The sequence below is a fragment of the Clostridium sp. UBA2485 genome (assembly GCF_002341865.1).
In the GTDB taxonomy this organism is placed as follows: Bacteria; Bacillota; Clostridia; order Clostridiales; family Clostridiaceae; genus Clostridium_J.
On record NZ_DDOV01000020.1, the window covers coordinates 1 to 57,671 of the forward strand.

The 57,671-nt window shown below is 28.3% G+C and carries 51 protein-coding genes, 1 tRNA gene, 1 other RNA gene and 1 pseudogene; 51 read left to right on the forward strand and 3 right to left on the reverse strand.

From position 1 onward, the window contains the following. Positions 1 to 318: 318 nt before the first annotated feature. The 10 genes and pseudogenes from B3603_RS02570 to B3603_RS02615 form a co-directional block, all read left to right on the forward strand. A pseudogene (locus tag B3603_RS02570) lies at positions 319 to 858 on the forward strand (IS607 family transposase); the annotation flags it as partial. Further along, entirely contained in the window at positions 836 to 1,933 is a 1,098-nt protein-coding gene (locus B3603_RS02575) for an RNA-guided endonuclease InsQ/TnpB family protein (RefSeq protein ID WP_291560340.1), read from the forward strand. The pseudogene B3603_RS02570 and the gene B3603_RS02575, both read left to right, overlap by 23 nt. 235 nt (positions 1,934 to 2,168) lie before the next feature. Next, entirely contained in the window at positions 2,169 to 3,197 is a 1,029-nt protein-coding gene (selD, locus tag B3603_RS02580) for a selenide, water dikinase SelD (protein ID WP_291560342.1), read from the forward strand. A 26-nt stretch (positions 3,198 to 3,223) separates the two neighbouring features. Beyond that, entirely contained in the window at positions 3,224 to 4,612 is a 1,389-nt protein-coding gene (gene selA / locus B3603_RS02585) for an L-seryl-tRNA(Sec) selenium transferase (protein WP_291560345.1), read from the forward strand. A gap of 137 nt (positions 4,613 to 4,749) precedes the next feature. Then, complete coding sequence (selB, locus tag B3603_RS02590; RefSeq protein WP_291560348.1) at positions 4,750 to 6,657, forward strand: selenocysteine-specific translation elongation factor; 1,908 nt, start codon at positions 4,750 to 4,752, stop codon at positions 6,655 to 6,657. Positions 6,658 to 6,779: 122 nt separating this feature from the next. Then, a tRNA-Sec gene (locus tag B3603_RS02595) sits at positions 6,780 to 6,876 on the forward strand. A gap of 145 nt (positions 6,877 to 7,021) precedes the next feature. Further along, entirely contained in the window at positions 7,022 to 7,381 is a 360-nt protein-coding gene (locus B3603_RS02600) for a VOC family protein (protein ID WP_291560350.1), read from the forward strand. A 424-nt stretch (positions 7,382 to 7,805) separates the two neighbouring features. After that, positions 7,806 to 8,348, forward strand: a complete 543-nt coding sequence (locus tag B3603_RS02605) for a GNAT family N-acetyltransferase (protein WP_291560352.1) — start codon at positions 7,806 to 7,808, stop codon at positions 8,346 to 8,348. Positions 8,349 to 9,167: 819 nt separating this feature from the next. Further along, the gene (locus tag B3603_RS02610) at positions 9,168 to 9,632 is read left to right on the forward strand and encodes a DUF4829 domain-containing protein (RefSeq protein WP_291560354.1); all 465 of its coding nucleotides are present in this window, start codon (positions 9,168 to 9,170) and stop codon (positions 9,630 to 9,632) included. Positions 9,633 to 9,917: 285 nt separating this feature from the next. Continuing rightward, positions 9,918 to 10,235 (forward strand): SH3 domain-containing protein, encoded by a 318-nt coding sequence (locus B3603_RS02615; RefSeq protein ID WP_291560357.1) that lies wholly within the window; start codon positions 9,918 to 9,920, stop codon positions 10,233 to 10,235. Positions 10,236 to 10,484: 249 nt separating this feature from the next. On the opposite strand, the gene B3603_RS02620 is transcribed toward B3603_RS02615, so the two are convergent. After that, entirely contained in the window at positions 10,485 to 10,703 is a 219-nt protein-coding gene (locus B3603_RS02620) for a hypothetical protein (RefSeq protein ID WP_291560359.1), read from the reverse strand. Positions 10,704 to 10,947: 244 nt separating this feature from the next. Here B3603_RS02620 and B3603_RS02625 point away from each other — a divergent pair, with 244 nt between their 5' ends. The 5 genes from B3603_RS02625 to holA all read left to right on the forward strand — a co-directional run bounded on the left by B3603_RS02625 (position 10,948) and on the right by holA (position 17,314). After that, positions 10,948 to 11,148 (forward strand): hypothetical protein, encoded by a 201-nt coding sequence (locus B3603_RS02625; protein WP_039632079.1) that lies wholly within the window; start codon positions 10,948 to 10,950, stop codon positions 11,146 to 11,148. A 323-nt stretch (positions 11,149 to 11,471) separates the two neighbouring features. After that, complete coding sequence (locus B3603_RS02630; RefSeq protein WP_291560363.1) at positions 11,472 to 11,744, forward strand: phage holin family protein; 273 nt, start codon at positions 11,472 to 11,474, stop codon at positions 11,742 to 11,744. A 297-nt stretch (positions 11,745 to 12,041) separates the two neighbouring features. After that, positions 12,042 to 14,078 (forward strand): methyl-accepting chemotaxis protein, encoded by a 2,037-nt coding sequence (locus tag B3603_RS02635; protein WP_291560364.1) that lies wholly within the window; start codon positions 12,042 to 12,044, stop codon positions 14,076 to 14,078. A gap of 310 nt (positions 14,079 to 14,388) precedes the next feature. Then, positions 14,389 to 16,116: a ComEC/Rec2 family competence protein gene (locus B3603_RS02640; RefSeq protein WP_291560366.1), complete on the forward strand. Its 1,728-nt coding sequence runs from the start codon at positions 14,389 to 14,391 to the stop codon at positions 16,114 to 16,116. A 169-nt stretch (positions 16,117 to 16,285) separates the two neighbouring features. Beyond that, positions 16,286 to 17,314 (forward strand): DNA polymerase III subunit delta, encoded by a 1,029-nt coding sequence (gene holA, locus B3603_RS02645; RefSeq protein WP_291560368.1) that lies wholly within the window; start codon positions 16,286 to 16,288, stop codon positions 17,312 to 17,314. Positions 17,315 to 17,688: 374 nt separating this feature from the next. On the opposite strand, the gene rpsT is transcribed toward holA, so the two are convergent. Then, the gene (gene rpsT / locus B3603_RS02650) at positions 17,689 to 17,955 is read right to left on the reverse strand and encodes a 30S ribosomal protein S20 (protein WP_291560370.1); all 267 of its coding nucleotides are present in this window, start codon (positions 17,953 to 17,955) and stop codon (positions 17,689 to 17,691) included. Positions 17,956 to 18,322: 367 nt separating this feature from the next. Between rpsT and gpr the strand changes: the two genes are divergently transcribed. The 26 genes from gpr (at position 18,323) to ppdK (ending at position 46,179) form a co-directional block, all read left to right on the forward strand. Next, positions 18,323 to 19,297, forward strand: coding sequence for a GPR endopeptidase (gpr, locus tag B3603_RS02655; RefSeq protein ID WP_291560372.1), 975 nt, complete (start codon positions 18,323 to 18,325; stop codon positions 19,295 to 19,297). Positions 19,298 to 19,564: 267 nt separating this feature from the next. Then, positions 19,565 to 20,653: a stage II sporulation protein P gene (locus B3603_RS02660; protein WP_291560374.1), complete on the forward strand. Its 1,089-nt coding sequence runs from the start codon at positions 19,565 to 19,567 to the stop codon at positions 20,651 to 20,653. Positions 20,654 to 21,037: 384 nt separating this feature from the next. Then, positions 21,038 to 21,304 carry a hypothetical protein gene (locus B3603_RS02665; protein ID WP_291560376.1) on the forward strand — a complete coding sequence of 89 codons (267 nt, stop codon included), beginning with the start codon at positions 21,038 to 21,040 and terminating at the stop codon, positions 21,302 to 21,304. Positions 21,305 to 21,808: 504 nt separating this feature from the next. After that, the gene (gene lepA / locus B3603_RS02670) at positions 21,809 to 23,617 is read left to right on the forward strand and encodes a translation elongation factor 4 (protein ID WP_291560379.1); all 1,809 of its coding nucleotides are present in this window, start codon (positions 21,809 to 21,811) and stop codon (positions 23,615 to 23,617) included. 20 nt (positions 23,618 to 23,637) lie between these two features. Further along, complete coding sequence (gene hemW, locus B3603_RS02675; protein ID WP_396152327.1) at positions 23,638 to 24,771, forward strand: radical SAM family heme chaperone HemW; 1,134 nt, start codon at positions 23,638 to 23,640, stop codon at positions 24,769 to 24,771. A gap of 90 nt (positions 24,772 to 24,861) precedes the next feature. Beyond that, complete coding sequence (gene hrcA, locus B3603_RS02680) at positions 24,862 to 25,902, forward strand: heat-inducible transcriptional repressor HrcA (protein WP_291560382.1); 1,041 nt, start codon at positions 24,862 to 24,864, stop codon at positions 25,900 to 25,902. Positions 25,903 to 25,943: 41 nt separating this feature from the next. Beyond that, positions 25,944 to 26,546 (forward strand): nucleotide exchange factor GrpE, encoded by a 603-nt coding sequence (gene grpE, locus B3603_RS02685; RefSeq protein ID WP_291560384.1) that lies wholly within the window; start codon positions 25,944 to 25,946, stop codon positions 26,544 to 26,546. 19 nt (positions 26,547 to 26,565) lie between these two features. Continuing rightward, entirely contained in the window at positions 26,566 to 28,413 is a 1,848-nt protein-coding gene (dnaK, locus tag B3603_RS02690) for a molecular chaperone DnaK (RefSeq protein ID WP_291560385.1), read from the forward strand. A gap of 381 nt (positions 28,414 to 28,794) precedes the next feature. Then, positions 28,795 to 29,928, forward strand: coding sequence for a molecular chaperone DnaJ (gene dnaJ / locus B3603_RS02695; protein ID WP_291560386.1), 1,134 nt, complete (start codon positions 28,795 to 28,797; stop codon positions 29,926 to 29,928). Positions 29,929 to 30,248: 320 nt separating this feature from the next. Beyond that, complete coding sequence (gene prmA, locus B3603_RS02700; protein WP_291560387.1) at positions 30,249 to 31,184, forward strand: 50S ribosomal protein L11 methyltransferase; 936 nt, start codon at positions 30,249 to 30,251, stop codon at positions 31,182 to 31,184. A gap of 20 nt (positions 31,185 to 31,204) precedes the next feature. Further along, the gene (locus tag B3603_RS02705; RefSeq protein WP_291560390.1) at positions 31,205 to 31,954 is read left to right on the forward strand and encodes a 16S rRNA (uracil(1498)-N(3))-methyltransferase; all 750 of its coding nucleotides are present in this window, start codon (positions 31,205 to 31,207) and stop codon (positions 31,952 to 31,954) included. Next, positions 31,954 to 33,252: a tRNA (N(6)-L-threonylcarbamoyladenosine(37)-C(2))-methylthiotransferase MtaB gene (gene mtaB / locus B3603_RS02710; protein WP_291560392.1), complete on the forward strand. Its 1,299-nt coding sequence runs from the start codon at positions 31,954 to 31,956 to the stop codon at positions 33,250 to 33,252. The genes B3603_RS02705 and mtaB overlap by 1 nt, the downstream gene beginning before the upstream one ends. Before the next feature lie 170 nt (positions 33,253 to 33,422). After that, positions 33,423 to 33,767, forward strand: coding sequence for a histidine triad nucleotide-binding protein (locus tag B3603_RS02715; RefSeq protein WP_291560394.1), 345 nt, complete (start codon positions 33,423 to 33,425; stop codon positions 33,765 to 33,767). Positions 33,768 to 33,895: 128 nt separating this feature from the next. Next, positions 33,896 to 34,072, forward strand: a complete 177-nt coding sequence (rpsU, locus tag B3603_RS02720) for a 30S ribosomal protein S21 (RefSeq protein ID WP_003357777.1) — start codon at positions 33,896 to 33,898, stop codon at positions 34,070 to 34,072. A 25-nt stretch (positions 34,073 to 34,097) separates the two neighbouring features. Continuing rightward, entirely contained in the window at positions 34,098 to 34,544 is a 447-nt protein-coding gene (locus tag B3603_RS02725) for a GatB/YqeY domain-containing protein (RefSeq protein ID WP_291560470.1), read from the forward strand. Between the two features lie 238 nt (positions 34,545 to 34,782). Beyond that, positions 34,783 to 35,067: a sporulation protein YqfC gene (gene yqfC / locus B3603_RS02730; protein WP_291560472.1), complete on the forward strand. Its 285-nt coding sequence runs from the start codon at positions 34,783 to 34,785 to the stop codon at positions 35,065 to 35,067. Continuing rightward, positions 35,060 to 36,205 (forward strand): sporulation protein YqfD, encoded by a 1,146-nt coding sequence (yqfD, locus tag B3603_RS02735; RefSeq protein WP_291560474.1) that lies wholly within the window; start codon positions 35,060 to 35,062, stop codon positions 36,203 to 36,205. The genes yqfC and yqfD overlap by 8 nt, the downstream gene beginning before the upstream one ends. A gap of 36 nt (positions 36,206 to 36,241) precedes the next feature. Further along, positions 36,242 to 38,353: an HD family phosphohydrolase gene (locus B3603_RS02740; protein ID WP_291560476.1), complete on the forward strand. Its 2,112-nt coding sequence runs from the start codon at positions 36,242 to 36,244 to the stop codon at positions 38,351 to 38,353. Between the two features lie 3 nt (positions 38,354 to 38,356). Beyond that, positions 38,357 to 38,863, forward strand: coding sequence for an rRNA maturation RNase YbeY (gene ybeY / locus B3603_RS02745; RefSeq protein WP_291560478.1), 507 nt, complete (start codon positions 38,357 to 38,359; stop codon positions 38,861 to 38,863). 181 nt (positions 38,864 to 39,044) lie between these two features. Further along, positions 39,045 to 39,743, forward strand: a complete 699-nt coding sequence (locus tag B3603_RS02750; protein ID WP_291560481.1) for a diacylglycerol kinase — start codon at positions 39,045 to 39,047, stop codon at positions 39,741 to 39,743. Between the two features lie 93 nt (positions 39,744 to 39,836). Continuing rightward, the gene (locus tag B3603_RS02755) at positions 39,837 to 40,235 is read left to right on the forward strand and encodes a cytidine deaminase (protein WP_039632124.1); all 399 of its coding nucleotides are present in this window, start codon (positions 39,837 to 39,839) and stop codon (positions 40,233 to 40,235) included. A gap of 11 nt (positions 40,236 to 40,246) precedes the next feature. Continuing rightward, positions 40,247 to 41,131: a GTPase Era gene (gene era, locus B3603_RS02760; RefSeq protein ID WP_291560484.1), complete on the forward strand. Its 885-nt coding sequence runs from the start codon at positions 40,247 to 40,249 to the stop codon at positions 41,129 to 41,131. A gap of 17 nt (positions 41,132 to 41,148) precedes the next feature. Beyond that, the gene (gene recO, locus B3603_RS02765) at positions 41,149 to 41,907 is read left to right on the forward strand and encodes a DNA repair protein RecO (protein ID WP_291560486.1); all 759 of its coding nucleotides are present in this window, start codon (positions 41,149 to 41,151) and stop codon (positions 41,905 to 41,907) included. 21 nt (positions 41,908 to 41,928) lie between these two features. Beyond that, positions 41,929 to 42,480, forward strand: a complete 552-nt coding sequence (locus tag B3603_RS02770) for a DUF4342 domain-containing protein (protein WP_291560488.1) — start codon at positions 41,929 to 41,931, stop codon at positions 42,478 to 42,480. Between the two features lie 350 nt (positions 42,481 to 42,830). After that, positions 42,831 to 43,463 carry a helix-turn-helix transcriptional regulator gene (locus B3603_RS02775; protein WP_291560604.1) on the forward strand — a complete coding sequence of 211 codons (633 nt, stop codon included), beginning with the start codon at positions 42,831 to 42,833 and terminating at the stop codon, positions 43,461 to 43,463. A gap of 79 nt (positions 43,464 to 43,542) precedes the next feature. Beyond that, positions 43,543 to 46,179 carry a pyruvate, phosphate dikinase gene (gene ppdK, locus B3603_RS02780; protein ID WP_291560490.1) on the forward strand — a complete coding sequence of 879 codons (2,637 nt, stop codon included), beginning with the start codon at positions 43,543 to 43,545 and terminating at the stop codon, positions 46,177 to 46,179. A 366-nt stretch (positions 46,180 to 46,545) separates the two neighbouring features. On the opposite strand, the gene B3603_RS02785 is transcribed toward ppdK, so the two are convergent. Beyond that, on the reverse strand, positions 46,546 to 47,616 hold the full coding sequence (locus B3603_RS02785; RefSeq protein WP_291560492.1) for a CotS family spore coat protein: 1,071 nt from the start codon (positions 47,614 to 47,616) through the stop codon (positions 46,546 to 46,548). Between the two features lie 598 nt (positions 47,617 to 48,214). Between B3603_RS02785 and B3603_RS02790 the strand changes: the two genes are divergently transcribed. The 10 genes from B3603_RS02790 (at position 48,215) to B3603_RS02835 (ending at position 57,336) form a co-directional block, all read left to right on the forward strand. After that, the gene (locus tag B3603_RS02790) at positions 48,215 to 49,246 is read left to right on the forward strand and encodes a deoxyguanosinetriphosphate triphosphohydrolase (RefSeq protein ID WP_291560494.1); all 1,032 of its coding nucleotides are present in this window, start codon (positions 48,215 to 48,217) and stop codon (positions 49,244 to 49,246) included. A gap of 188 nt (positions 49,247 to 49,434) precedes the next feature. Next, the gene (gene dnaG / locus B3603_RS02795; protein ID WP_291560495.1) at positions 49,435 to 51,195 is read left to right on the forward strand and encodes a DNA primase; all 1,761 of its coding nucleotides are present in this window, start codon (positions 49,435 to 49,437) and stop codon (positions 51,193 to 51,195) included. Between the two features lie 4 nt (positions 51,196 to 51,199). Further along, positions 51,200 to 52,273 (forward strand): RNA polymerase sigma factor RpoD, encoded by a 1,074-nt coding sequence (gene rpoD, locus B3603_RS02800; protein ID WP_414632362.1) that lies wholly within the window; start codon positions 51,200 to 51,202, stop codon positions 52,271 to 52,273. Positions 52,274 to 52,383: 110 nt separating this feature from the next. After that, positions 52,384 to 53,271 (forward strand): PH domain-containing protein, encoded by an 888-nt coding sequence (locus tag B3603_RS02805; RefSeq protein WP_291560498.1) that lies wholly within the window; start codon positions 52,384 to 52,386, stop codon positions 53,269 to 53,271. A gap of 12 nt (positions 53,272 to 53,283) precedes the next feature. Then, the gene (locus B3603_RS02810; RefSeq protein WP_291560500.1) at positions 53,284 to 53,973 is read left to right on the forward strand and encodes a tRNA (adenine(22)-N(1))-methyltransferase; all 690 of its coding nucleotides are present in this window, start codon (positions 53,284 to 53,286) and stop codon (positions 53,971 to 53,973) included. Further along, complete coding sequence (locus tag B3603_RS02815) at positions 53,964 to 54,779, forward strand: Nif3-like dinuclear metal center hexameric protein (protein ID WP_291560502.1); 816 nt, start codon at positions 53,964 to 53,966, stop codon at positions 54,777 to 54,779. The genes B3603_RS02810 and B3603_RS02815 overlap by 10 nt, the downstream gene beginning before the upstream one ends. Positions 54,780 to 54,840: 61 nt before the next feature. After that, an RNA gene (gene rnpB / locus B3603_RS02820) (RNase P RNA component class A) lies at positions 54,841 to 55,182 on the forward strand. 264 nt (positions 55,183 to 55,446) lie between these two features. Next, entirely contained in the window at positions 55,447 to 55,977 is a 531-nt protein-coding gene (locus B3603_RS02825) for an SH3 domain-containing protein (protein ID WP_291560607.1), read from the forward strand. 215 nt (positions 55,978 to 56,192) lie between these two features. Further along, the gene (locus B3603_RS02830; RefSeq protein WP_291560505.1) at positions 56,193 to 56,696 is read left to right on the forward strand and encodes a MepB family protein; all 504 of its coding nucleotides are present in this window, start codon (positions 56,193 to 56,195) and stop codon (positions 56,694 to 56,696) included. A 202-nt stretch (positions 56,697 to 56,898) separates the two neighbouring features. After that, positions 56,899 to 57,336 (forward strand): hypothetical protein, encoded by a 438-nt coding sequence (locus tag B3603_RS02835; protein WP_291560507.1) that lies wholly within the window; start codon positions 56,899 to 56,901, stop codon positions 57,334 to 57,336. The last annotated feature ends 335 nt before the right edge of the window (positions 57,337 to 57,671 follow it).

Here is a 57,671-nt window from a genome sequence, read left to right on the forward strand (position 1 = left end):
GGTGGAGCACTCGGCTGTTAACCGATAGGTTGGAGGTTCGAATCCTCTTCACGGAGCCAATTATATTTATAATAGTAAATTAAGATTAAAAGGATAAATGTTATCTAAACATTTATCCTTTATTTTTTTGTTCAAAAACATAATTAATATGAATTCTTGTTAGATATGAGAATATTTAAAATATTTCGTGTATTAAAAAGGATTAGAAGTAACTTCTATAGAATAATAATGTAAGAGAAGCATTTATAATATGATTCAAACTAAATTAGGGGGGAGAGTAACAGTAGCAAAAAGGTTATAAAAGTTTAAGGTGAATTCAAGCCACATCATGTTTCACCAAGTGGATATAGATACTATTCACAAGAGCAACTTAATCATTTTTTAGGGATCAAAGGCATTGAAACTAAAACTAAAAAAGTAATTGGATATTGTAGAGTTAACTCCCACAAACAAAATGATGATTTAGCAAGACAAATAGAAAATGTTAAAACATATATGATTGCTAAAGGTTATCAATTCGAAATTATACAAGACATAGGAAGTGGGATAAACTACAATAAAAAAGGATTAAATCAACTAATAGATATGATAACTAATTCAGAAGTTGAAAAAATAGTAATTCTATATAAAGATAGATTGTTAAGATTTGGTTTTGAAATTATAGAAAATCTGTGTAACAAGTATGGGACTACTATTGAAATAATAGATAATACTGAAAAGGCAGAAGAACAGGAATTAGTTGAGGATTTAATTCAAATTGTTACAGTTTTTAGTTGCAGATTACAAGGTAAAAGAGCCAATAAAGCTAAGAAAATGATTAAGGAGTTGCTTAAAGGTGATACTGGGAAAGAAAGTTAGGCTATATCCAATTTTAGAGCAAGAACAAAAGCTATGGCAATCAGTAGGTACTTCAAGATTTATTTATAATTGGACACTTGCAAGACAAGAAGAAAATTATAAGCATGGTGGTAAGTTTATATCTGACAATGAGTTGAGAAAAGAAATAACAATACTTAAACAAGATGATTTAAACTGGCTAAATGAAGTATCAAATAATGTGGCTAAACAAGCTGTTAAAGATGGTTGTGAAGCCTACAAGAAGTTCTTTAAAGGTCTATCAGATAGACCAAGATTTAAAAGTAGAAGAAAAGCAAAACCATCATTTTACAATGATACTTCAAAACTTAAAGTTAAGGAAAGTTCAGTATTAATTGAAAAAATAGGTTGGATGGATATAAAGAAAAATTCAATACCTATGAATTGTAAATACACTAATCCAAGAATAAGTTTTGATGGAAAGTACTGGTTTATATCAGTCGGTTTAGAAAAGGAAAATCCAACGGTAGAGTTAACTAAAGAGAGCATAGGTATTGATGTTGGAATAAAAGATTTAGCTATATGCTCAAATGGGATGACTTTTAAAAACATTAACAAAACAAAAGCAGTTAAAAAGTTAAAAAAGACTTTGAAAAGAAAACAAAGACAGTGTTCGAATAAGTATGAAAAAAATAAAAAAGGAAAGGAATACGCCAAAACCAAGAACATTGCAAAACTTGAAAAGCAAGTAAGATTACTTCATAGGAGATTAGCCAATATAAGAGTTAATCACCTGCACCAAGCTACTAACAAGATAGTGAAAACCAAGCCATCAAAGGTAGTTATGGAAACACTTAATATTAAAGGTATGATGAAGAATAAACATTTATCAAAAGCTATTACAGAGCAATGCTTATATGAATTTAAAAGACAAATGAGATATAAATGTGAATTTAATGGCATTGAATTTATTGAGGCTGACAAATGGTATCCATCATCAAAGACTTGTAGTGGGTGTGGAAATATAAAAGCTAAACTTTCATTATCAGAAAGAAGTTATATCTGTGAGAATTGTGGCTGTATTATAGATAGAGATTATAATGCAAGTATCAAGTGATTCTTAGACTCAGGTGGAGTTTGCTTATAAGGAATACATCTNNATAAATCTTAGTAGATATTCAGCATAATTACCTAAACAATTATGCCTGAGGTGTACCATGCGTTGTATGGGAAGTTAAGCCCCTGGACTATTATATCAAACCAAAGTAGTCTTTAACAAAATGGGATAGGTTGAATGGGGAATTAAACAAGCTTTATAGAGTTTTATAAGGTTTTGGCAACGGTGATATTATATGGACGTTAAACTTACACAATACGCAAAAACCTCAGGATGAGCAGCTAAAATAGGGCCGGAGACCCTTTCGAAAATATTAAATAAATTACCTAAGATGAAAGATGATAATTTAATCGTAGGTATAGAAACTAGCGACGATGCGGCAGTTTATAAATTAAGTGATGATATAGCAACTATACAAACCTTAGACTTTTTTACACCAGTTGTAGATGATCCTTATACCTTTGGGCAAATTGCTGCATCTAATTCATTAAGCGATGTTTATGCAATGGGAGGAAAGCCTATAGTGGCATTAAACATAGTTTGTTTCCCTAACTGTCTTCCTATTGAAGTTTTAGGGGAAATATTAAAAGGTGGAGCAGATAAGGTTATAGAGGCCGGAGCCGTAGTGATAGGAGGTCATACTGTTTCTGATGATGAACCTAAGTATGGACTTTCAGTAATGGGAATAGTACATCCAGATAAGGTTCTTAAAAATTATGGATCTAAGGAAGGTGAGGTATTAATACTAACTAAGCCTTTAGGAACAGGAATATTAACTACTGCAATAAAAGCAGATATGGCTTCAAAGGAAGCTTATAATGAAGGTGTTAATGTTATGAGTACCTTAAATAGATATGCAGGTGAAATCATAACAGAGCATTATGTTAGTGCTTGCACAGATGTAACTGGATTTAGCATAATGGGACATGGTTATGAAATGGCAAGTGCATCTAATGTGACTTTTAGATTATATAAAGATAAATTACCTATAATTGAAGGTATTAAAGAATATGCAATGATGGGATTAGTTCCAGCAGGTAGCTATAATAATAAAAATTATTTAGATGGTAAATATGAATTGAAAAATGTTGAATTATGGATGGAAGATCTATTATTTGACCCACAGACTTCAGGGGGACTATTAATTTCTACTACTAAAGAAGAAAGTATAAGAATTATGGAGAAATTAGACAAGTTGGAACTAAAATCTGCCATAATAGGAGAAGTAATTAGTCTACAGGAGAAGCATATTATTGTAGAATAAATTTGTTATGGTATAGGAGAAATAATATGGATAAAGAGTTATTGAGGCAATTGCCTAAAATAGACGAACTTTTAAAAGAAGATTTAGTATTAAAAGAACTGAATGTTACAGGAAGAACAATTGTTGTTGATTCTCTTAGAGAATCAATAGATTTATATAGAAGATATGTATTAGAAGAGAAAATTCATAGTTTTGAAAGAGAAGAGATTTTAAATTATGCTTTTAAACTGTTAAATGACAAGAAAAAGCCTAATTTAAAAAAAGTTATAAATGCTACAGGTACAGTTATACATACTAATTTAGGCCGTTCACTTTTAAGTGATGGTGCAATAAAAAATGCTATCGAGGTAGCAGGTAGTTACAATAATTTAGAGTATGACATAAATAGTGGAAAAAGAGGTTCAAGATATAGTCATATAGAAGAACTTATAACTAAAATTACAGGGGCAGAAGCTGCTATGATGGTAAACAATAATGCTGCAGCAATAATGCTTGTTTTGGATACATTATGTAAAGATAAAGAAGCTATAGTATCAAGAGGACAACTTGTAGAAATAGGAGGCTCTTTTAGAGTGCCGGAGGTTATGAAATTTAGTGGAGCTAAACTTGTAGAAGTGGGTACTACAAATAGAACCCATTTATATGACTATGAAGATAATATAAATGAAAATACAGGATTATTGTTAAAAGTCCATACTTCTAATTTTAAAATTTATGGATTTACAGAGGAAGTTGACCTTGAAAGCTTAGTAAAGTTAGGCAATGATATGAATATTCCAGTAGTGGAAGATATAGGAAGTGGAGTTTTAATAGATTTTTCTAAATATGGATTTACTCATGAACCTACAGTACAAGAAAGTATAAAAAAAGGTGTAGATATAATAACTTTTAGTGGAGACAAGATGTTAGGTGGTCCTCAAGCTGGAATTATAGTAGGAAAGAAAAAATATGTGAATCTTATGAAAAAAAATCAATTAACCCGTGCATTAAGAATTGATAAAATGACCTTAGCGGCATTAGAAGGTACTCTTAAGTACTACTTAGATGAAAAATCAGCTATAGAAAATATTCCAAGTCTAAATATGATTTTGGCTTCAAAAGAAGATATGAAGAAAAAGGCTATAAAACTTAAGAAAAAGCTTTCTAGTAATACTGAGGATTTTGATTTTACTGTAACTTTAGATGCTTCTATGGTAGGTGGAGGTTCTATGCCTACAGAAAAGATAGAAACTTATGTTATAAGGGTTAAAAGCAAAGTCTTTTCAGCTAATGAGATGGAACAAAAACTTAGATATAATGAAACACCAATAATAACAAGAATATTCAATGATGAACTTATTTTGGATGTAAGAACTATATTTGAAAAAGATTTTGATATAATTATAAAAGCATTTTTAAATATGGGTTTTAAATAAGAAAATATCTTTAAAGAATTAGGCTTAAATTTTTATCAAGCTATGCATTGTAAACTGTATATTAATTGAGTTTTGCATTAACTTTTTAGATAATACATATGTATATGAAATTATCTAATTGAAAGGATGAATGTTTTATGAAGCATATTATTATAGGCACAGCTGGTCATATTGATCATGGTAAAACTACCTTAATTAAAGCTTTAACAGGAAGAGAAACAGATACTCTAAAAGAAGAAAAAGATAGAGGAATTTCAATAAATTTAGGGTTTACATATTTTGATTTACCTTCAGGAAAAAGAGCTGGAATAATTGATGTGCCTGGTCATGAAAAGTTTGTAAAAAACATGCTAGCAGGTATAAGTAGTATAGATGTAGTTTTACTAGTTATTGCTGCTGATGAAGGGATAATGCCTCAAACTAGAGAACATTTTGAAATACTTCAATTATTAAATGTAAAAAGAGGAATAATAGTACTTACTAAAGCAGATCTAGTAGACGAAGAATGGATTGATATGATTAAGTTAGACATCAAAGAGGAGTTTAGTGGAACTTTTCTTGAAGATGCTCCAATACATGCAGTATCTTCAAAAACTAAGATGGGTTTTGAGGAACTTATAAAAGATATAGAAATTATGACAGATGAGGTGGAGGCTAAAGATACAGAAGGACACTTTAGGTTACCGATAGATAGAGCCTTTACTATTAAAGGATTTGGAACTGTTGTTACTGGTACTATAATTAGTGGTAGAGTAAATGTAGGAGATACAATAGAAGTATACCCATCAAAAATAACTACTAAAGTTAGAGGTATTAAAATTCATGGTGAAAACTGTGAGTTTGGAGAAGCAGGCCAAAGATGTGCCCTTAACTTAGCTAATATCAAATTAAATGAAGTTCAAAGAGGAGATGTAATTGCAAGAGAAAATATAATGGAGCCTTCTAATACCATAGATTGTAATCTTTATTATTTAAAAAGTACTGATAGAACTTTAGTAAATAGACAAAGGGTACGATTATATCACGGTACTGAAGAAGTATTATGTAGGGTTGTAATATTAGATAAAGAAGAAATTGAACCAGGTGAAAATGCTTATGTACAGCTAAGATTGGAAAAACCTATAACAGCACAACGAAATGATAGATATGTTATAAGAAATTATTCTCCTATGTATACTATTGCAGGTGGTAGCATTATTGAGCCAGTAGCTAAAAAAGCTAAGAGATTTGATAAAAAATATCTTGAGCAATTAAAACTGAAGGAAAGTGGGAGAACAGAAAGCATATTAGAAAATGCTGTCTATAATTTAAGTGAGCAGTATCCTGATATGATAGCTATTATTAAAGGTTTAGGTAAAAATTTAGAAAATATAGATGAAAAACTAGAAGCTCTTATAAAAGAAGGATTAGTAATAAAATTAATTTCTTCAGAAAGTAATATATATATTCATAAAGAGTTCTTAAAAGACAAAATAATTGAATTTGAAAGGTTATTGATAGAATATCATAAGGAAAATCCATTAAAATTTGGAATGTCTAAAGAAGAGATAAAAAATAAGATATTTGGAAAATCATTAAAACAAAAGAACTACGATGAAATATTACAACTTTTAGAAGAAAGAAAAATAATAAAAGTAAGTTCAAAGTTTATTTCCTTATATGATTTTCATATTAAGTATAATAAAGAACATGAGAGAATGAGAAAACATATTATTTCAGAATATGAAAAGTATAAATATAATTGTCCTAAATATAATGATTTAGCTAATGAAGAAAAAGATAAAAGTGCTTTTAAAATGGTATATGAATCATTATTAGATCAAGAGATTTTAGTAAAGCTTAATGAAGAATGTATATTGACAAAGGATAATTATGAGAAGGCTAAGATTATGATTAAGGAATATATAGAAAAGAATGGATCAATAAATGCTTCCACTTCAAGAGAACTTTTAGAAACAAACAGAAAATATGCTGTAGCTATACTTGAGCATTTAGATAGTATAAAGTTTACAAAACGAGTAGAGAACGATAGGTTACTATATTAATTTTAAATATAGTCTATTTAAAATTATAATAGAAAATACTATATTAAAATCAGAAAATTGTTGAAATGTGAAAATATATGTGTTACAATTTCATATGTGTCCAAATTTAAAAGATAATACAAGGGAGTAGATAGGTGCTGGTGTGCCTGCCGGTCTTCAAAACCGTGTTGCCGTGCTAAGACCACGACGGGTGGGTTCGATTCCCACATATTCCCGCCAGTTGATAATACTAGCCTTGCGAGATTTTAGATAAAAATCTTGCAAGGCTTTTTTATTTTACTTTTAAAATATAACTAATATGACATACTGATGTCTTATAACAAGCTATATAATAATCTATATATGTTATAAGAGAGGTGCTAAAATGAACTTTGAAATAAAATTAAATTCTCTATATATTTGTGTTAAAAACATGGAAAGAGCTATTAATTTTTATGAAAAATTCTTTGAAAAGCAAGTAGATATAAAAGATGAAGTCTTTAGCATTTTTGACATAAAAGGATTTAGGTTTTGCTTATTTAATAATAGAAAAGTAAGTGAAAAAGTTACTTGGGGAGATAATTGTTTACCAAGCTTTGAGGTGAATAATATAAATAAATTAACTGAAAAATTATTAGAGCTTAATGCTGAAATAAATTTTCCTTTGACTAAAATCAATAATAACTGGGTTTTAGAATTTAAAGATAGTGAGGGAAATGAGATTGAGGTCTATTGTAAAGTTTAAGGACCAAATAAAGAGCAAATAGTTTTTGTTTTGCAGTACACATTAGGTGTTTTAAACTATGGAGAAAGAATAAGCTTACTCTATGGGGTGACTTGTTTTATAAAAGGAAAAATTAAATAGCCGTAGAATAAATAAAATAAAGATTNNGTTTAACCTTAACATAGGACGTATTTAGATTATTTTCTAAGACCTTTATTCTTTCCAATTGCTTCTCGTTTAACCTTAACATAGGACGTATTTAGATCACATAATGGCGCTAATATAAATGTCAATATTAAAATCGTAATTTTTTGATCATTTAAGAATGTAGTTTTTTATTAATCCTTTTCTTTAAAAGTTGAAGTCATGGAAGTTAAGTATTACGCAACAAAAAATTTATATTGATTTATATTATATTGATTTATATATAGGAGGTAAAATTAATATGGTTCTTACGGGTAACAAAATTTTTATTCGCTTTTTTGAAGAGGCAGATGCAGAATCTTTACTGGATTTGCATTTAAGAAATGGTGAGTTATTTCAGAAATATTCGCCGACTTTTGACGATGACTTTTACACACTTGATGCAAAACGTAAATATATTAGCAATTCTATAAAGCAAAGAGAAGAAGATAAAGCATATTCTTTTGGTATATACTTAAAAGATAACGGGAAATTGATTGGTAATGTATCCTTGTATCATATATTTCGAGGCTCACTTCAGAGATGTTTAATTGGTTATTCATTGGACAAACAGTATAATGGTAGAGGATATACCACGAAAGCAGTCTCTTTAGCAGTAGAATTTGCGTTTAATGAATTAAAACTACATCGTGTTGATGCAGGTGTAATGTTAAGCAATATAGGTTCAATGCGAGTATTAGAAAAGGCAGGTTTTCATAGAGAAGGTATAGAACAAAAGGGTGTAAAGATTAATGGCCAATGGGAAGACCATCAGATGTTTGCTATAATATCAAATAATAACTAAGCTCTATAGCGATAAGGTGAAAAAGGCATATGGTACATTTCTTATTATTCTTATAATGGATAAAAAATCAATAAGAAAAAGAAAGAGAGAAAAAGTAGAATATAAGATATAGAAATAATAAGCTACAGCTTAGAAGGATTAAAAAAGGTAATATAGTATATATTATCGGTAGCAATAATTTTAATAGAACAATAATTGTCTGAAGGCTTTGAAGACATTTTATTAGTCCTACGCTAAAGGATTAATTATAGGATTAATAATAAGGCTAATTAAAACCTAAGATTAATTCCTATGTTATTTTCTTTGTGATCTAATTATTTCTATACAATTTTTTAAAGTTATTTCAATTTGTTTCTTTTCTAATAGTATCGAAAAGGGAACTTTTAAATCAGATTAAAACATAATTCATTTAAATATATATGAATTAGTATTAAAATTATAGAAGATGGATATAATTTAGCAAATGAAATAATACTGATTGGATAGAAAAAATAAAAATAGTGTATCATTTTTATATTATTAAATTAGATAGTTTGAAGCAATAAATTGTCAATCAGTTTAATATACAATTAACGGATGAAGGCGTTAACTACAGAGGGATTACAAATGTGGTTACAGCTATTAAACAAAGAGTGAATTTTAGAAAAGCATCTAGATAACTAGGTGCTTTTTTATTTAGATTATTTTGAATTAAATATAAGCTAAAAAGATATTTAAATATATTGTATAATATAGAATAGGGAAAATTTGTATAATAAAAAGTGAATTCAAATTTTAAAATCTCAAATATGTGATTTTATTTGATAAATTAGAGGGGATATGAATAAGAATAAAAATGTAGTTTTAATTATTTTAATTACAATTATTTTTTCAGTTACCGCATGTTCTAAACAAAATACATCACAAATAGAAAATCCACAAAGTGTAGTAGAGAACTATTTCACTTCTATGAATGAAAAAAATGTTGATGAACATTTGAAAACTTTATCAGAAGATGAAAAGAAAAATCAAGGTAAAATTAATTTTGATAAGATTGAGTATATCAATATTATAAGTATTGATGAAGAAATGGATACTAAATTTAAAGAAGGCTATTTGAAAAACGGACAAGGAGAAGGAAAAGGAATTTCTAAAGAAAATTTAAAGGTTTATAAGGTAAAATATGATGTAAAGTATAAAGAAGGCACAATTACAGCACGAGATAGTGGAACATATGAGGAGTGGTATTGGATTATTAGAGAAAACAGTAATTCACCATGGGTGATTGATGATGCTGGAGTTTAATACATGTTTTACTACAATAAGCATGATAAAATAAAATTTTCAATAATTGCTAGGATTTAAGTGAATTTAAAGATTTAAAACCATGCAAAAATATGAGCAATAATAGCTATGAATCAGAATTATAAATAGATTTTGTAAATTTATGTGGATTTACATTACAAAATTTCATAATTAATATATAAATGGAGAAATTTAACATAATATAGCGAATGTATATTATTAAAGAAATAATCTATTGTATGGAGGGGCTTATATGAAAAAAGAATTTTACTAAGTACTATTGGGTTGGTAACTATACTTAACGTAAGTTCAGCTTTACCAGTAAAAGCTGATACTTTAGAAAATAATAATATGCCTAAAGATATCAATTTAAATATGGTAGTAATAAAAAGATATGATGGTATGATAAATGGAACAGGAGTAAGGCTTAGAACAGCTCCAGGTACTTCATCTAGAGTGATAACAACTCATAAGAACAGGCAAAGAGTAACTATTTTAGAATTTGGAAAGAAAAAAATTAATGGACATAAATGGGATAGAATAAGAACTGAAAGTGGTCAAGAAGGATATGTAGCTGATACATATGTATTAGGAATAGCTTAGATTAAAGTAAGTCTGATTTTATAAAAGAAAGAGTTAAGTAATTTTTTTCTGATTACTTAGCTTTTTTTTATTTTTTAAAATTGATGACAGATTGACGGCAGAAATTTTACAGTACTATGCCTTAAATTCGGCTACTTATTTTAGAATCAATTTTATAATTTTTTTATAAAATCTGATTAATTATAATAGGAAAGACATCATATACTTTAGATGCCTTTTCCTAGAGTAGTTAGTTGTTACAACCAGGAGCTACCCAGCCATCCCATCAACCACAATTGCTACAATATGATATAGTGTGCAATCACCAGTTTTTACAGTATGGATACGTGGATTGAAACAATCACATGTTGGCTTAGCATTAGCTATGATAGTAAGCCCTATAGTAAAAAATAAAGTTAAAGTTAGTAATGAAATAGATAGCCTTTTTAAAAATTTTTTCATAAATATATCTTCTTTTTCTTTATACACTATATCATACGAGATTAAAAATAAATTAATAGTTAATATTGGCTCTTTTTTTATGCATAGAATTACTATGAATTAACTAACGAATTTATTCCTTTAGCTAGTTCATTAGTTTGAAATTTACAATAACATTGAATGTATTTTTATAGTGGAACTTAAATGATAATTTCATCATATAATATAAGTGTAATTCAATTTAAATATATAAAATTTCTAAAATATGTAAAAATAGGGGGATGAAAAAATTATGGAATTGAGTTTAAGTATTCTTTTTTTAGATGGAACGAGTATATGGCTAAATAATACAACCATTACAAATTATAATGACATGTATACGTGGTTAACAACTGGTACTACTGATAATTTTGTTTGTGAAAGATCAAATGGAACACAAATTATACTCTATAAAAATGCAATAAAATATGTTGATGTATTTAGCGTTGCTTAATTTGAAGAAGTAAATTGAATTAAATATATAATATTAAAATTCCATTATTTCAAGCCACACACTTAAACTAGTGTGTGGTCTTTAATTATTATTAAATTTTTTATCATAAAATAAAGCTATTGTTAGATAGTAGGAATAATAAGTACTGTAGACATATTTAAAAAATTAAATAAAACTTTATAAAATATCTCTATTCATAAAATTTCAGCATATAATTTATTAAGTTATAAATTAAAATGATATTCTAATTTATAGTATAAAGTGATTAATATAAATTTTATATTATTTTTAAATTTATATATTGATTATGAATGGAGGTAATTATGGATATAATGAGCTTTATTACAGAGAAAGCACTTATATTAATACCAGTACTTTATATAATAGGAATGATGCTTAAAAATACCTCTAAAATTCAAGATTGGAGCATTCCTTGGATACTTTTAATCGTAGGTATAGGAAGTTCTATAGGTCTTTTAGGATTTAACATGGAAGCAATTATACAAGGAGTTTTAGTTACAGGTACTACAGTGTATACAAACCAATTATTTAAGCAAAGCACTATAAAAAAGAAAGAACAAGATGATAAAAGCTAAAGGTAATGTATTTATACATTACCTTTTTTATATATAAAATTTATTAAAATGATTATAAATATAGTTAACAATGCAAATGTAACATTTTGGGAAAAATTTTTAAAATATATAAATAAAATAAATTAATTTTAATCTTAATTAGAAAAAAATAGCTTTAATATTATTTTAATATATATCTTCTTAAAAACTTTCTATAAAGCTGCAAAGGTTAACAAAAAGGTATAAAGTATAACAGTTTATAGACGAACATAATTTATATCGGTAGTTTGCTATTTAAAGCTATGGGAGGATATATTAATGAAGAAAAAAATAAAAATTAAACTAAAGTTTAAGAGTATAGCTACAAAACTTGCTTTTTATTTTGGAATACTAATTTTTTTAGTTAGTGGTGTATTAGGAACACAATCAGTAAGATTGTCGGAAGAATCCGCACTTAATATTCTAAACTTAACTTTACCAGAAGTTGCAACAAATGCTTCTAATTCTATAGATAACTATATAAAAGGAACTATAGGCTCATTAGAATCAATATCAATTTGGGAAGAGTTAACAGATCCGAATATAACTATAGAAGAAAACCTTAGTTATATTAAATCGGAGGAAGAAAGAACAGGTCATCTTAGAATGGGAATTATTGAGCCTAATGGAAAGGCTCACTATACTGATGGAGCTAGCGAAGATGTTTCAGATCGCGAGTATTTCAAAAAATCTTTATCAGGGGGGATTGCAGTAAGTGAACCTTTTGAAGATAAAATAAGTGGAGAAACAGTAATAGTTTACTCAGTACCTATTAAAGACAATAATGGGCGTGTTAAAGGAATTTTATCTGCAACAAGAGATTTAAAGAAAATTAATGAGATGATATCTAAAGTCACTTTTGGTGAAACAGGAAAATCTTTCATGCTTGATAAAAGTGGAACAATTACTGCACATTATAATCCGGAAGTAGTAAAAAGAAGAGATAATTTAATAGAGATGTCAAAAGAGAACGAAGAGCTAAAAGGAATGGCTGAAATTTGTAAGAAAATGATTAGTGGACAAAAAAATGCTGAATCATGTACTAATGGCGGAAAAGAACAGTATATAGCTTATGCTCCTATCACAACTACAGGTTGGTCAGTAGGTATATTTATTGATGCGGAGGAAGTATTAGCAGGTACATATAAAGCTGAAAACATGATAGCAATAATTTCGATAGTAGCAGTACTAATAAGTTTAATGTTTGTACTATTATTAACAAAATCAATTAAAAAGTCTGTATCTACTACTGTAAGCCATCTAGAAGTATTAGCATCAGGAGATTTTACAGAAGAAGTATCAAAAAAATTGTTAAATAGTGGTGATGAATTCACTAATATAGGAAAAGCTATTGAGAGAATGCAAGTATCTATGAGTGAGGCTATAAGTACTGTACAAAATAATGCTTATACAATTGATGAAAATGCAGAAAGTTTATCAAGTCTATCAACAGAGATGTCCAGTTCTATTGATAATGTAGCAATTTCAGTACAAGATGTAGCTAAAGGTATGGAAACTCAATCAGGAGATTTAGTATATATAGTTTCAATATTAAATGATTTTAATATTCAACTTGATAATGTATTAGAATCTGTAAAGGTTATTGAAAATGGAACTTCAGAAATTCACATAAAAGCTAATGATAGTAATAAAGATATGAGTAGTGTTATAAATTCAGTAGATACTGTAACAGATTCATTTAGCGAATTAGTAGAAAAAATACAAAATGTAGAAGGAAATATAAATAAAATAAACGAAATAACTACCTTAATAAAGGGAATATCAGATCAAACAAACTTATTAGCACTTAATGCAGCCATAGAAGCGGCTAGAGCAGGAGAAGCAGGTAGAGGCTTCTCAGTAGTAGCAGACGAAATAAGAAAACTAGCGGAGCAAAGCAAACACTCAACAGAAAATATAGTTAAGCTAATAAGTACTATATCTCAAGATACAGAAAAAATGGTTGAAACCACTGATATGGTAAATAATCAATTATTGACTCAAAAAAGTAGCATAACAACAGCAATAGAATCCTTTGGAGAAATAACAAAGGCTGTAAATGATATAAATCCTAAAATTGAGGAAGCAACTAAGATAGCAACTGATATAAATAATAGGAAAAATGACATAATAGAGAAGGTAGAAGCAACTTCATCAGTAGCGGAAGAAGTATCAGCTTCATCTGAGGAAATTGCCGCAACTTCAGAAGAGGTAAGTGCATCTACTCAAGAAGTATCAGCTTTAGCTCAGGAACTTTCTAATATGACCAATAGTATGAAAAAATTAGTAGAATTATTTAAAGTTAAAAATTTCTAAATATATTAAGGAATACTAATATAATTTATTAGTATTCCTTTTAATTTTAATATGAATATTAAAATATAAAACTTTTTTCAAATGGTTCAATTTATAATTACGAACATTTAAAAAAATAATTAGTTAATATGTAAATCTATTTTGCATAATATTACGTTTTTAAAACTCTTTATAACTTGCATAATATTAAATATCAGTGACTTTTTAAGTAGTTATTTAATTATGAAATATTCATTATGAACTGAAAAGTGTATAAGCTATTATATATTGGTCAAAGCTTGAAATAAATAATTTATCGAAGAGGGAGATTATGGATAGACCATTAGTTTATTATAGCGTTGCTTTATTTTTAGGTGCTTTCATATGTTATTTATTATTAAATTCAATATATTTATCTTTTATATTAATTGGATTATTTTTAATAATCATCTATAAAACTGTAAATAGAAGATATTTTATTTTAATATGCAGTTTCTTAATAACTGGTATAGTTAGTTATTTTATATATTTTAATTTTACTTTAGGACAGAATGAAACTTTAAGAGTTACTGTAGTAAACAATTATGAAACTATAGCTAGCATACATAATAGAAAAATATTTGTAAAAGGGAATTTAAAAGGTGTTAATAAGGGAGATATATTAGTATGTAAGGGAACTTATATGAAAAAGCCTATATATGATAAAGGTATAATAGGAACTTATAGTGTTCAATCTTTTAAAATTAAGAAAGATATTATATCTAAAATAGAGGAATATAAAAGGAGAATATTTAAAAAACTGTTGATTTATCAAGGAGAAGAGAATTCTTCTTTAATAATGGCACTTTGTTTAGGAGATAAGGATTATCTTTCTTATAGTAAAAAAAATAATATGAGTATATTAGGTATATCTCATATTATTAGCGTTTCTGGATTTCATATTGCAGCTATATATGGAGTACTTCAGAAAATTTTTGGTTATAAAATAGCACTTATAATAACTTTTATTTATGTAATAATAACGGGGATGAATGCTTCAACAGTAAGAGCTTTTATCATGATTTCTATTTTGGTAATGTCTAGAATAATAAAAAGAAACTATGATACTTTATCTAGTATATCTTTTGCAGCAATAATACTTCTATTAATAAAGCCATATTATATTTTAGATATGGGATTTATGTTGTCTTTTCTATCAGTGATAGGAATAACAACCACCTATGGACACATAAGAGATAAACTAAAAATTTTACCAAATGTTATCAAAGATTCGATATCTATGACCTTGTCAGCACTTGTATTTACGTTACCTTATTTAGCTTTAAATACGAATACTATAGGTTTTAACGGTATTATTAGTAACTTAATATTAATACCTTTCTATAGTATACTTATTATATTAGGAAATATATCTTTATTGCTATTAAACGTTAAATTTGTATTTAAATTGATTAATTATGTATTAACGTCATTATTATTTATAATAAATACAGCTGAGGGAGTTTTTGTAAAGAACATGTTAGATGTTGCAAAAATTACTTATATACAAGCTCTAGTTGTAATTACACTATATTATTCCTATATATTATATAAGAAAGGATATAAAAACTCATTATACGTTCCTATAATATTCTTCTTAATAACTCTTGTTAGTAATTATTCTTTTTATCCTGAAATTAGTTATATAAAAGAAAAAAATCACAATATAATAAATGTTAAATATAAAAATAAAAGTGTTTTACTTAGCAATAAAATAGTGAAGTTATCAAAAATTAAATCGTCCATTAGTGTAGATGATATATATGATGAAATTAATAATGAAACTATTATTAATTTAAAAAATGATTATAAAATAATTGCAACTCCTAATAGAGGAGATTTAGATTTGATAATTTACTCTAAAAACAATAAAATATTATTTACAACTAATAAAAACAAACAAAATCAAGGCAGTTATGGTAAAATAAAGTTTATTGAAGAGGATGAATATGGTTTTAATGGTGTGGTATATAAAAGGTATAAGATTATCAAAGATAACATATTTGAATACCATTATTAGAAACTTATACAGTTAATAATTTACTATAAATAGTTTAAGTATCTTTTAAAAATTAGTTAGTATATTAGCTTATTTTATGTCATACTAACCTTATAAATTTTACTGATAATGACAATTGATTGTAATCTTAAAATTGTATAAGTTATTGTTAAAAAGGAGAGAGTAAACTTTGCTTAGTTTAGTAGAATTTGAAGAAAAGATTAAAAAAGGTAAAATTGACAACTGCTATATTTTTTGTGGAAGTGATGAAAATTTAATAAAGACATCTATAAACACTATAGTATCTAAAAGTATAGATGAAAATTTTAGAGATTTAAATTTTATGAGATTAGATGGGCAAAAAGTAGATAATGATACTATAATTAATTGTTGTGAAACTATGCCTTTTATGAGTGAAAAGAAAGTTATAGAAATTTATAGATCTATATTTTTAGAGGACAGTTATAAAAACTCATCTGATGGGAAAAAAGTAGATTTTAATAATTTATCAAAATACCTAGAAAACCTTCCTAATTATTCAACTTTAATCATGTATTATGTCTTTGAAAGTGATAGAGAAAAGGTAAGTAATAAAGTTAAAAAGTTAGAAAAAAAGGCTACAGTAGTAAAAATTGATAAATTAAAAGGGGATAATTTATACTATAAAATTAAAACTATTTTTGAAGATAGGGGCAAGAAGATAGATAGATCTGAATTAAGTTTTTTTTGTAGTCTTGTGGAAAATAATATGAATATAATAACCAATGAAGTAGAAAAATTATGTTGTTATACTGAAGATAGAAAAATAACTAAAGAGGACATATTAGCTTTAATGCCACCTAAAAATGAAAATGATATCTTTAATCTTGTAGATTGTTTATCTCAAAAAAATATTAAAAAGTCTATGGATATAGTCAATGAATTAATATATAAAGGGGAAAAAATTCCTGTTATTTTACATATGATACAAAGACAGTTTAAATTACTGTTAGCATTAAGATTAGGCAGTGATAGTGGTATAAAAGTAGATGAACTTTCAAAACAACATAGATTACATCCCTACATTGCAGAAAAAATGGTTAAACAAAGTAAAAAGTTTTCTGTGCAGGCCTTAAAAAGAAATTTGAAACTTTGTGTTGAAACAGAAAAGTTAATTAAGAGTTCAACTAGTGATAATAAAATACATTTAGAACTTTTTATGTTAAATTCAATGATATAGAATATGTATTATAGGGTTTCTTAATTAAAATATAATTTATACGTGATTTTAATTTCCATAACAAAAATTCTTATTTATGAATTAAAAATTAAGAATGAAAGATACGAATTATAGTTAAAACTCCGGCATAAAAGTCTTCGGAGTTTTTTAGAAGAAACTTTATTTTAGAGATTTACTAAGTGTGAATTTCATCCCCAATTCTTTATTCTTAATTATTAATACTAATTTTTAAGAGGTTAAGTTATTTTTATAGAAAATTTATTTTCCAGAATATATTTTAAGTTTTTGCATTGTATCCATATAATAATACATTATAAATGAATACCTGTAATTTTATTAAAATAAAAAACCGTGATTTTATCACGGTTTATTTATTAAGCTGATAAGCTAGTTAACTTTGTAGCTAGTCTAGATTTCTTTCTAGCTGCTTTATTTTTATGTATTATTCCTTTTGAAGCAGCCATATCTAAAGCTTTAACAACTACGTTGTAGTTAGCCTTAGCTTCTTCTACATTTTTGTTAGCAACTGCAACTTCAAACTTCTTTATTTTAGTTTTAAGTGCAGATTTTATCATTGTATTTTTAAGAGTTTTAGTTTTTGTAACTTTAATTCTTTTTTGTGCTGACTTAATGTTTGCCATGTGTGTTTCACCCCCTTGTATTTTTATCACGTCTCAGCAGCTTTGGGGAAGTCTGCGTATGAGTCCTATATTTAACAAATGCTATTATATCATTATTTCAAAATCACTTCAAGTAGAATTTATCTTTTAAGAATAAAATCTAATAACTCTAATAATTTTTGTAATAACTTCCCTTTATGTATTATAACAGTAATGGGAGTAAAAATACATAGTTAGTTAAAATTTTTCCAAAAGAATAGTAAAAATTTATTTGGAAAAAATATATTTTAGAAACAAACTAGTTTTTTTCTAAAGCACTTTATTGTTTTAATATTTAGATTAAAAGTTATCTTTGATTTTTAATTAAAAGTAAAAAAGGAGAGAGATTATGAATAACATAAGAACGGATTTAGCATTAGAGGCTAGAGAATATTATAAGGAAAAGAATAAAAGCGATATAGATGGAGTAGAAGTAATTGATTATATTGATAAACAGGTAATGGTTTCTCATGTAAAAGTATTAACTGATGAAGGTGAGAGAATAATAGGTAAGCCTAAAGGAAATTATATCACTTTAGAGTTTGCAGATTTTGTCCATTATGATGGTGAGGCAAAAGATGATGTAAGTAAAACATTAGCAAAAGAATTAAGCAAAATAATTAAATTGGATGAGAGTATGACTGCACTAGTAGTAGGACTTGGTAATTGGAATATTACTCCCGATGCACTAGGACCTAAAGTTGTATCTAAGCTTATGGTAACAAGACATTTAAAAGAGTATGTACCTAACAGTATCGATGAAGGTGTTAGACCAGTCTGTGCAGTTGCTCCAGGAGTACTAGGTATTACTGGTATAGAAACAAGTGAGATTGTAAGAGGCATAGTGGATAAGATCAAACCTAATATAGTCATATGTATTGATGCATTAGCCTCTAGAAAAACTCAAAGAGTAAATAGAACTATTCAAATTGGTGATACAGGAATATCACCAGGTGCTGGAATAGGGAATAAAAGAATGGAATTAAGCGAAAGTACACTGGGTGTACCAGTTATTGCTATAGGAGTACCTACAGTTGTAGATGCAGCTACACTGGCAAATGATACTATAGATTTAGTTATAGATGATTTAACAGATGAAGCAGCTTCTGGTGGAGAATTCTATAAGCTTTTACAGTCTTTAGATAGAAATGAAAAACAAAATTTAATAAGAGAAACTTTAGGAGTAAAAATGGCAACATTAGTAGTTACGCCTAAGGATATAGACATGATAATTGATTCTGTATCTAAAATAATTGCTAATGGGATAAACATAGCACTTCAGCCAGCATTAACCTTAGATGATATTAATAAATACTTGAATTAGTTATAAATAATAAAATCCCCTCATATATATCAAATATATTTATTAATAAATAATGTGATTTAAACAATTGATTATTGAAAGAGGACAATTAAAATAATTTCTAAAACCTAATAAAGATTTTTAAATATTTTTTAATTAAGTACATATTTTTTTATTTAAGATTTAGTTGATTTAATAATTATTTTTATAAATGAAAATATTTATAATTGTCCATTATCAATTTTCAATTGTTATAAATCTTATTCTTAGGTATACAGGAGGGGTAAAATGAATTACAAAAGGCAAAGTTATGGTAGATATAATAATAAGTATAAAATAAATAATAATAAGTATAAAATAAATAATAAAAATAATTCCCTAACTAAATATTCAAAGATTGGAATAACATTTTTAATTATAATATTATTGGTGATTTTATTTGAAAAGAATTTTTTAATACACAATTATAATCATCAAAGTAGTTTTAGGACTAGCCTTTATTTTAAGGTAATAAATAGTAGTATATCCTCCTTTGGTGCTTCTTCAAACAATTTAGTAAGGGAAGAGGACAAGGGTATATCTGCTTTTAATATTCTACAAATAATTAAAGATGAATTTGGTTTTTTAAATAAAAATAAGAATAAAAATTTCAGCGAGAATACAGTAGATGAGAGCAAGGATGCTTTCATTGAAGATTTTAATATAGATTCTTTTAACTTAAAGGAAAATGATATCAATAAAAAAGATATCAAAAATGTTAGTGAAGAAGATAAAATGAAAAATGCCAATAAGAGGATATTGATTTATCATACTCATACTTGCGAAGCTTATTCACCAGGAGAAGCTTCTAAGAAAGACCCTAGTAACAACATAGTAGCAGTAGGAGATGCATTGACAGCGGAATTAGAAAAACGTGGGTTTGCAGTTATACATGACAAGACTTTTCATGATACTGTTTATGATGATTCATATTATAAATCTCGTGAAACTTTAAAAAGATATTTAAATCAATATAAAGATTTCGATTTAATTATAGACATGCATAGGGATTCTGGGCCTAGAAAAGAGTCTGTCACCGGAAATGTAAATGGGGAACCAGTAGCAAAAATAATGTTTGTACCTGCTACTGCTAATCCTAGATATAAAAATCAATTAGTAAAAATGAATAGCATAGTTAACATTGCAAGCAAGTCATTTCCAGACTTATTAAGAGGAAGACCTATATTTGATACTTATACTACAGGAATAACTTATTATAGTCAGGATTTAAGTGACAATGCGGTTTTAATTGAGGTAGGTGCTAGTACAAACACATTAAGTGAAGCAAAAACTAGCATGAAATATTTGGGACAGGTTATTGGAGAAGCTTTAAAATAATCGTAATCATATTTAAAAATACCTAATAGTTTCTAGATTATATTCTTAGTTATACTTTATCACTATAATCCATAGATAATACACTATCTTTGGATTTTCTTTTTGTTTAAGGCATATTCAAAAAATAAACAAGTCAGTATGCTAGACTATTTTGTGCCATACTGCGTCAGCAGAACCCATTGATAGCTCTACTATCAAATGAACCTGCTTCCTTGTCTGACGCAAAATAGTCGTCACATCTTTGACTTGTTATTTATTTTCATATGCCTAAAATAATTTCAAATAAAATATACGCATAATCTTTAATTAATTATTTTTTAGATGTCTTATTTGTATAAAAAAAGTAAAAAAAGTACATCCTTATGACATGGGGAGGTGCTTTTTATGGATAAAAAATATAGAAAGATAGTATGCTTAGCTATAGCAATTTTAATATTAGGAGTTTTAGCTGTTAATATAAATTCATCAAATATTGTTAAAGAAAAAAGTTCTTTTAAAGTTTATGTAAAAGATAATCCGCCCAAAATAGTTTTAGATTTAGGGAAAAAACATATAGTATTAAATACTGAGATATTCTATAATTTTAAAAACGGAGCAGAGCTTATTATAAGCAATACTGTTGAAAAAATAATATCTTTGTCTAGATCATAGAGGTTTTAGAATAATAACGTAATCAAGTAGAAACAAAGGGTTTTTATTGACAAAGTTCCTAAATTATATGATATAATTTAATCTGACTAATTATGTACAAAGACATAAAATATATAATTAAATTAAGGTGTTTGAAGTAAAATAAATAGTTAAAGATGAAAGGTTTATTTTGTGTCAGATATGTTGGCAGGTTATGCTTATAATGGTGCTGGCAGCGATTATGTGGACGAAATATGACATAAGATAAATATAGATTGATTAGTTATTTATTTGTTGATACCTAAGGTACAATTTGAAGTTTTGATTAAATAACTATGAATGTATTTTACTTAAAGGTAATGACAAATTGTAAAGAACTAAAAATCTTTTATAGTAGAAAGTGGATCTACGATTATTTACATTAGTCTTATTGTGGTAATTGTATTCATGTTATAAAAAAAGTTAATCAAAACTTATTAAATATAACTTTAATATAGCCATTATCGTAAACGGGGGTAAAAATTAATGCAAAGTAATAGACAAAAAAATATAAGAAACTTTTCTATAGTTGCACATATAGATCACGGTAAATCTACCTTAGCAGATAGACTTTTAGAGAAAACTGGTACTTTAACAGAGAGAGAAATGGAATCGCAAATACTAGACAATATGGAACTTGAAAAAGAAAGAGGAATTACGATTAAAGCTCAAGCTGCAAGACTTGTATATAAAAGAGAAGTAGATGGACAAGAGTACATATTAAATCTAATTGATACTCCGGGGCATGTAGACTTTAATTATGAAGTTTCCAGAAGTTTAGCTGCCTGTGAGGGAGCAGTGTTAGTAGTAGATGCTACCCAAGGTATTCAAGCTCAAACATTGGCAAACTGTTATTTAGCATTAGATCATAATCTTGAAATTGCACCAGTAATAAATAAGATTGATCTTCCAAGTGCAAGACCAGATGAAATTAAACAAGAAATAGAGGATGTAATAGGAATAGAAGCTCATGATGCACCGCTTATTTCTGCTAAGACAGGACTTAATATAGAAGATGTTTTAGAGACAGTAGTAAAAAAGGTACCAGCGCCAAATGGAGACGAGGAAGCTCCATTAAAAGCCTTAATATTTGATTCATATTATGATAGTTATAAAGGCGTTGTTACATATATAAGAGTTATGGATGGTATTGTTAAACCAGGAACGAAAATAAAACTTATGAATACTAATAAAGTTTATGATGTTACTGAAGTTGGTGTGTTTACACCGGCACCAATGCCGATTACAGAACTAAGAGCAGGTGAAGTTGGATATTTAAGTGCTTCAATAAAAAATGTTGGAGATGCTAGAGCAGGAGATACAATTACAGAAGCTAATAGACCTGCAGAAGAAGCACTTGAAGGTTATAGACCTGCAATACCAATGGTTTTTAGTGGAATTTATCCTGTAGATGGATCAAAATATGAAGCTTTAAAAGAAGCGCTAGAAAAATTGCAGCTAAATGATGCTGCATTATCATTTGAACCAGAGACTTCTATAGCACTGGGATTTGGATTTAGATGTGGTTTCTTAGGGCTTCTACATATGGAGATTATTCAAGAGCGAATAGAGAGAGAATTTAACTTAGATATTATAACTACAGCACCTTCTGTTATTTATAAAGTAGTAAAAACTGATGGAACTCTTATAGAAATAACAAATCCAACTAATCTTCCAGAACCATCAGAAATAAGTTATATGGAAGAGCCTATGGTTAAAACTTCTATAATTGCACCCTCAGATTATGTTGGAGCAATAATGGAACTCTGCCAAGATAAGAGAGGTATATTCATTGATATGCAATATATTGAAGAAACAAGGGTAGTTATAAATTATGATATGCCTTTAAATGAGATAGTTTATGATTTCTTTGATGCATTAAAATCTAGGACTAGAGGATATGCTTCTTTTGACTATGAATTAAAAGGATATAAGGAAACTAAACTTGTTAAGTTAGATATAATGTTAAATGGAGATGTGGTAGACGCCTTATCAATGATAGTACCACAGGAAAGAGCTTATTATAGAGGAAGAGCTATGGCTGAAAAGCTTAAAGAGATTATTCCTAGACAATTATTTGAAATTCCTATACAGGCTACTGTAGGTTCAAAAATCATAGCAAGGGAAACTGTAAAAGCTATGAGAAAAGATGTACTTGCAAAATGCTATGGTGGAGACATTTCAAGAAAGAAAAAACTTTTAGAAAAACAAAAGCAAGGAAAGAAAAGAATGAGACAAATTGGTAGCGTAGAAGTACCACAAGAAGCATTTATGGCCGTGTTAAAAATAGATTAATAAAAAGTGAGGATCAGATTATGAATAAGGTAGCATTATATATTCATATTCCATTTTGTAAAAACAAATGTTTTTATTGTGACTTTGCTTCTTTTAGTGGCAATGAAGGATATATGCTTGATTATGCTAAAGCCTTATCTAAAGAAATTGACAACATAAGCAGTGACAATATTATAAAAACAATATTTATAGGTGGGGGAACTCCCACCTATTTATCTTTAGAAGGCTTTAAGATACTAAAAGAAAGTATAGATAAACTAAATATTCATAAGGATGTAGAATTTACTGTAGAAGGAAATCCAGGAACTTTTACAAAAGAAAAACTAGAGTTTTTAAAAACCATGGGGGTTAATAGATTAAGTATAGGACTTCAAGCTTGGCAGAATAATTTATTAAAAACTTTAGGAAGAATTCATACTGTAGAAGAATTTAAAGAAAGTTATTTAATGGCAAGACAATTAGGTTTTGATAATATTAATATAGATTTAATGTTTGGACTTCCAAATCAAAATCTTAAAATGTGGGAGGAAACTCTTGAAGAAGTAGCATCATTAGATCCAGATCACTTATCTTGCTATAGTTTAATTATTGAAGAAGGAACTCCATTTTTTAATCTTTATAAAAATAAAAAATTAAATTTACCTAATGAAGATATTGAACGGCAAATGTACTCTACTACTTTAAAAACTTTGAGGAAATATGGTTATAACCAATATGAAATTTCTAATTTTTCTAAGGAAAATAAAGAATGTAAACATAATTTAGTATATTGGAATTTAAATCCTTATATTGGTTGTGGTGTTGCTGCTCATTCTTACATAGATAATGTAAGATATTCAAATACTGAAAATATAAAAGATTATATAGAGAGAATGAATAAATATAATAGCTCACTAGTATATAAAAATGAAAATACATTAGAAGAAAATATAGAAGAATTCATGTTTTTGGGTCTTAGAAAAATTTGTGGGATTAAGAAAGAAGAGTTTAAGAAAAGATTTTCACAAAACATACATAGTATTTATGGAGAAGTTATTAACAAGTATAAATCTTTAAATATGTTATGCGAAACTGAGGAAAGAATATTTTTAAATGAAAGGGGAATAGAGGTATCTAATATAATTATGTCTGAATTTTTACTAGAAAAATCATAAAGGGTATTGACAATTAAAAATTTAAATGATATTTTAAAAATGTAGTGATTAGCACTCAATAATAGAGAGTGCTAATAAAGAGGTGATAACATGAAGATTGATGATAGAAAAATTTATATACTTCAGGCTATTATCAATGACTACATTATCTATGGAGAGCCTGTAGGATCAAGAACTATTGCTAAAAAGTATGATTTAGGAATTAGTTCAGCTACTATAAGAAATGAAATGGCAGATTTAGAGGAAATGGGATATTTAGAACAATTACATACCTCTTCAGGGAGAAAACCTTCAGATAAGGGGTATAGGCTGTATGTAGATAGACTTATGAAATTATCCTCTTTAACTCAAGAAGAAGAAAGTGCCATAAAAAATTATTTAGTAGATTTAGCTTTTAGTGAAATTGACAAAATTGTAAAAGGTGCAACTCAAATTCTTTCAGAACTTACAAATTTAACATCTATTGTGAAGGCACCATCGGTTAAAAAAAGTTTTGTTAAATATATACAGTTAATTAGCCTAGATAAGAATAGTATTTTATCTACAATTATCACGGATAGTGGTTTGATAAAGCATAATGTTATTAGAGTTAGTAATCCAATTGACAATAATTCATTATTCAAAATAAATAATATTTTAAATATAAGATTAAGAGATATTTCTGTAGAAAAAATTAATTTAGAATTATTAATTAATCTAAAAAAAGATCTACATGGAAATGAAGAAATATTCGATGCTATACTTCCTGTACTTTATGAAAGTTTAGTGAATACTGAAAATAATGAGGTTTATATAGAAGGAAGCACAAATATTTTTAATTATCCCGAGTACAATAATATTGATAAAGCAAAGGAATTTTTAGTGTTAGTTAATAATTCTGAAAGTATCAGTAATATTCTTGAAAATGATGAAGGTGAATTATCTATAAAAATTGGGCGAGAGAATTTTATGGAATGTGCTAAAGATTGTAGTATAATAACTGCAACATATAGTTATAATGGCAATTCACTAGGAACTATAGGGGTTATAGGGCCTACTAGAATTCCCTATGGCAAGGTAATTGCAGTCCTTAATAGCATAGTTAATGAACTAAATATTAATATATCAAAAAAATACAACGGTTTTAAGTAAAATCGTTGTATTATAATAGCTTTGGAATGGAGGAATGAGAAGTGCAAAATATAGATGAAGATCTGAAGAATAAAAAAATGGAAGAGGCTTTAGAAAATAATGAAGAAGTTGATAATGTGGAAGAGACTTTAGAAGAATCTGAAATAAATGAGGATAAAGAGTTTGAAGACATATCATCACCAGAACTTTATGATGTAAAAGCTTTAAAAGAAGAAAATGAAAGTCTAAAACAAGAATTATCATCATTAAAAGATAGAATTTTAAGATTAACTGCTGAATATGATAACTATAGGAAAAGAACAATAAAAGAAAAAGAGAACATTTACGTAGATGCTTGCGAAGATGTTCTAAAGGAAATGTTCCCTGTTCTAGATAATCTTGAACGTGCACTAGGTGTTAGTGGAAGCGAAGAAGATCTAAAAAAGGGAATAGAGATGACTGTTAAGCAATTTAGTACTTCATTTGAAAAATTAGGAGTAGAGGAAGTTGCTACAGACGTTGAATTCGATCCTAATCTTCATAATGCTGTTATGCATATAGAAGATAAGAATTTCGGTAAAAATCAAATTGCAGAAGTTTTCTTAAAAGGATATAAAAAAGGAAATAAAGTATTAAGATATAGTATGGTAAAAGTTGCAAATTAACATTTAGGAGGTAAATACAATGGGAAAAATAATAGGTATTGATTTAGGTACAACAAATTCATGTGTGGCTGTTATGGAAGGTGGAGAACCAGTTATAATTCCAAATGCGGAAGGTGCAAGAACTACTCCTTCAGTAGTATCCTTTTTAGCAGATGGAGAAAGATTAGTAGGTCAAGTAGCAAAAAGACAAGCGATCACAAATCCAGATAAAACAATAATGTCAATAAAAAGATATATGGGAACTAACCATAAAGTTAAAATAGATGGAAAAGAATATACTCCTCAAGAAATATCAGCAATGGTTCTTCAAAAGATTAAAGCTGATGCAGAGGCATATTTAGGAGAAACAGTAACAGAAGCGGTTATAACTGTTCCAGCGTATTTTAATGACAGTGAAAGACAAGCAACTAAAGATGCAGGTAGAATTGCAGGTTTAGATGTTAAAAGAATAATCAATGAGCCAACAGCAGCATCACTTGCTTATGGTCTTGATAAAATGGATAAAAGTCAAAAAATATTCGTTTACGACTTAGGCGGTGGTACTTTTGACGTATCTATACTAGAACTTGGAGATGGAGTATTTGAGGTTAAGTCTACAAATGGAGATACAAAACTTGGTGGAGATGACTTTGACCAAAAAGTTATAGATTATATAGCAAATACTTTTAAAGCAGAGAATGGTATAGACTTAAGAACTGATAAAATGGCACTTCAAAGATTAAAAGAAGCTGCTGAAAAAGCTAAGATTGAATTATCTTCATCAACTCAAACAAATATCAATTTACCATTTATAACTGCAGATGCTACAGGTCCAAAACATATAGATTTAAACTTAACAAGAGCTAAGTTTAATGAATTAACTCATGACCTAGTACAAAGAACAATAGAGCCAATGAGAAAAGCACTACAAGATGCAGGGTTAAGTATAAATGAAGTAGATAAAATTGTATTAGTAGGTGGATCAACAAGAATTCCTGCTATACAAGAAGCAGTTAAAAACTTTACAGGAAAAGAACCTTCAAAAGGAGTTAACCCAGATGAATGTGTTGCAGCAGGTGCAGCAATACAAGCAGGTGTATTAACAGGAGATGTTAAGGATGTACTACTATTAGACGTTAGTCCATTAACTTTAGGAATTGAAACTTTAGGAGGAGTTGCTACTGCTTTAATTGAGAGAAATACTACAATTCCAACTAAGAAAAGTCAAGTATTCTCTACAGCTCAAGATGGTCAAACATCTGTTGAAATTCACGTTGTTCAAGGTGAAAGACAAATGGCAGCTGATAATAAAACTCTAGGAAGATTTACATTATCAGGAATAGCACCAGCTCCAAGAGGAATTCCTCAAATAGAAGTTACTTTTGATATAGATGCTAATGGTATAGTTAATGTTACAGCTAAGGATAAAGGAACAGGAAAAGAAGCAAACATTACAATTACTGCTTCTACTAATTTAAGTGAAGATGAAATTCAAAATGCAGTAAATGAAGCAGAAAGATTTGCTGAAGAAGATAAGAAGAGAAAAGAAAATATAGAAGTTAAGAATAATGCTGATCAAGTGTCATATCAAACTGAAAAAACTTTAAATGAATTAGGTGATAAGGTATCAGCTGAAGATAAAGCTTCAATAAATGAAAAATTAGAAGCTTTAAATAAAGTTAAAGATGGAGAAGATCTAGAAGCTATTAAAAAAGCTACAGAAGAATTAACTCAAGCATTCTATGCTGTATCTTCTAAGATTTATCAAGCAGAAGCTGCACAAGGTCAAGGACCACAAGACCCACAAGACCCACAAGACCCAAATAACATGGGACAAAATGGACCAGAAGATGATAATGTAGTTGATGCTGATTACAAAGTAGATTAATTATTTTAATTAAGGGATGGGTATAAACACCCCTCCCTTAATTTAGCTAAACTTATGCAATAATCTATTAAATTGATAATTTTAAATAATACACAATGAAATATAAAGCTAATTTTAGTTAAATGGATTTATTAAAGCATTGTGTTAAGATGGTATGCCTTTTACTTATTCTATATTAAAGGCAACTTATTTACTTTTAAAAAAAGAAGTCAAGTTGAAATTTCTCTAAATAAGGAGAAATGTTCATAATAGTGAATTATACATTAATTAAATATTAGTAGCATATTTTAGGAATTATACATAATAAACTAATAGAAGTTGAATTTATGCTAAAGATGTTTTATAGTATAAAACAGAGTATAATAGGTGGTGAAAAAATTAATGGCAAATAAGGATTATTATGAGGTTTTAGGTGTAGATAAGAATGCTAGTGAAGATGATATAAAAAGAGCTTTTAAAAAATCAGCATTAAAATATCACCCTGATAGAAACCCAGGAGATAAAGAATCAGAAGAAAAATTTAAAGAAGTAAATGAAGCGTACCAAGTATTATCTGATGCGGAAAAGAGACAAAGATATGATCAATTTGGAACTGCCGATTTTAATGGTCAAGGTTTTGGAGGCTTTGACTTTAATGGAGGCGGCTTTGATTTTGGCGATATTTTCGGTGATATATTTGGAGGCGGCTTTGGCGGCTTCGGTGGAGGAAATAGAAAAAATGCTCCAAGAAAAGGTGCTGACCTTGAATATAATTTAAATTTAACCTTTGAAGAGGCTGTATTTGGAGTAGAAAAAGAAATTTCTGTAACAAGAAGAGAAAGTTGTGAAACATGCAATGGTACAGGTGCAAACCCAGGAACATCTGCTAAGACTTGTACTAAATGTAATGGTTCAGGACAAATAAGAGTACAAAGACAAACTCCAATAGGGGTTATTGCTTCAACTACTACTTGTGATGCATGTAGAGGTAAGGGGCAAATAATTGATGAGCCATGTACATCATGCCATGGTAGTGGCAAAGAAAGAAAAACTAGAAAAATAACTGTTAATATACCAGCTGGTGTAGATAGCGGTAATGTTATGCCTTTAAGAGCACAAGGAGAAGCGGGAGAAAATGGAGGTCCTTCAGGAGATTTATATATAAATTTAAGAGTGGCACCACATAAAACCTTTAAGAGACAAGGTTTTGATATTCATATAGAAACCCGTATTAGTTTTGCTAATGCAGCACTAGGAATTGAAATTACAGTTCCAACTGTTGATGGTGATGTTAAATATAAAATACCAGCAGGAACTCAACCAGGAACTATATTTAGGCTAAAGGGAAAAGGTGTACCTAGAGTTAATTCCGCAGGACGTGGCGATCAATATGTTAAGGTTATAGTAGACGTTCCAAAGCAATTGAACGACAAACAAGTAGAGGCACTTAAAATGTTTATGGAAGCCAGTGGAGAATCTACAGAGGAAATTGGAGAAATTAAGAAAAAATTTAATTTATTTGGAAATAAAAAATAAATTATTAGAAACTTCACTTTAAAAGTGAAGTTTCTTTGTTTTTATACTTTTGTTGGAAAAATAATTGATTATAAAATTTAAAAAGGTTAAAAATTATGATAGTATATAATAATGATACTAAATTTCGTTGAGAAAAAATAAAATTTGTATAAAGTGTCTAAAGTGAAATAACTAGTCAAATATGTAGTAAATATTTCGTGTCACACAAGGAGATATAACTTAATCATAGCGGTGATATGTTATTGTAGTATTATGCGAAATAGATTAGCGTATTGAGTAGCTATTTTTAAATATGAATAATTTTAATTGGAGGAATAATAATGGATAAGGATTGGATAGAAGTAACGGTAGTTACAAGTAGTGAAGCAACAGAAGCGGTATCAGGCTTTTTCTACAATACTGGAGTAAAAGGTGTATCTATAATTGATTCAGAAGATGTAGAGTTTAAAAAAAGAAATCCTGGAGACTGGGATTATTTTGATGAAACTATATTAGATATAAAAACAGGAGCAGTAGTTAAAGGGTATTTTAAAAAAGATGAAAATTTTGATGAATATCTAGAGTACATAAAAGAAAGTGTTGAAAAACTTCCTGAGTTTGGATTTGATAAAGGAGAAGGTGTAGTTACCGCTGCGAAAGTTAATGAAGAAGAATGGGAAAACAATTGGAAAAAATACTATAAGCCTACAAAGATAGGAGATAAAATAATTATCAAACCTATTTGGGAAAATTATGAGCCTAAAGATAATGATGTAATAGTAGAATTAGATCCAGGAATGGCTTTTGGTACTGGTACTCATGAAACTACAAGAATGTGTATTAAATCATTAGAAAAATATGTTGATAAAAATAGTGTAGTTTTTGATATAGGGACAGGTTCGGGAATATTATCTATTTCTGCTTCAAAATTAGGAGCAGAAAAAGTCATAGCTGTAGACTTAGATCCTGTAGCGGTAGATTCTGCTAGAAAAAATGTGTCGTACAATCACATGGATAATGTGGAGGTTCTTCATGGCGATTTAATGGAAGTTGTTGAAGGAAAAGCAGATATAGTAGTAGCAAATATTATAGCTGACGTTATAATATTTTTAGCAGAAGATGTTAAAGAGTTTATAAAGAGAGAAGGATATTTTATTTCTTCAGGAATAATTCTATCAAGACAGGAAGACGTTATTAATAAGTTAAAATCTTGCGGATTTGAGATTTTAGAAGTAATTAATGATGGTGAATGGGCTTGTATAGTATCAAAAGCGTAATTCAAAGGGAGAAGATATAAATGCATAAGTTTTTTGTATCTAAGGATAGCATAGTGGGAAATAAATGCACCATTGAAGGTGATGATGTTAAACATATATATAAAGTTTTAAGACTTAAAGAGGGCGAAAAAATTAGTATTAATAACTGTGAAGGTAAAGAGTATGTAGGAAAGCTTATTGATATTAATAAAAAAGAAGTTATTATTGATATACTTGAAGAGATAGAGCTAAACAATGAAAGTGATATTAAAGTTCATCTTTTTCAAGGGATGCCCAAATCTACAAAAATGGATTTAATTGTTCAAAAGAACACTGAACTTGGAATTAGAAGCATAACTCCAATAATTACAGAAAGAGTTGTAGTTAAAAATGATTCAGAATTTAAAAAGGTAGATAGATGGAATAGAATAGCTCTTGAAGCTTGCAAGCAGAGTAAAAGAAGTTTAATTCCTAATATAAACACACCTATAGAGTTTGAAGAGCTTCTAATAAAAATAAAAGATATGGATTTAGTAGTAGTCCCTTATGAAAATAAGGAAGAGAATGGAATTAAAAAATTAATCAACGATGTAACAAATACTCAAATTAAAAATATTGCTGTTATTATAGGTCCAGAAGGAGGCTTCGAGGAAGAAGAAATTTTAAAACTTGAAGAAGTAGGAGCGCATATTGTAACTTTAGGACCAAGAATTTTAAGAACTGAAACAGCAGGTTTTGTAGCCTTGAGCCTTCTTATGTATGAGCTAGGAGATTTAGGAGGAAATATATAATGAAAGTTGCTTTTTCTACATTAGGATGTAGAGTTAATGTATATGAATCAGAGGCTATGGCAGAAAAGTTTATAAAAGATGGATATGAGATAACTAACTTTGAAGAATTTTCAGATGTATATGTTATAAATACTTGTACTGTGACTAATATGGGAGATAAGAAGTCAAGACAAATGATTTCTAGAGCAAGAAGAAAAAATCCTGAGGCTATAATTGCTGTTGTAGGATGTTATTCTCAAATAGCTTCTGACGAAATTTCTAAAATTGAAGGTGTTGATGTAGTTTTAGGTACTAGGAACAAGGGAGATATTGTTTACTATGTAAATAGAGCTAGAGAAGAAAAGAAACAATTTGTAGAGGTAAGTGATGTACTTAGAAATAAAAATTTTGAAGAATTGGATATAGAGGAGTATCAAGATAAAACTCGTGCTTTCTTAAAAATACAAGATGGATGTAACAAATTCTGCTCCTATTGTTTAATTCCCTTTGCCAGAGGTGCTGTTTGTAGTAAAGACCCTAAAAAACTATTAAAGGAAGTCCGTGAACTTTCTCAAAATGGATTTAAAGAAATAATATTATCTGGAGTACATACAGCTTCTTATGGAGTAGATTTAGAAGGTGATTGGTCTTTAGTAAAAGTATTAGAAGAAATAAATAAAGTAGAAGGAATTGAAAGAATAAGAATAGGTTCTATTGATCCTACCTTTTTTTCAGAAGGGGTCATAGAAAAAATAATTACTTTAGAAAAAATGTGTCCTCATTTCCATTTATCACTTCAAAGTGGATGTGATGCTACTTTAAAAAGAATGAACAGACACTACACTACAGAGGATTATAAAACTGTAGTTGAAAATCTTAGAAAATATATAAGTGATGTATCTATAACTACAGATATTATTGCAGGTTTTCCAGGGGAAAGTGAAAAAGATTTTAATGAAACATATAAATTCTTAAGTGATATGAAGCTTTCAAAAATGCACATTTTTAAATACAGTCCAAGAAAAGGTACAAAGGCAGCAGAAATGATGCTTCAAGTAGATGGCAATATAAAAGAACAAAGAAGTGAATCACTGATTACTTTAGCAGAAAAATTAGAAAATGAATTTATGAATAAATTTATAGGACGTACAATGAAAGTGTTATATGAGGAAGAAAGTAAAGAATTAACTAATCACTATGTAGGATATACTCCAAACTATATTAAGGTTATTACAAAAAGTGATGAAAATTTACAAGGAAAAATAGTAGAAACTAGACTTAAAGAAGTTAATAAAGGATATATTGTAGGTGAAATATAATAAATTTAATTATAATAAAGGTTTATTTATCTTATTATAATTACTTAATTTATTTCTAATGGATTTTCTTGAAGGAAAAATATTGTTTTTGTAGAATAATATTTTAGTAAAACAAAAATAATAACTTTATTGTTGTTCATTGGCAATTAGATCAAATTGGAGGTGAGAAAATGAGTGATTGTATATTTTGCAAGATAATTAACGGGGAAATACCTTGCAATAAGGTTTATGAAGATGATAAAGTGCTTGCTTTTAAGGATATAAACCCAGAAGCACCAATTCATATACTTTTAATTCCTAAAATCCATATAGCTAGTATTAATGATTTAAATCACCAAAATTCCCATCTTATTTCACATATATTTTTAACAATACAAAATATTGCAAAAGAGCTAGGAATAGATGAGAGTGGTTATAGAGTTGTAACTAATACAGGAAAAGATGGTGGGCAAACAGTAAATCATATACATTTCCACATCTTAGCTGGAAGAAATTTAAAGTGGCCACCAGGCTAAAGAAAAAATAATGAAAATCTTGACAGTAAGCGAAATTATATTGTATAATTAAAAATGTGCTATTTATGCCCCGCATTGGCTACTTTTAATTTAAAAGTTGAATTGAGCTAGCGGAGGGAGGGATAATAATGTCAGAAATCAAAGTTGGAGAAAACGAATCACTAGAGAATGCTTTAAGAAGATTTAAGAAAAAGTGTGCAAGAGCTGGTGTTCTTTCAGAGGTAAGAAAAAGAGAGCACTATGAAAAACCAAGCGTTAAGAAAAAGAAAAAATCAGAAGCTGCAAGAAAGAGAAAATTCAAATAGAATTTTTGAAAGAAGGTAACAGGCTATGTCCCTTAAGGATAGATTACAAGAAGACTGGAAAAACGCCTTAAAAGGAAAAGAAAAATTTAAGGCTTCAGTGATAAGCATGGCAAAAGCTGCTATATTACAAGTAGAAAAAGATAATAAATCAAGTCTTAATGATGATCAAGTCATTGAGGTTTTAGCTAAGGAAGTTAAGCAGAGACGTGATGCTTTGCAAGAATTTGAAAAAGGAAATAGACAAGATTTAGTAGACAGCACTAATGCTGAAATAGATATCTTGCTACAATACCTTCCTCAGCAGTTAACTGAAGATAAAATTCGAGAAATTGTTCGAGAGTCAGCGGAAAAATTGGGCGCAAATAGCATGAAAGATATGGGAAAAGTAATGGCTGCTGTCAGACCAAGTACAAATGGCAGAGCAGATGGAAAAATTGTAAGTCAAATAGTTAAAGAATATTTGAATAAATAAGAACTCAGAATTATCTGGGTTCTTTTTGTATGTATAAAAATTTGAAGTTTAAATATTAATTAAAAAATCGTGACAAAGTTACGATTTTTTTCTTTAAAGTAATTTATTCTGATAAGTAATCATAAAATTTAACATATATATTAGCCTTAATTTATATAAGGCATCTTCAAAAAATAAAAAGTCAGTATGTTAGATTATTTTATTTCAGATACCTAAACAAAAATAAGAGGTGATTATTTTGAATAATAAATTACAAAATGCCACAGAGCGCTTAGCTAATAAGTTAGATATTCCTAGAGAAGTAATAATGGACATCCCTAAAATAACAGTAGTATCAAATAATGAAATTACTATAGAAAATCATAAAGGTATTATTTTATTTGAAAAAGAAATGGTTAAAGTAAAATCTTCAATAGCTGTAATTACAATTTTAGGCGGAAACTTTGAAATTATATTTGTAGGAGGAAGTACAATAGTTTTAACTGGAAAGTTTAAATCTATTGAATATGGAGAAAATGAATAATATAAAAAAATATGGTAATGGAATATTAGTTATAGAAGTTCAAAGTTTAAAGCCGGAGAAGTTCATAAATTTTTTGTGGAGAAATGATGTTGTAATTAAAAATGTTAAAAGAAGAAGTTTAACAAACTACACTATGGAAATAAGTTTAAAAGATTATAATGCTGTTTTAGAAGGAGCAGCAAAGACTAATAGTAGAATTAAAGTTTTAAAGAGAAAGGGAGTTACTTTTAAGCTTTTAAAACTTAAAAGAAGAAAAACTTTAGTAATAACTTTAATATTATTTATAGGTATTTTATATTATCTAAGTAGTTTTATATGGAAGGTAGAGATAATTACAGATAAGTATTTATCGCCTTTTGAAATAAGAATGTTACTTAAATCTTATGGAATAGATAGGGGAACATTTAAAAAAGATTTTGATGTATATAAATTAGAAGAAAAAATTATAGAAGACAATGATGAAGTAATGTGGGTTAAAGCTAGGATAGAGGGCTCTAAATTAATGGTACAAGTGGCAGAACGACAAGCCCCTCCTAAAATTAGAGAACATAAAACTACAGGAAATATTGTAGCTTCTAAAGATGGTGAAGTGGATAGAATATTCTCAACAGCAGGCACGACTATAGTTGAACCAGGTAAAATTGTAAAACAAGGAGATTTATTAATAAAATCGGAGCAAGGCAAAGAAGGAAAAGAATATAATGTTAAAGCGGAAGGTACCGTATATGCTAAGACTTTTTATGAAGAAAGTAAAGAAGTACCTGAATATACATTAAAAAGAGAAAGAACTGGCAAGGTGTCGAAAAGCTATTATATAAAATTTAAGGATAAAAAATTTTATATAAGAAATGGCTTAAAGGACTTTGAAAATTATGATAAAATAGACAATAACAAGGGAATTATAAAAACTGAAACTTATTATGAGATAGTGGAAGAGAAAGTACCAACTGATGTAGATGAAGTGGTAAAAGAACTAAATAGAAATATAATTTTAAATCTTGATAAATCCGTAAGTATATTAGAAGTAATACCTGAGATTAAAAAAATGGAAGATAATTATGTAGTGAACTTATTAGTAATAGCAGAAGAAAATATTGCTATTGAAGAAATTGCTGATAAAGAAGAAGTTTTAGAGTAGATTTTTAGAAACTAGAGAAAAGAAAGTTGGGATGTAATGAAATATTCTAAGAAGAATAAAAGAGTTAAGCTACCTAAATTGTCTCAGAGAGGTATCTTTGTTGTTACTACTTTAATAATTTATTTTATACTTAGCACTTCAATGATTACAGAAACTTATGACTTAGAAGTGGGAGATATAGCTAAGAGTGATATAAAAGCACCTAAAGATATTCAAGATCAGATCTCCACGGAAAGGCTTATTGAAGACTCTGTAAAACATATTCAAGATGTATATACCTATGATGTAAACATAAGCAAAGTAGCAGTAAAAAATATTGAAGATTTATTTGAAACTGTAGTTAAAATTAACAAGCAATATTCTCTGAGTACAGTATCGGAAGCTAATAAGGCCAATATGGAAGAAAAAAGACTTCAAGAGCTAAAAAAATCATCAAAAATTTCTAATTTATCTGACGAAAATTACGCCGCTTTACTTTCTTTAGATGAAAAACAACTGGATGAATTAAAAACTTTTTTAATAAGTACAACTAATAAAATTTTTGATGAAGTAACTATACATGAAAATAGGCCTGAGGATATAGTTTTGGCACAAGGAGTAATAACTACAAAATTTAACAATTCAAGATTTCCTAAGAATGTTAAGGAATTAGGAATGGCCATAGGATATTCGCAAGTCAAGCCAAATTTTTTTATTGACTATGATAAAACAGAAGATCTAAAAGAGGAAGCTAAAAAAGCAGTAAAGCCTGTTATAATAAAAAAAGACCAAATCATTGTAAAAGAGGGTGAACCGGTAACAGGTGCTCAAATTGAAGTGCTAAAAGAATTAGGGTTATTAAATAAAGACAAGTCTTTAAGATTAAATTTTCATATAAGTTTACTTATATTATTGCTTTCTGTAACATTAATACAGTGGTATTATCTAAAATGGAATTGTAAAGAAATTTATAAAAAGTCTAATAAAGTAATGCTTATAAATATTCTTACTTGTATTTCTTTAATACTTGCAAGGACTTTATATATTATATCACCTTATTTAATTCCATTTGCATGTGTACCTATATTATTGTCTATATTAGTTGATGATAAGGTATCTATGACAATTAATGTTTTAAATGCAATATTAATAAGTATCATTGTACGATTCAATGTAGAAATAACTATTATTGCGGTTATAAACTCTGTAGCCGCTCCTATTATATTAAAAAAAGTGCAGCAGAGAAATGATATTTTATATTCATGTATTTATATAGCGGCATTAAATTTTATATTTACATTAACTATAGGATATGCGCTAAGCAATCATATATCAGAGATAATAGTAAAAGCAACAATAACTGCAATGTCTAGTATTATTTCAGGAATATTAGCTATAGGAATGTTACCATTTTTAGAAAATATTTTTGACATAGTAACTAACATTAAATTATTAGAACTTGCAAATCCAAATCATCCGCTTCTAAAAAGATTACTTATGGAGGCACCAGGAACATATCACCACAGTGTACTTGTGGCAAATTTAGCTGAAATGGCAGCAGAAGCAGTTGGAGCGAATGCAGTACTAGCTAGGGTATCTGCGTACTATCATGATGTAGGTAAAATTGAAAGACCATACTATTTTAAGGAAAATCAATTTAGTGGAGATAATCCTCATGACAAAATTTCTCCAAGACTCAGTGCTTTAATTATAACTTCTCATGTTAATGATGGAATAAAGTTAGCTAAGAGTTATAAACTACCTACTGCTATACAAGATGTTATAGCGCAGCATCATGGGGATTCACTAGTTAAATATTTTTATATAACTATGAAAAATCAAAGTTCAAATCCTGATGAGGTACATGAGGAAGATTATAAATATAAAGGACCAGTACCAATAAGTAAGGAAGCTGCTATTGTGATGTTAGCAGATGGAGTTGAAGCTTCTGTAAGATCAATACCAAATCCTACAAAAGAAAAAATAGAACAAATGGTGGATAATATATTTAAAGGAAGGTTAGCAGAAAATCAATTAAATGATTGTGATCTAACCTTTAAGGAACTTCAAAAAATTAAAGAATCATTTTTAAAGGTATTAAAAGGGATTTATCATGAAAGAATTGAATATCCACTAGAGAAATTAAAGTTAGAAGAAAAGAAGGAGTAATAAATGATATTTTTAGATAATAGACAAGATAAAATTGAAATGACAGAAGAACTAGAGAATAAAATAGAAGACATAATTGAATATACATTAAAGGAAGAGGAAGTTAGCATTCCTTTTGAAATAAGTATTATTTTTATAGATAATGAAGAAATTAGAAAAATTAATAAGGAGCAAAGAGACATAGATAAAGCTACGGATGTATTATCTTTTCCAATGCTTGATTACGAAGATGGAAAAATCTTTAAGGAAATGTATTTAAACTACGAATTTGATTTTTGTGATTTAAATGAAGGCAACTTAGTATTAGGAGATATGGCACTATCTCTTGAAAAGGCTGCAGAACAGGCAGATGAATATGGCCATTCCTTTATAAGAGAAGTTATGTATCTAGTAGTACATTCTATATTGCATTTATTAGGATATGACCATATGGAGGAAAAAGATAAAGTTTTAATGCGTAAAAGAGAAGAGGAAATACTGAATAAGTTTAATATTAATCGTCTGAAATAAAATAATGACAAATAGGTTAATATACTGAATAGTCACTTTAGAAAATTTAACTTATACATTATTTTAATTTTCACACAAAAATTTTTCTTCAAAAATGTAAATAATTATTGTCAATTGAATAAAGCAATTTATTGACATGTGGGTTTATCTACATGTCATAATTTTTAAGGTGGTATTGAAAATGAGAGTCAAGAAATTAGTAGATAGCTTTAATTATGCAATTGAGGGAATAATACATACTATAAGGACTCAAAGAAATATGAGAATACATATGATAGTATCTATTTTAGTACTATGCTTATGTTTCTTTTATGACCTAACTAAAATTGAACTTTTAATAACTACGATAACAATAACCATGGTTATTGTTGCAGAAATGATTAATACTGCAGTAGAATGTGCTATAGACGCTACTACTAACTATTATCATCCATTAGCTAAAATAGCTAAAAATGTTGCAGCTGGTGCAGTTTTAATTACTGCATTTAATTCTGTATTAGTGGGGTATATAATATTTTGGGATAGATTAATGCCTTTTACTATAAATATTCTTTTTAAAATAAGAAATTCTGATCCGCATATGATATTTTTAATGTTAGTAATTGTAAGTATTGCAACTTTGGTTGTTAAAGCTATTTATGATGAAGGTACACCGTTAAAAGGAGGGATGCCTAGTGGACATAGTGCTATAGCCTTTTCTATAGCAACAACCATAACTCTACTAACAAATGAACCATTAATTATGATATTGTCGTACTTATTAGCAATTATTGTAGCACAAAGTAGAGTAGATTCTCAGATACACTCCATATTGGAAGTATTATTTGGAGCTGCCTTTGGATGTTTTTTGACATTGCTTTTATATCAATTTTTAGGATAAGTTTATTAAAAAGTTGAAATTATATCATATAGTGGTATAATTTATGTACATTTATTTGGAGATTAATATTTTTATTTATTTTGGAGGTAGTCCATGGAATATAAAGAATTAGTAAAAACAGCAATTAAAGCAAGAGAAAAAGCGTATGTACCATATTCAAAATTTAAGGTAGGAGCAGCAGTTATAACAGAAGATGGTTCAGTTTATGAAGGATGTAATATAGAAAATGCATCTTATGGTGCAACTAATTGTGCAGAAAGAACAGCTATATTTAAGGCTGTATCTGAAGGTCACAGAGAAATAAAGGTCATAGCAGTTGTAGGTGATATGTCCACCTTTACAACTCCTTGTGGCATATGTAGACAGGTAATAGCTGAATTTGCTTCTAAAGATTTAAAAATAATTATAATTAAAAATGAAGATGAATATGTGGTGAAAAACTTAGAAGATATATTACCAGGAGCATTTACTAAAGAGGATTTGCTTAAATAGAGGAGGAAATAATGTTTAAATCAGGATTTGTAACAATTATAGGAAGACCCAATGTAGGAAAATCAACATTACTAAATTATATAATGGGAGAGAAACTTTCCATAGTTTCAAGTAGACCACAAACTACAAGAAACAATATACAAACCATATTGACAAAAGAAGATTCACAAATTGTATTCGTAGATACACCAGGAATGCATAAGCCAAGACACAAATTGGGAGAATATATGGTTAATGTAGCTAAAGATGCCTTAGGTGAAGTAGATGTTGTTTTATTTATAACCACACCAGGTGAAGAAATGAATAAAGGAGATATCCACATATTAGAGCAGCTTAAAGAATGTGATGTACCTGTATTCTTATTAGTAAATAAAATAGATGAAAATCCAAATGAAAGAGTAGCAAAAACTATAGCAGAATATGCTGAGTATTTTAAATTTGAAGAAGTAGTACCTATCTCTGCAATTAATGGCAAGAATGTCGATAAGGTTAATGAGCTTGTAGTTAATTATCTTCCAGAGGGGCCTAAATATTATCCAGAGGATATGATAACAGATCAACAAGAAAGATTCATTGTAACAGAAATTATAAGAGAAAAAGCATTAAGGTTATTATCTCAAGAAGTACCACATGGTATAGCTGTAGAAATTATTTCTATGAAGAAGGATGAGAAAGATAGATACCATATTGATGCTAATATGTTATGTGAAAAAGATTCTCATAAGGGAATTATCATAGGTAAAAATGGCAGTATGTTAAAAAAGATTTCTACTTATTCAAGACAGGATATAGAAAAGTTCTTTGATAATCAGGTAGTACTAAAGCTATGGGTTAAGGTTAAAAAAGATTGGAGAGATAGCCCAATGATGCTTAAGGAGCTAGGATATAAAAAGTAGAGCTTGGAGTTGATTAATTGAGCATAATTAAGACTAGAGCAGTAGTAATAAAAACGCAAGATTATAAAGAAAATGATAAACTAGTTTGGCTTTTTAGTGAAGAACTAGGAAAAATATCTGTTATAGCAAAAGGGGCAAGGAAAAGTAAAAGTAAACTTATGTCTTCTACTTTACCTTTTTGTTATGGAGAATATGTAGTATTTAAAGGAAGAAATCTATATACCTTAAATGAAGCAAAGATAATAGACTCATTTCAACAGATGCTAACAGATTTTGAAATATTAATTTATGGATCTTATTTTAATGAACTTATTGATATTGCCTGTGAAGAAGAAAATTACGGTACGCTATTTAAAGACTTCGTAACTTCTTTTTATCTTATTAAAAATAGTGTAGCAGATTTGGAAATACTAACTAGAACTTTTGAACTAAAATTACTAAGAGCCACAGGATACGGATTAAATTTGGAACAATGTAGTATTTGTGATAGAAAAATTAAAAGTTCTAATTATTTATCCTTTCAATATTATGGTATGGTTTGTAATGAATGTGAAAAAGCGTATGGTATTCACATTACTGCATTGGCTTATAATATATTAAAATTTTTAAATTCTATAGAACTTGAAAAAGTTCCGAGAGTTACTATAAATGAAGAGGCGAAAAAGGAGCTAAATAAAATTTTAAGCTCTATTATAAACGCTAATTATACAAGAAAGCCAAAAAGTCTTTTAATGTTAAAGCATTTTGATTACATTGAAGAAAAAATCCAAAAATAATAAAGAAGGCAGGTATAAAAAATGAGTGAAATAACTTTAGAAAAAATAGATATGCTAAGAGAACGTGTTAACATTACTTATAGCGAAGCAAAAAGAGTACTAGAATTATGTAATGGAGATGTTTTAGAGGCTTTAGTTTATATTGAAGAAGAAAAAAAGAAAAAGAAAAGTGAAAGCTATACTTTTTTAGATAAAGATGAAATTATTGAGTATATTAAATCTTTAATAGAAAAAGGAAATGCTACAAGAATTACTATTAAGAAAAATAATAAAATAGTTTTTGATATTCCTTTAAATGGGGCATTAGCTGTAGGTGCAGTTTCAGTGATCTATCCTAAATTATTAGCAGTTTTGGCTGCAACAGCATTAATTAGTAGAGTAACTATTGAAGTAACAAAAACTGACGGAACAGTAGAAGTTATAAATAAAATGATGAAAAATGTGATGGATGATGCAAGGGATATAGCGACAGATGTTACTTCGGATTTAAAAGAAAAAATAAATAAATCCTTTGGCAAAGACAATAATATTCATGAAACAAACTTTTCTTATAGAGTAAAATTTGATGATTAATGAAGATAGACTTCCTATCTTCATTTTTTTGTGCTATACTTAATATGAAAAGTGTAGCACAAAAGAATTTCGTTCAATTAAAATGCTGAAACAAATAATAAAACAAATGATAAAATGAAATAGGGACTATTTCAGAAAATTTGCACATTTCCGAAAAATATGGTAAAATATATTAACTAACAATTGACAAATTATTAGTTAATTAGAGCAATTTATTGAAATGTAAAAATATTTTATTAAGTATATTACTATGATGAAATATTTATAAAATCTTAATTCATCTTACCTTATGTTTAATTTAAAGATAGCATTAAGTTTTTAGAATTTTAAAGCGAAAGAGGGCGAAAACAATAGAATTTTCACCAAGACAAGAAGAAATAATAAAATTAGTAAAAGAAAATGAACCAATTACCAGTGAAGCACTAGCAGGAAAATTAGGATTAACTCGTTCAGCGTTAAGACCAGACTTATCTATTCTTACTATGATTGGTATATTAGAAGCAAGACCTAAAGTTGGATATATATACTCAAAAAAGACCTCACAAGGCTTTAGTAGTGACTATATAAGAAGTATCAAGGTAAAAGACGTCATGTCAAAACCAGTAGTTGTAACAGAGGACACTACAACTTATAATGCTATTTTAGATTTATTCTTAAATGATGTAGGCACATTGTTTGTAGTGAATGATGGAAATTTAGTTGGTGCAGCATCTAGAAAGGATTTCATAAAAACAGCAATGGGGACAGCGGATATACATAAGGTACCTGTTGGTATTATTATGACTAGAATGCCAAATATAATTATAGTTGAAGAAGAAGATACAGCATATCAAGCTGCTAAAAAAATTATAGAACATGAAGTTGATTGCTTACCGGTGGTAAGAAAGGAATTTATGAATGGAAAAGAAATTCATAAAATTGTTGGGAAAATTTCAAAAACAAATATAACTATGCTTTTTGTAAAAATGGGTGAAGGTAGGTAGAGGAAATTAAAAAAATATTTAAAATATAATTAATTTTCCGCCTATTTAGCTATATATTTTGTTTTAAGGGGTTGTTAAGATGGAAACTAAAAAGTATGTATACCTTTTTAAAGAAGGGAATGCAGCAATGAAAAATCTTCTTGGAGGAAAGGGTGCTAACCTTGCAGACATGACTAGTATAGGCATTCCAGTACCTCAAGGATTCACTGTTACAACAGAAGCTTGTAATAAGTATTATGAAGATAATGAAGTAATCTCAGAAGAAGTTGTTGAACAAATACATAGCAGGATGGGAGAGCTGGAAAAACTTACAGGAAAACAATTTGGTAGCTTAGAAAATCCACTATTAGTATCAGTTAGATCCGGTGCAAGAGCTTCAATGCCAGGCATGATGGATACAATATTAAACTTAGGTTTAAATGATGAAACAGTGGAAATTATGGCTAAAAAAACTGGAAATCCTAGATTTGCATATGATTCATATAGAAGATTCATTCAAATGTTTTCAGATGTTGTTATGGAAATTGAAAAGAAACATTTTGAAGATATTATGGATGAAATCAAAGAAGCAAAAGGTGTTAAACTTGACACTGAGTTAGATGCAGATGACCTAAAAGAATTAGTTAAGAGATTTAAAGAATTCTATAAAAAGGAAAAAGGAGAAGATTTTCCTTCCAATCCGAAAGTTCAACTAATAGAATCTATTACTGCAGTATTTAGATCTTGGAATAACCCAAGAGCTATAGTTTATAGAAGACTTAATGATATTCCATCAAATTGGGGAACAGCTGTTAACGTACAAGAAATGGTATTTGGAAATAAAGGTGAAACATCAGGAACAGGAGTTGGATTTACTAGAAATCCTGCAACAGGAGAAAAGAAAATATTTGCTGAGTATTTAATGAATGCTCAAGGAGAAGATGTTGTTGCTGGTATTAGAACTCCTCATCCTATATCAAAATTGCATGAAGACATGCCAGAAATATATAATCAATTTTTAGAGATTGCAAACAAATTAGAAAACCATTATAGAGACATGCAAGATTTAGAATTTACTATAGAAGAAGGAAAACTTTATTTCTTACAAACAAGAAATGGTAAGAGAACAGCTCAAGCTGCTTTAAAAATAGCTGTTGATTTAGAAGAAGAAGGAATGCTTACTAAAGAAGAAGCTGTTTTAAAAGTTGAGCCAAAACAACTAGACACACTATTACACCCAAATTTTGATAGTGTAGAACTTAAAAAAGCTAATGTTATAGCTAAAGGATTACCAGCATCTCCAGGAGCAGCTTGTGGTAAAGTTTATTTTACTGCTGAAGATGCAAAAGAAGCTCATGAAGATAGAGGAGAAAAAGTTGTCCTTGTAAGACTTGAAACTTCACCAGAGGATATAGAAGGTATGATTGCTGCCGAAGGTATATTAACAGTAAGAGGAGGAATGACTTCTCATGCTGCAGTTGTTGCTAGGGGCATGGGAACTTGCTGTGTTGCTGGATGTGGAGATTTAAAGGTTAATGAAGAAGCAAAAACTTTTGAAGCTTCAGGAGTTGTTTATCATGAAGGTGATTACATTTCAATAGATGGTAGCACTGGTAATGTTTATGCTGGAGCAATAAAAACTGTTGAACCAGAAATTAGTGGATATTTTGGAATATTAATGGGATGGGCTGATGAAATTAGAGCGTTAAAAGTTAGAACTAATGCAGATACACCAAGAGATACAGCTCAAGCTATTAAGTTTGGAGCGCAAGGTGTAGGATTGTGTAGAACAGAGCATATGTTCTTTGATGCTGATAGAATAATGGCAGTTAGAGAGATGATAGTTGCAAAAACTGAAGAGCAAAGAAGAAAAGCTCTAACTAAATTATTGCCAATGCAAAGACAAGATTTTATTGGAATTTATGAAGAATTAGAAGATAGACCAGCTACTATAAGATTCTTAGATCCACCTCTACATGAGTTTTTACCATCAGACCGTGAGGATATAGAAGAATTAGCAAAAGATTTAGGAATAACTTATGAAGAATTAAAGAGTACAATTGATTCATTACATGAGTTTAATCCAATGATGGGACATAGGGGATGTAGACTTGCTGTATCTTATCCAGAAATTGCAGAAATGCAAACTAGAGCTGTAATAGAAGCGGCTATAGATGTTAAAAAGAGAAAAGGTCATAATATAATACCAGAGATAATGATTCCACTTGTTGGAGAAGTTAAAGAATTAAAATATATTAAAGACATAGTTGTTAAAACAGCAGATGAAATAATAGAAGAAAGTGGAATAGAGCTTAAATACTTAGTAGGTACAATGATAGAAATTCCAAGAGCTACACTTACAGCAGATGAAATTGCAAAAGAAGCTGAATTCTTCTCATTTGGAACAAATGATTTAACTCAAATGACATTTGGATTCTCAAGAGATGACGCTGGAAATTTCTTAAAACATTACTACGATAAGAAAATATATGAATTTGATCCATTCCAAAAACTAGATCAAACTGGTGTAGGTAAGCTTGTTAAAATGGCTACTGAACTTGGAAGAAAAACAAGAAATGATTTAAAAGTTGGTATATGTGGAGAACACGGTGGAGATCCATCTTCAGTAGAATTCTGCCATGATATAGGATTAAATTATGTGTCTTGTTCACCATTTAGAGTACCAGTAGCAAGACTTGCAGCAGCTCAAGCACAAATTAAAAATCCAAGAAAATAATATTAAAAAGCGTGGTTTTTACCACGCTTTTTAAATTGAATAAAACTAAGTCTCGATTAATGTTTTCACAAATAAGGTATAATATATATGTATATCATACTAAAAGTAGAAGTATATTAATTTATTGTATTAAAAAGCTGAAGGTGTTTTAATAAATTGACTATTGACAATTGACAAAAGAGAATTATTGATACTTCTCTTTTGTAAGAAAAGCTTTCAATTGATTTCTTTTTTGAAGTGACGTAGCAATTTCTTATAAAGGATTAGCAATTATGTTCCTAACAAAAAAATCTATTAAAGAAATTAGTTTTAATTAAACTAATTTCCACCATAATTGTCAATTGTCCGTTTTCAATTCTTTATTGATTAAAGTTTTGTATTGAATTTTTTTTCAATATAACATTTAAAACCAAAGGAAAAATTTAATTGGTCTTCCATATATATATTAGATTTTTTTAGCATGGATACAAAAGCTTTTCTATTACATTTTGAAATGTTAGCATAGTAATCTCTAGATATTTTCCAATATTTTTGTGGAAAGCTTAAATAAGCTAAAATATATTTATAGTCCTCAAGATTTAAAGGGTTATGTTTTTCATAAGTATTTAAAAAACTTATGGTTAAATCTAAACCCCATCTATTTTTTTCTTTTCTTAAAAGTCTTCTTAGGCAATAGGAGATATCTAGAGCACAGTAATCAATTTTGCATTTGTCAAAATCTATAAGCCATAAATTATCATCTTCATCAACTATAAGATTTTTACTAACATAATCGTTATGGCAAAGTGAAGCTGTTAAATCCTCTTCTTTAATTGTAATTGCTATACTATGAGATATTTTAGCAAGTTTTATGTTAGTATCGAAGTTCTTAAGATAAATCTTAGAGTAGTTATCATGATATTTATATGCTAGGTTAGAATACATAAGCAAATTATTAAAGTGTTTATTTATAGAATTATAAAGACTGCTACATCCAATCTTATTCTTACTACCTAATATAGGTTCAAAATTTTTACTAATGTCATGAACTTTACCAAGATTTGAAGAAGCTAATAATATTTCATAAACTGAGTCAAAGTCGCATTTATCACCATTTACCCAAGAAGTTAATATAAATAACATATTTTCGTAAACAACATATCTGCCGTGATTTGTAGTTGATAATATTCTAGGAACATTTATGTTATGACGATATAACCATTCTATAGCTGAATACACAAAAAGGAGTTCTTCAACAGGATAGTAAACTTTTTTTAGACAATATCTATCTTCACCATTCTCTATCATATAAACAGCTCTTTGCTTGTCAGTATTCTTTAATTTTACCTGTTCCACTATAGCATTATTCAAATTATAATGAGGCAAAACATGTTTCTTTACATTATTTTCAGACAATAATTCTATATTATTTTTATAAATTGTTGCAGTAGTCATCATAACACTCTCCTTTAAACATTACATTATAAGGATATTAAGGAAAAAACATTAATATACATCAATATTAAAAATACTTATAAAAAAGTTTAAATACATAAATAAAGGGTTTTACATTTAAAGAGGCGAATATTCTATAGACACTTACAGTTTAAAAATTCGTTAAATTTAAACTGTTATAATATAAAAGTTATGTTATAAAGTCTAAAATTATATAAAGTTTTCATGGTAGTTTATAATTAGGTTTCTAAATATGAGTGTGTAAAATAGTCAAGTTTAGAAACCTAAAAAGATTATAATTTAAAATGAATAAACAGATTTTCACCTTTTGAATATCATTGGTATTTAAAGGAGAATATATATATAATACATTGAAATTTAATGTATAGCTCAATATAACTGCTTAATTTGATAGTTTGATTTATAACTTTAATCAATAAACAATCTGAAATAGAAAGCTCACAATTATTCATTAACAATCATTAATTATAAATTTTATAAGGATAAATACTTTACGGATTGCGAATGTTGAACTGTGAATTGAATAGGTACAATTAGAAAACTAAATAGCTATATATTAAATTATTAGGAGGAGTGATGGATGAACATAAGAGAAAGAATAGAAAAAAATGAAGAGCTTATTCTAAATCCTTATGCAGCATTATCAATTAACTCTAAAGGAAGAGTAATTAAGGAAAATAAAGATGAAATGAGAACCGATTATATGGTGGATAGAGACAGAATAATACATTGCAAATCTTTTAGAAGATTAAAATTAAAGACTCAGGTGTATATTAAAACTTGGAATGATCACTATAGAACTAGGCTTACTCATACTTTAGAAGTTAGTCAAATCGCTAGAACTATAGGAAAAGGTATAGGACTTAATGAAGATTTAATAGAAGCTATTGCACTAGGGCATGATATAGGCCATGTTGCTTTTGCGCATAATGGTGAGGAGGTTTTAAATGAATTATTACCTCAAGGGTTTAAACATAATGAAAATAGTGTTAGAGTTTTAACAAAAATTGAAAAGTTAGGGAAAGGGCTAAATTTAACTTATGAGGTTATAGATGGAATATTGAATCATAGTGGATTTTCTTCCCAATCAAAAGGGGCTTGTACTTTGGAAGGACAAGTAGTAAAATATAGTGACAAAATTGCCTATGTGAATCATGATATAGATGATTCTATAAGAGCAGGAATTCTCCGTGAAAGTGACTTGCCAAGAGAAGTTATAGAAGTTTTAGGAAAAAATCATAGCAATAGAATTGAAAGCTTGGTCAATGACTGTATTTATAATACTTTGGAAAACATTAAAAATAATAATATTCAAGTTGCATTGTCAAATAAAGTACAAGAATCTTTAGGTGAACTTAGGAATTTTATGTTTAAAAATATATATAAAGGAAATATTTTAAAAGTAGAGAGAGAAAAAGCAAAATTTGTTTTAAAGCATGTATATTCATATTTTTACAAACATCCAGAAAAACTGCCATATTTTTATAAGACCATTGCGAATAATGAAGGGCTTGAACAGGGTGTTGCAGATTATATTTCAGGCATGAGCGATGAGTATTGTTTACAGCTTTTTAATGATTTATATGTGCCCAAACAAAGCATTTATATATAATTTATAATTTTACTAAGACATTATAAAACTACAAAAATTTGCATTTTTGAAGGAAAAATCTAATTTACAAAGAATATATAAAAAGTAAAAAAGTTTATTTTATAAAAACTTATAAGAAAAAAGAAGGATTTTATACTTTTTTGTCGAAAATGACAAAAGTGTAAAATTAAAAGGTGGGATATAATTTAGTGATTTCAGAAGAAGTCATACAAAAAGTAAAAGAACAAACAGATATTATTGATGTAATATCAGAAAAAGTAAGACTCAAAAAATCAGGACGAAATTTCATAGGAAATTGTCCTTTTCATAGTGAAAAAACTCCATCATTCACTGTTTCTCAGGATAAACAAATATATAAATGTTTTGGTTGCGGAGAAGCAGGAAATGTATTTAGTTTTATTATGAAAGTTGAAAATAAGAGTTTTCCTGAAGCAGTTAAAGCTTTGGCTGAAAAGGTTGGTATTGAGGTAGAGGAAAAAAGCAATTTAAATAAAGCTAAAAAAGATAAGTTTGAAAAAATGAAAAAGTTAAATGTAGATGCAGCTAAATACTTCTATGCAAATTTAAGAAAAAATAAAAAAGCTTTCCAGTACCTAAAGAATAGGTCTATGGATGAAAGAACTATGACAAAATTTGGACTTGGATTTGCATTAGATGAATGGCACGCACTCGGAGACTATTTAAGGGGAAAAGGTTATAGTGATAAGGAGATGTCAGATCTAGGACTAATTATTAAAAGTAAAAAGAGCAACTACTATGACCGTTTTAGGAATAGAGTTATTTTTCCAGTTTTTGATTATAAGGGTGTAGTTATTGGTTTTGGAGGCAGAGTTTTAGATGACTCAAAGCCTAAATATTTAAATTCACCAGAAACACCTTTATTTTTAAAAGGAACCAACTTGTATGGTTTAAATTTTGCCATAAAACAAAATATGAATAGAACAGTTGTTATTGTTGAAGGATATATGGACTGTATTGCACTTCATCAACAAGGTATAACTAACGTTGTGGCAACTTTGGGGACTGCTTTAACGGAGCAACAAGCAAAGTTATTAAAAAGATATGCAGACAAGGCAATAATTTCCTATGATGCGGATTTAGCAGGTCAAAAGGCTACTTTAAGAGGACTAGACATACTAAAAAAATCTGGATTTGATGTTAGGGTTTTATCAGTCCCAAGTGGAAAGGATCCAGATGAGTTCATAAAGACTTACGGCAAAGAAGCCTTTCAGGCATTAATAAATGAAGCTATGCCACTTGTTGATTACAAAATCAAAAAAGTAGAAGAAGGCATAAATTTTACAGATAATGAAATGATAATAAGGTATAAAAATAAAGTATTAGAAATAATAAAAGACTTAAGTGATTTTGAAAAAAATATATATATAAAACAAGTTGCAGAGAAACTTAAAGTAAAAGAAGAGTTATTAAGTGACGAATTTAACCAAAAAATCAAACAAAATGAAAAAAATGATAATATACAGCATAATTATGGGCAAAATCTATATATAGAGCCAGCTCATATTAAGGCTGAAAGAATATTACTTAAGTTTATGTTAACAGATACTGATAAATTTAATTTTATATCTTATGAATTAAAGGATTGTGGTTTTGTATCTTACAGTCATAAAACACTTTATGATTTAATTTTAAAATTTAATGATTTATCCTATGAAGATAAATTAAAACATATCGAGAATAACTGTAATGATAGTGAAACTACAAAACAATTTATTAACTTGATGGAATATGAAATAAGTGGAGATAAGTATGACCTTGATAAAATGATTCATGATTGTATCAAGATGATTAAAAAATATAGGTTAGAGGAGTCGGAAAAAGAAGTTATGAATAAAATTAAACAGTATGAATCTAAAGGCCTTGTAGAGAAGTCTTTAAAGTGTACACAAGAGTTAATTGATATACAAAAGGCATTAAAAAACATATAAGTTGATGAAGGGAGGTAATGTAATGAAAGATAAAAATACAAAAATAACTGTAGTTAAAAAGCTGATTGAAAAAGGTAAAAAGAAGGGTTCATTAACGTATAAAGAAATAATAGATGAACTTGATGAAATAGATTTAAGCCCAGAGCAAATTGAAAAAATATATGAAGTATTAGAATCAATGGAAATAGATGTTGTGGGAGATCTTCAAGAAGAGGAAGAAGAAATAGATATATCTATACCAGAAGGTATTACTATAGATGACCCAGTAAGAATGTATTTAAAAGAAATAGGTAAAGTACCGCTATTATCATCAGAAGAAGAAATAGAACTTGCAAAGAGAATTGAAGAAGGCGATGCTTATGCGAAAAAGAAATTAGCAGAAGCTAACTTAAGACTGGTTGTAAGCATTGCTAAAAGATATGTGGGAAGAGGAATGTTATTTCTTGATTTGATTCAAGAGGGTAATTTAGGTCTTATTAAAGCTGTTGAAAAGTTTGATTATAGAAAAGGTTATAAGTTCAGTACTTATGCTACATGGTGGATTAGACAGGCAATAACTAGAGCTATTGCTGATCAGGCTAGAACTATAAGAATACCAGTACACATGGTTGAAACTATTAATAAACTTATAAGAGTTTCTAGACAATTACTACAGGAATTAGGTAGAGAACCATTACCGGAAGAAATTGCAAAGCAAATGGATATGTCAGTAGATAAAGTTCGTGAGATTATGAAAATTGCTCAAGAACCAGTATCACTTGAAACTCCGATAGGGGAAGAGGAAGATAGTCATTTAGGAGATTTTATTCCAGATGATGATGCTCCAGCGCCAGCAGAAGCAGCTGCCTTTACTATGCTCAAAGAACAACTAATAAGTCAATTACGTACATTAACTCCAAGGGAAGAAAAGGTTTTAAGATTAAGGTTTGGATTGGATGATGGAAGAGCTAGAACCTTAGAAGAGGTTGGTAAAGAATTTAATGTAACAAGAGAAAGAATAAGACAAATAGAAGCTAAAGCTTTAAGAAAGTTAAGGCATCCAAGTAGAAGTAAGAAATTAAAAGATTATCTAGATTAGAGCACCATCTTGGTGTTCTTTTTTTAACACTATTATACATAAAGTTAAAATATAATTAAATTTACCATCTATGGATTTTATGGTATAATTTGAGCAAAGAAGGTGATAAAATGACGGTATTTACTTCTAAAAAAGATAAAGAAGTAATCTCAATATTGCTACTAGCATTGTTGTACAATGTTTTGCTTGTAATTTTGATAAATAATATGCACTCTTATGTAGTTATAAATTTACTAAGATTAATGATTGTAGCTTGTAATTTATATTACTTTTATTATATATTTTTATGGCTATCATTAAAATATGAACTATATGAAGACAAATTAATAATTAATGGTCTAAATGGATTAAAGAAGATAGAAATCCCATTAAAAGATATAGAAGGATATACAAAATTAAGTGGTAAAATTAAAGGTGTAAAATTATCAGGGATTGCAACAAATACTTTTGCATTAGGTAGAACTGTAGTTAAAAAAGTTGGTACTACAAGAATGTTTGTGACTAATAATAAAAATGTTATATATTTAAAAACACAGGATTGCAACATTGCAATTTCTCCAGAAGATGTGTCTGCAGTAGAAGGTTTATTAAATAAGAATGGTATTTACTTAATGGATTGGGAAACAAAGTTTAATAAGGTAAATAAGTTATATAAAAATATAAAGTATAAATTACCATTATTTTTAACGAGTATTGTTATTATAATACTTACTATAAATCCATTATTTTTATATGTAACTCAAAGATTGCCAGATGTAATGCCAATAACTTTTGATGCCAAGCTTAGACCAGTAGTCATGGGCACACCTAAGCAATTTACTTTTACACAAATGACTTATGGAGGATTAAATATGGGATTGCTGTTTTGTATGTATTATGCCTCTTATTTTTGTGCTAAATATGATAAAAAAACAGCCTATAGATATTTATATATAGCCTTAGCGGTAGCATCAGTATTTTTATATATGCAAATAAGAATGTTATTAATAGCAGTGTAAAGGATGACGGAAATGAACTTAAGCGATAGATTAAAAACCGTAGGTGAAATGATAAAAGATGTTAACACCATTGTAGATGTGGGAACAGACCATGCCTATATACCAATTTATCTTATTAAGAATAATATTATAGAAAAAGCTATAGCTTCTGACATCAATAGTGGTCCTGTAGAAAAGGCAAAAAAAAATGTCAGTGATTATAATTTGCAGGATAAGATAAGTTGTAGATTAGGTGGAGGACTTACTACTGTAAAACCTAAGGAAGTGGATGCAGCTATAATAGCAGGTATGGGAGGAAACTTAATTAGAGATATAATTGAAGAAAGCAAAGAAGTTTTTAAAAATCTTGATTATGCTATACTTCAGCCTGTTCAAAATCCAGAGGTGTTAAGGGAATATATTTATAAAAGTGGATACAAAATAATAGATGAAGAACTAGTAAAAGAAGAAGATAAATTTTATGAAATTTTTAAAGTTAAATATGATAATAAAATTAAAGAAACACAAGCTATATACTATGAAGTTAGTGAAACTCTTATAAAGAAGAAACATCCTGTGATGAAGGAATATTTAGTATTTAAGTTAGATAAATATACTAAGATTTACAGTGGCTTAAATCAAGAAACTGAAAGTGCTATAAAAAGAAAAGAACAATTAGAGAAAATAATTATAAAGCTAAAGGAGTTTTTACAATGTCTTTAAAAGTAAAAGATATTATAAGAATAATGGAAGGCTATGCCCCAAGCAAATTGAAGGAAGACTATGATAATGTAGGACTAATGGTAGGAGATAGTAATGCAGAAGTAACTTCTATATTAGTTGCGCTAGATGCTACATTAGAGGTAATAGAAGAAGCAATAGAGAAAAATTGTAATTTTATATTAACTCATCATCCAATATTATTTTTAAAGCCTAAAACAATAACTACAGATAATCTTTTAGGTAAGAAAATAATTAAATTAATTAAAAATGATATAAATGTATATTCAAGCCACACAAATTTAGACTCTGTTGAAGATGGAATTAGTGATATAGCTACAAGGATGCTGGGATATGATAAGTTTGCTATTATAGAAAATACGTTAGTGCCAGAGTATAACAATGGGAAAAATGGAATAGGAAGATTAATAAAATTAGAAACACCAGTTAAGTTAAAAGATTTATGTGAAAAAGTTAAAGTTAGCTTCAATACACCTTTTATAAGATATGTAGGTGAAGAGAATAAAGAAGTCAGTACTATTGCAGTAGTAAATGGTAGTGGAGAAGATTTCTTTGCTATAAGTAAAGCTAAAGGTGCAGATTGTATTATAACAGGGGATACTACATATCATTATGTAAGTGATATAAAAGAGGAAGATGTAGCTATCATAGATGCTGGGCATTTTGCTACAGAATGGCCACCAATGATAGATTTTGGAAAAATTTTCAAAAAATTACTTAGAGAAAATAACTTTAATAACAAAGTATACATATCAGAAAAAATGCAAGATCCCTATAAATTTATATAAGTTTTAATTATAGGAAAAAAATATTTGCATTTATGAGTAAACTATGATAACATATATTTTGCGAGTAAGCCAGACAATCGCTGCTGATTTATTCAGGAGAGGAAAGTCCGAGCTCCATAGGGCAGGGTGCTGGGTAACCCCCAGTGGAGGCAACTCTAAGGAAAGTGCAACAGAGAGATACCGCCTAAGTTTACTTAGGTAAGGGTGGAAAGGCGAGGTAAGAGCTCACCAGCGTACTGGCGACTGTACGGCTATGTAAACCCCACCTGGAGCAAGACCGAATAGGAAGGTAAATGGGATTGCCCGTCCCGCCTTCGGGTGTGTCGCTTGAGCCCATTGGTAACAATGGGCCTAGATAGATGATTGTCAAATACAGAACTCGGCTTATAGGTTTACTCGTACCATTGAAAACACTAGGTTTATGACTTAGTGTTTTTTATTTTGCCATTCTTGTGCCAGTCTAAAAGTTAAACTACTATTATACAAAATTATTGAAATTCCTTTAAAATATATAGGGGGATTATGTTTTTATATACAAATTTTATAAAAAATTCTAATAAATGAATAAATTTTAAAAGCATAATAGTATTATTTTGTTTGAAAAACTCATAAGGAATTGGAGAAAGCGAAAACATTAATAGAATAACTATTTTTATTATTTTCTTTTATCTCCGCTCATTTAAATTGTTATGAACAAACAGACGATTTAAGAGAAACAGAAGTTTTAATTTGTCCAGAAGATAATAAAGCAAGAGCTATAGAACAAAGAATACTTAAAATCTTAGAAAACTTAGGTTTTAAAAATAGAAGAATTAGTGAACAAAATAGTTTACCAGACTTAAACTTAATAAACCATAGCTCTATGATTATAGAATGTTTTTTTGTAGACAGTAAGGCAAATGTAGAGTTATATAAAAAAGTAGGTGCAGAAAGATTAGCTAATGCAATTGTAGAAGTAATTACAGGCAAGTCTATACCTAATAATAGTAATTGGTATTCTTTAGATGGAAAGTATGGAATAGTAACCGCAAAGGACGGTTTAAATATAAAAAAATGTAAATCTACTAATAGCAAAATACTAGGTGTTTTGAAGCATGGAGAAAAAGTAAGATTATATAGGAAAGAGGATAATTGGATACACATTTATCATTCTGAGCATGGTGGTTATGTGTATGTAGAATATATAGATATATTATAGTTTAAAGATAGTTTCTAGGGTGAAATCTAGGACCTATCTATTTTTTACTTTTTCTTAATAAATTTCTAAATAGGGGAGGGAGAACTATAATATTTTGCAGATTAGTTTGTATCATTAATACTTTGTCACGATAAGACATTAATGAGATTTTTCATTGATTTAGAACTATAGTTCGATTACTATTAAAGTATTATAAAAAATGAGGAGGCCATTCTATGAGTAAATTTAATGACGCAATTACGGAGTTAAACAATAGGATCTATGATCCGAATAATCTAGTAGTCACGAATCTACATGAAGAAAAACAAAATTCAGAATATGCTGGCGGCACATTTCAATTGAACCACAGAACAATCCGATTCAGAATGTCTAAAGTTACTCCTAATAAAGTCGGGCAATTTGTTTCTTTTTGGGAGAAAGATGAAAATATGAAAAATCAAGCATTTCCCTATGAATCAGCACCTGACTTATTAGTTATCACTTGTATTACGGATAATAAACTAGGACAATTCGTTTTTCCTAAAGAAATACTTCTAAAAAAGAAAATATTGAGAACCTGTTTACAAAAAGGCAAGATGGCAATGAGAGTTTATCCTATTTGGGATATTACAATCAGTAATCAAGCTATAAAGACTCAAAAGTGGCAACTTCCATATTTTATTGATTTAAGCAATTCAGAAGAATTACCTATAGATAAATTAACAAATTTATATTCATAGTTTTTATAAATAGATTGGATTATATATTGCGCAATTTAATGATATAATGTAATTTAAAGGTAGTTCTTAACTTAGGTCAGGAACTACCTTCTTTTTATTTGGAAAAATTCAAACATATTATATTTATTTAAAAAAATTACAATTATTTATTTAATAATGTAAAATGGTCAATGACATAATTAAACTAATAGGGGGATATGAGATGAAGAGTTTAAAAAGAATAACAAAAGGAATATTATTAATGGTCGCATTTTCATTAATGCTAGTTGGGTGTAGCTCTAATAAAATTCCAGATGGAGTAAGAGAAGAATTTTGGGAATTGGCAAAAATAAATTATAAAATGCTTGATAATTACATGAATTGCAAAACGTATGATGAATATAATGAAGTTAGTAAGACATATGATGAAAATAAAGATACCTTTGATAAGTTTATAAAAATGAGAGATGAAAGTTCTGTAGAAGGGAAGATAAAAGAAACTTGTGGTGAAGTTTTCCTTTTGAATATGGATTATTATATAGTTATACAAGAATACGGAAAAGGTGATAAGGTAAGTGACGAAGATAAAGCTAAAATAAAGGAAATAAAAGAAGAATATAAAAACAATCTAAAAGAATTAAAAAAAAGAAATCAAAGTTGATATATTAAAATAACAAGAGTAGTCTCTAGAAATGGAGACTATTTTCTACTTTATAAAAGGAAAATTTAAATAGTTGTAGAATAAGTAAGGCAAAGATTATTTTACCAACCATATTTAAAATTAAAACCTTATTAAGTCATTGAAAATTCAAAGGTTGATAAGAGTTTATTTGTTAAATTTTAAGAAACACAAAACGGCTGGGAAAATTTCTAATAAAGAATGGCTTGATTGCAGTGGTTGAACCTTAACATGAGATGTATTTAAATCCTAAACTTGAACATTCTAACAGTTTTTCTGTATTACGTTTAACCTTAACATAGGATGTATTTAAATAT

Bases quoted from the DNA above. Each gene is read 5' to 3' on its own strand.
- selA (WP_291560345.1), top strand. From the start codon at position 3,224: ATGGATAAAGAGTTATTGAGGCAATTGCCTAAAATAGACGAACTTTTA.
- selB (WP_291560348.1), top strand. From the start codon at position 4,750: ATGAAGCATATTATTATAGGCACAGCTGGTCATATTGATCATGGTAAA.
- B3603_RS02600 (WP_291560350.1), top strand. From the start codon at position 7,022: ATGAACTTTGAAATAAAATTAAATTCTCTATATATTTGTGTTAAAAAC.
- B3603_RS02605 (WP_291560352.1), top strand. From the start codon at position 7,806: ATGGTTCTTACGGGTAACAAAATTTTTATTCGCTTTTTTGAAGAGGCA.
- B3603_RS02610 (WP_291560354.1), top strand. From the start codon at position 9,168: ATGAATAAGAATAAAAATGTAGTTTTAATTATTTTAATTACAATTATT.
- B3603_RS02625 (WP_039632079.1), top strand. From the start codon at position 10,948: ATGGAATTGAGTTTAAGTATTCTTTTTTTAGATGGAACGAGTATATGG.
- B3603_RS02630 (WP_291560363.1), top strand. From the start codon at position 11,472: ATGGATATAATGAGCTTTATTACAGAGAAAGCACTTATATTAATACCA.
- B3603_RS02635 (WP_291560364.1), top strand. From the start codon at position 12,042: ATGAAGAAAAAAATAAAAATTAAACTAAAGTTTAAGAGTATAGCTACA.
- B3603_RS02640 (WP_291560366.1), top strand. From the start codon at position 14,389: ATGGATAGACCATTAGTTTATTATAGCGTTGCTTTATTTTTAGGTGCT.
- rpsT (WP_291560370.1), bottom strand. From the start codon at position 17,955: ATGGCAAACATTAAGTCAGCACAAAAAAGAATTAAAGTTACAAAAACT.
- gpr (WP_291560372.1), top strand. From the start codon at position 18,323: ATGAATAACATAAGAACGGATTTAGCATTAGAGGCTAGAGAATATTAT.
- B3603_RS02660 (WP_291560374.1), top strand. From the start codon at position 19,565: ATGAATTACAAAAGGCAAAGTTATGGTAGATATAATAATAAGTATAAA.
- B3603_RS02665 (WP_291560376.1), top strand. From the start codon at position 21,038: ATGGATAAAAAATATAGAAAGATAGTATGCTTAGCTATAGCAATTTTA.
- lepA (WP_291560379.1), top strand. From the start codon at position 21,809: ATGCAAAGTAATAGACAAAAAAATATAAGAAACTTTTCTATAGTTGCA.
- hemW (WP_396152327.1), top strand. From the start codon at position 23,638: ATGAATAAGGTAGCATTATATATTCATATTCCATTTTGTAAAAACAAA.
- hrcA (WP_291560382.1), top strand. From the start codon at position 24,862: ATGAAGATTGATGATAGAAAAATTTATATACTTCAGGCTATTATCAAT.
- dnaK (WP_291560385.1), top strand. From the start codon at position 26,566: ATGGGAAAAATAATAGGTATTGATTTAGGTACAACAAATTCATGTGTG.
- dnaJ (WP_291560386.1), top strand. From the start codon at position 28,795: ATGGCAAATAAGGATTATTATGAGGTTTTAGGTGTAGATAAGAATGCT.
- prmA (WP_291560387.1), top strand. From the start codon at position 30,249: ATGGATAAGGATTGGATAGAAGTAACGGTAGTTACAAGTAGTGAAGCA.
- B3603_RS02705 (WP_291560390.1), top strand. From the start codon at position 31,205: ATGCATAAGTTTTTTGTATCTAAGGATAGCATAGTGGGAAATAAATGC.
- mtaB (WP_291560392.1), top strand. From the start codon at position 31,954: ATGAAAGTTGCTTTTTCTACATTAGGATGTAGAGTTAATGTATATGAA.
- B3603_RS02715 (WP_291560394.1), top strand. From the start codon at position 33,423: ATGAGTGATTGTATATTTTGCAAGATAATTAACGGGGAAATACCTTGC.
- rpsU (WP_003357777.1), top strand. From the start codon at position 33,896: ATGTCAGAAATCAAAGTTGGAGAAAACGAATCACTAGAGAATGCTTTA.
- B3603_RS02725 (WP_291560470.1), top strand. From the start codon at position 34,098: ATGTCCCTTAAGGATAGATTACAAGAAGACTGGAAAAACGCCTTAAAA.
- yqfD (WP_291560474.1), top strand. From the start codon at position 35,060: ATGAATAATATAAAAAAATATGGTAATGGAATATTAGTTATAGAAGTT.
- B3603_RS02740 (WP_291560476.1), top strand. From the start codon at position 36,242: ATGAAATATTCTAAGAAGAATAAAAGAGTTAAGCTACCTAAATTGTCT.
- ybeY (WP_291560478.1), top strand. From the start codon at position 38,357: ATGATATTTTTAGATAATAGACAAGATAAAATTGAAATGACAGAAGAA.
- B3603_RS02750 (WP_291560481.1), top strand. From the start codon at position 39,045: ATGAGAGTCAAGAAATTAGTAGATAGCTTTAATTATGCAATTGAGGGA.
- B3603_RS02755 (WP_039632124.1), top strand. From the start codon at position 39,837: ATGGAATATAAAGAATTAGTAAAAACAGCAATTAAAGCAAGAGAAAAA.
- era (WP_291560484.1), top strand. From the start codon at position 40,247: ATGTTTAAATCAGGATTTGTAACAATTATAGGAAGACCCAATGTAGGA.
- B3603_RS02770 (WP_291560488.1), top strand. From the start codon at position 41,929: ATGAGTGAAATAACTTTAGAAAAAATAGATATGCTAAGAGAACGTGTT.
- ppdK (WP_291560490.1), top strand. From the start codon at position 43,543: ATGGAAACTAAAAAGTATGTATACCTTTTTAAAGAAGGGAATGCAGCA.
- B3603_RS02785 (WP_291560492.1), bottom strand. From the start codon at position 47,616: ATGATGACTACTGCAACAATTTATAAAAATAATATAGAATTATTGTCT.
- B3603_RS02790 (WP_291560494.1), top strand. From the start codon at position 48,215: ATGAACATAAGAGAAAGAATAGAAAAAAATGAAGAGCTTATTCTAAAT.
- rpoD (WP_414632362.1), top strand. From the start codon at position 51,200: ATGAAGGGAGGTAATGTAATGAAAGATAAAAATACAAAAATAACTGTA.
- B3603_RS02805 (WP_291560498.1), top strand. From the start codon at position 52,384: ATGACGGTATTTACTTCTAAAAAAGATAAAGAAGTAATCTCAATATTG.
- B3603_RS02810 (WP_291560500.1), top strand. From the start codon at position 53,284: ATGAACTTAAGCGATAGATTAAAAACCGTAGGTGAAATGATAAAAGAT.
- B3603_RS02815 (WP_291560502.1), top strand. From the start codon at position 53,964: ATGTCTTTAAAAGTAAAAGATATTATAAGAATAATGGAAGGCTATGCC.
- B3603_RS02830 (WP_291560505.1), top strand. From the start codon at position 56,193: ATGAGTAAATTTAATGACGCAATTACGGAGTTAAACAATAGGATCTAT.
- B3603_RS02835 (WP_291560507.1), top strand. From the start codon at position 56,899: ATGAAGAGTTTAAAAAGAATAACAAAAGGAATATTATTAATGGTCGCA.